Consider the following 57,671-nt stretch of genomic DNA (forward strand, 5'->3'; position numbering starts at 1 on the left):
GAACATCAGCAGCACGATCAGCAGCACGAAGCCGGTGAAGTCCTTCCAGTCTCCACCGAACAGGCCGGCGGCGTAGTTCTCCGCCACCCCGAGCAGCAGGCCGCCGAGCAGCGCACCGCGCAGGTTGCCGATGCCGCCGAGCACCGCCGCCGCGAACGCCTTCAGCCCGAGCAGGAAGCCCACGTTGAACTTCGTGTATTCGAAGCGGATGTTCCAGAGCAGTGCCGCGACGCCGGCCATCAGGCCGCCGAGCACGAACACCAGCAGGATCACCCGGTTCTTGTTGACGCCCATCAGGGCGGCGGTGTCCGCGTCCTGGGCCACCGCCCGGATGCCGCGACCCAGTCGGCTGCGGTTCACGAACTGGTCCAGACCGATCATCATCACCAGCGTCACGCCGATGATCAGCAGCTGGATGTTGGTGACGCTGGCGCCGAAGACGGTGAACATCGTCTCGGAGGGCAGCAGCGTCGGCATGCCGAACGGCGCCCGGCGGGTGCCGATGCCGAAGGACTCGGCGAGCACGAACGACGCGCCGATCGCGGTGATGAGGAAGGCCAGCGGGGGCGCGTTGCGCCGCCGCAGCGGCCGGTAGGCGACCATCTCCACCGTCACCGCGGTCGCCGCGGCGGCGACCCCCGCCACGATGAGGCCGGCCACCAGCGCGAGGATCAACGGGCCGAGGGCCGGCGCGGGCGAGTTCTGGTCGTAGCCGAGGGCCTCCCAGGTCCACAGGGCGGCGAAGGTGCCGACCATGAAGACCTCGGAGTGAGCAAAGTTGATCAGGCGAAGAACGCCGTAGACGAGGGTGTAGCCGAGGGCGACGAGGGCGTAGATCGCGCCCTGTTCCAGCCCGGTGATGGTCAGTGCCGGGAAGTTCCCGAACAACTCATCGAAGTTCAAGTGGGGGCTCCAACTGTGCGGCCAAACGAGGCGGCCGGGAGGGTGACTCCCGGCCGCATCGTCTGGATATCCCTTGGCGGGACCGGAGAACCGGTCAGGCCTTCGGGATCTCGACGTCCGGGACGACCTGACCCGCGTTGACCTTGAACGCCCAGACCAGCACCTGGGCCGGGTCCAGCTCGCCGTTGGGCTCGAACTTGTAGGTCACACCGGTGGCGGAACCGGCCTTGTTGTAGGACTTCACGAAGGCGAGCAGGTCGGCGCGGGTGGCCTTGCCGGCCTTGATGCCCTCGAGGTAGATCTTCGTGACGTCGTACGACACGTCGGCGTAGGTGCCCGGCTCGGCGTTCTCGAAGCCCGCCTTGTAGTCGGTCACGAAGGTGCCCTTGGCCGCGGTGGCCGGGGCGCAGGGGCAGGTCAGGATGGTGCCCTCGGCGACCGCCTGACCGGCGACCTTGATGAAGTTGGCATCGTTCACGCCGTCACCGGCGATCATGGTGCCCTTCCAGCCGGCACCCTTGAGCTGCTTGAGCAGCAGGCCCGCCTCGGTGTAGTACCCACCGAAGAAGAGGGCCGTCGCGCCACTGCCGACGATCTTGGTGACGACCGCGGAGAAGTTAACCTGCTTGACCTGGACCTTGTCCTCGCCGGCAACCGTGCCGAGGACCTTCTTGACCTCGTCCACCAGGCCCGTGCCGTACGCCGACTGGTCGTCGACGACGTAGACCTTCTCGGCCTTCAGCACGTTCTTGATGTAGCGGCCGGCCGCCGGGCCCTGCGAGGTGTCGTTGCCGACGCCCCGGTGGAAGACCTTCCAGCCCTTGGTGCTCAGGCTCGGGCGGGTCGCCGACGGGGTGATGGTCGACAGGCCGGCCTCCTCGAAGATCGGGTCAGCCACCTCGGACTCACCCGAGAACGCCGGGCCGACGAGCCCGACGACCTTGGTGTCGCCCGCCGCCTTCTGCGCCAGGGGAGAGGCCTTCGCCGGGTCACCCTGCGAGTCGTACTCCTCGAGGTTGACCTTGCAGTCAGCGTTGTCCTTGTTGTACTGGTCGATCGCCAGCTTCGTGCCATTGCGCATGTGGATACCGAGACCCGCGGCGTCGCCGGTCAGCGGGCCAAAGAAGCCGATCTTGAGGTCGCAGGCGGCGGAACTGCCGCCGCCACCCTCGGTGTCACTGTCGGCCTTACACGCGGCCGCGCTACTGAAAACGAGCGCGCTGATGGCCACGCCACCCAGCACCCGTGCGAGCTTCTGCCTCACGGCTCGTACCCTCCTCCGTCCGAGGCTCGACTCACCCGCCGCAATGTGGAGATTGGCTCTTGCAGGAGGGGGGATCGAACCGACCGCGAACCCGGTCTGGGGCGGGACGTTATCCCACCAGCGGGCCGGCGGGGTAGACCTAGCAAGCCGGGTTGACCTAACCGTTACGTTGAGTGGCGAGATTCACCTCAGTGGTGTAACACACAACCGGTCAGCGGGACGAAATCGGACATCGGACACTGACCGGAAACAGACCGATGACCCGCTCAAGCGGGCCACTGTTCCGTCGACCCCGACCACCCGCCGACGCCTTTTGCGTCGTCCGTCAGCAGCAACAGCCGGTCACCGGACCCGGCCACCGCGACCGCCCGGTCCGCCCCCGTCGGCAGCGGTCCCGGCAGCTCCACCGGCACCCACGCCCCACCGTCCGCCGTGAACCAGGCCGCCCCGCCATCGTCGGCCCAGACCACGGCCAACGCCCCGCGGCCCGTCGCCGCCAGACCCGCCACCTGCCCCGGCGCCCCCTTCGCCGCCGGCCCCAACGTGCCGCCCGGCCGCCAACCAACGATGCCCCTCGGCCCCTCGATCCAGGCACCGACGCGGTCGCCGCGACGGCCCACCGCGATGAGCCGCTCCCCCACCTCGACCACCCGCTGGAGCTCCCCCGGCGCGGACGCGGCCGGGTCCGCGCTCGCCACCGTCAGCGCCGCTCGCCGCCAGTCCAAGCCGTCCACCGAGGTCCACACCGCCGGCTCACCGCCCGGACGCCCCGACCCCCGCGCCGACCCCACCAGCACCCACCCCGACGCCGCGTCGATCACGTCCGCCGCCCAGGTGCGGCCCGCCGCGTCCGAGGCCAGCGGCGGTACGCCCGGGACCAGCCGGAACTCCCCCGCGTCGGGCGAGGACCAGGCCGCCGCGCCGGTGCTCCGGTTGCCCGCGATCACCCAGCCGTCCGGCCCACCCGCGATCCGCCCCACGTTCACCGCGTCCGGGCCGCCGAACACCTCGAACTCCGCCGGCACCTCCACCACCGAGCCGTCGGCGAGCTGCCGCCAGGTACTGACCCGAGGATTGCCGTGCACCCCGCCGCTCTTAGCGCCCACCGCCGCCATCCGGCCGTCGCGACAGCCCACCGCCGTCAGCACGTTCGCCGCGCCGTACGCGCTGCGCGCCGCCAGCCGCAACGGCGTCCACGCCGCCGCGTCGGGGCTGGACCAGGCGGCCGGCCGTGTCCCACCCGCAGCCTGCGCAACCGCGCCCACCACGAACCAACGGCCCGCGCAGGCCACCGCGTCACGCACCATGAGCCGCCCGGGGGCACCCGGCGGCACCGGCAGGGTCACCGGCTGCCAGTCGGGACGCAACGGGGGTAGCGGCGGCGGGATCGGGGCCGACCAGCATCCCGCCAGCACCAGCACAAGCCCGACCGCCGCGCCGAGCACCGCCGGCACCCTACGAGGAAACATGGACGAGACCGTATCGATCCGCCGCAACACCGGGCCCCGGCGCGAGGAGCCCTCGCGGTCGATGCCGTCAGGAGGCCGGCTGGGCCATCTCGCCGCCGGCGGTCTCGGCGAGGATCCGCTCGGCGACCTCCTTCATGGTCATCCGGTGGTCCATCGCCGTGCGCTGGATCCACTTGAACGCCTGCGGCTCCGTCATCCCGTACGTCGTCATCAGCGCACCCTTCGCGCGCTCCACCGCCTTGCGGATCTCCAGCCGGTCGGTCAGGCCGGCCACCTCCGCCTCCAGCGCGGCGACCTCCGAGTACCGCGACAGCGCGATCTCCACCGCCGGCACGAGGTCGCTCTTCTGGAAGGGCTTCACGAGGTAGGCCATGGCACCGGCCGCCCGGGCCCGCTCCACCAGATCCCGCTGGCTGAACGCGGTCAGGATGATCACCGGCGCGATCCGGTTGCCGGCGATCCGCTCGGCGGCGGCCAGCCCGTCCATGATCGGCATCTTGATGTCGAGGATGACCAGGTCGGGCTTCAGCTCCTCGGCGAGTCGGACGGCCGTCTCGCCGTCGCCGGCCTCGCCGACCACGTCGTAGCCCTCCTCGACCAACATCTCGGCCAGGTCCAGTCGGATGAGCGCCTCGTCCTCGGCGATCAACACCCGCCTGCGCTCGGCATCCGTCTGCGTCTCGGCCACGAGCCCACTCCCACCAGTCTGTGCCCGACACCGCCGTGCCGGGTGTCGCCGTCCCTAGCCTAGTGGGTAGTCTGTCTGGGCCGAACCATGGAAGCCCCTGTACTCCAACCGGAAGAGAGACGGAGCTCAAACCTCCGACAGTGTGGGTTCGAGTCCCACCGGGGGCACCAAAGGTGTCATACAGTCGTTCGAAAATGGGCGGGTGCATCCACCTGAGATACGCGCACAGGCCCGCCGCCTCTATCTTTCCGGGGCAACCGTCGCCGAGACCGCCCGAAGCGTCGGGTTGTCCTACGCAACGGTCCGCCAGTGGTGCAAGGATCCACCGGAGGGCAAACAGCAGCCCAGCGCGCTCCGGTGCTTCCGCTGTCGTTCACACATCGACAATCCAGCACATCCTGGCGTCTACGCCTACCTGTTGGGGCTGTATCTCGGGGACGGCCATCTGGTCACCTCCGCCCGGGTCCCGGTCCTGAGGATCTCGTGCAGCAACACCTGGCCAGACCTGATCGACGCCTGCGATACCGCCATGCAAACGGTTCTGGCGGCGAGGGTGCAACGGGTCCAGCAGCAGGGTTGTGTCAGCGTGCAGAGCTACGGGGTGCACTGGCCCTGCCTGCTGCCGCAGCACGGGCCGGGCAAGAAGCACGAGCGCCCGATCGTCCTGGCGGGCTGGCAACGGAAGATCGTCACCGCCCACCCCGGGGACTTCGTCCGCGGCCTGTTCCACTCCGACGGCTGCCGGGTTGCCAACCGGGTGACCACGCGCGGCAAGGGCTACATCTACCCCCGCTACATGTTCAGCAATGAGTCCGCCGACATCATGGGGCTCTGCCAGTGGGCGTTGGACCTGCTGGGCATCGCTTGGCGGATGAACCGCCGCAACTCCCTGTCGGTGGCCCGCCGGGAGGCGGTCGCCGCGCTGGACCGGCACGTCGGCCCGAAGTCCTGACCGCCCCGCAGCACGGCCCCCGGTCAGCCGAGCGCCGCGAGCGCCTGTTCCAGGTCCGCGCGCAGGTCCTCCGGGTCCTCCAGGCCGACGGAGATCCGTAGCAGCCCGTCGGCGGGCCGGGCGTCGCCGGCGACCGGGCGGTGGGTCAGCGAGGCCGGGTGCTGGATCAGGGTGTCCACGCCGCCGAGGGAGACGGCGTGGGTGATCAGCCGGCAGGCGCCGGCGACGGCGGCGGCGGCGGGCGCGCCGCCGCGTACCTCGAAGGCGAGCAGGCTGCCGGTGCCGGCCATCTGCCGGCCGACGAGCCCGGCGGGGTCGTCGACGCTGGGGTGGTGCACCCGGGCGACGGCGGGGTGGCCGGCGAGCCAGCCGGCGATCTTCTCCGCGCCGGACTGTTGGGCGCGGACCCGCACGGGCAGGGTCTGGAGGCCGCGGTGCAGCAGGTACGCGCCGAGGGGGTGCAGGATCGCGCCGGTGAGGGCGCGGACCTGGCGCAGCCGGGCGGCCCAGTCCTCGTCGCAGGCGACGACGCCGGCGAGGACGTCGCCGTGGCCGCCGATGCTCTTGGTGGCGCTGTGCAGGACGAGGGCGGCGCCGTGCCGGGCGGGCTGCTGGAGGACGGGGGTGGCGACGGTGTTGTCGACGAGCAGGGGCACGTCGCCGGCGGCGGTGGCGAGGGCGGCGATGTCGACGAGGTCGAGGGTGGGGTTGGCGGGGGTCTCGACGATGACCAGGGCGGTGTCGGGGCGGACGGCGGCGGCGACGCCGTCGGGGTGGGCCCAGGTGACGTCGGTGCCGAGCAGCCCGGTGGCGAGGACGTGGTCGGTGCCGCCGTAGAGGGGGCGGACGGCGACGATGTGGCGCTTTCCGTCGCGGGTGGCGGCGAGGATGGTGGCGGTGAGGGCGGCCATGCCGCTGGCGAAGGCGACGGCGGCGGCGGTGTCCTCCAGTTCGGCGAGGGCGGTCTCGAAGCGGGCGACGGTGGGGTTCCAGAGTCGTTGGTAGACGGCGTTGCCGCCGGCGGGGAGGGTGCCGCCGGTGGCGAGGAGTTCGTAGGCGTCGCCGCCCTCGTCGACCGACGGCAGGGGGTTGGTGGTGGAGAGGTCGATGGGTGGGACGTGGACGCCGAGGGCGGCGAGGTCGGCGCGGCCGGCGTGCACTGCTCTGGTGTCCACGGTCGTCATGGCGGGAAGCGTCGAACATCATGGCGACAGAGGGCAATAGTGCGGCAGAACATTCTGCGAAACGGGCTTTGACAACGTGTTGATTCGGTGCAGGATGGGCGGATGCCCCTCGCACCGAATGATCTTCGGCCGTTCTCGGCCCTGGACGACGTCGACCGCGCGATCCTGACCGAGTTGACCGTTGACGGCCGGCTACCGAACAACGCCCTGGCGGAACGGGTGGGGGTGGCGCCGTCGACGTGCCTGACCCGAACCCGGGCGCTGCGGGAGTCCGGGGCGATCCGGGGCTTCCATGCGGAGGTGGACCCGGCGGCGGTGGGGCTGCCGTTGCAGGCGCTGGTGTCGGTGCGGTTGACGGCGCACGAGCGGGCCGCGGTGGACGCGTTCCGGGCCAGGTCGGTGCGGCTGCCGGGGGTGGTGTCGGTGTTCCACGTGGCGGGCGCGGAGGACTACGTGTTGCACGTGCGGGCGGCGTCGGGGGACGCGCTGCGGGACTTCGTGCTGGACCATCTGGCGGTGGATCCGGTGGTGCAGCACACCCAGACGAGTCTGATCTTCGAGCAGGCGCGCGGGATGGGGTGAGCCACACGTATCCGGCGAGGGGAACAATTCCGGCGCGCAACGGCTTGGGGTGAGGCGTGATCGACGTACCCATGTCTGTTCTTGATCTTGCCCCGGTCGCGGCCGGCGCCACTGTCGGCGCGGCCCTGCGGCACACCACCGAGCTCGCCCGGCGCACGGAGGAGCTGGGCTACCGCCGGTTCTGGGTGGCCGAGCACCACAACATGCCGGCCATTGCCAGTTCGGCGCCGGCGGTGCTGCTCGCGCACCTGGCGGCGAAGACCTCGACGATCCGGCTGGGCTCGGGCGGGGTGATGCTGCCCAACCACGCCCCGCTGGTGGTGGCCGAGCAGTTCGGCACCCTGGAGGCGCTGCACCCGGGCCGGATCGACCTGGGGATCGGCCGGGCGCCGGGGACCGACCAGGTCACCGCGCTGGCGTTGCGCCGGACGACGGAAGGCCTGTCGGCCGAGGGGTTCCCCCGGGAGCTGGCGGACCTGATGAACTACTTCTCCGGCGAGCGGCCGGGGCCGATCACGGCCACCCCGGGGCGGGGCGAGCAGCCGGCGGTCTGGCTGCTGGGGTCCAGCGGGTTCAGCGCGCAGCTCGCCGGGCTGTTGGGGCTGCCGTTCTCGTTCGCGCACCACTTCAGCGCGCAGAACACGGTGCCGGCGCTCGCGCTGTACCGGCAACACTTCCGGCCGTCGCAGTTCCTGGCGGAGCCGTACGCGATGGTCGCGGTCAACGCGGTCTGCGCGGACACCGACGAGCGGGCGGAGTGGCTGTCGGGGCCGAGCGCGCTGTCGTTTTTGAAGCTGCGTTCGGGGCGGCCGGAGCCCCTGGCGACGCCGGAGCAGGCGGCGGCGTACCCGTACACGGCGGCGGAGCGGGAGTTCGCCCTCGCCCGGCGGGAGGGGCAGGCGCTGGGGTCGCCCGAGACGGTGCGCCGGCAACTGACCGAGCTGCTGGCACGCACGGGCGCGGACGAGTTGATGCTGACCACGCTGGTGTACGACGTAGCGGATCGGGTGCGCTCGTACGAGCTGATCGCGGAGAAGGTGGCCGGCGGGCTGCGCCGGGACGGGTGAACCTGCGGGAAACACGCGAAACACGATCTTCATACCGGCGTCACCCCCGCGTCGCGGTCGCCCGGTAACTTCGGTTCCGGTGGTGGTACGGCACACCCCGTCGGGACGGGTCGGGGGGTGCCGCGGTGTGGTGCACCGGGCCGCAGCTGTGCGGATTCCGCGGCTGCGGCCTGGTGCCTGCCACCGGCTGAGCGGCGCTCAGCGCAGGTAGATGTTCGGCACGGGCGGGGCGCTCATGCCGTCTCCGATGAAGAATCCCGGGTGTGGCGGCTGGTTGTAGGCCGTGTTCTGCCAGGCGATGGCGACCCGGTACTGCGGGTCGTGCATCAGCGTGTGGATCCGGGTGCTGGTCGGGGTCGGGGTGCTGTAGATGCGCAGCGCGGTGCTGTCGCTGGTGCGCCAGACGACCTCCTCGCGCCAGTCGCCGAGGAGGTCGCCGGAGAGCGCCGGGGTCGACTTGGTGCCGTTGTTGGACGCGACGCCGGTGCCGGTGAGCAGTCGGGTCTCGCCGCCGGTGCCGTACTTGTCGATCTTCGTGCCGTCGAGGAGTTCGCGCACCGGGTCGCCGTCCCACCAGGCGAGGAAGTTCGCCGAGGACGGCTTGCGGCCGACGTTCTGACCTCGGGTGTTGGCGAGGCCGTCGACGGCGGAGGACCAGGACTCGGCGCCGGGGCTGCCGGCCCAGATGTCGGCGCAGACGCCCCGGCCGTTGTCGCCGGAGGCGGGGGTGGACCAGATGATCTGGCCGGTGCGGGCGTCGGCGAAGTACGAGCTGGGCTTGCTGCCGTCCTCGTCGACCTTGAAGACCTCCAGGCCGGAGCGGCTCGGGTCGAGGTCGCCGACGTGCATGGCGTCGCCGTGGCCGTTGCCGGTGGAGTGCAGTAGCCGGCCGTTGTCGTCGATGGTGGCGGCGCCGTAGACGATCTCCTGCCGGCCGTCGGCGTCGACGTCGGCGATGGAGAGCTGGTGGTTGCCCTGGCCGGCGGCGGCGGAGTTGCCGGAGGTGTTGGAGTCGAACGTCCACCGCTTGGTCAGGGTGCCGTTGCGGAAGTCCCAGGCGGCGATGACGGCTCGGGTGTAGTAGCCCCGGGCCATGATCAGTGAGGGACGTTGGCCGTCGAGGTAGGCGGTGCCGGCGAGGAACCGGTCGACCCGGTTGCCGTAGTTGTCGCCCCAGGAGGAGACGGTGCCGCGCGGCGGGTCGTAGTCGACGGTGGAGGCGATGGCGCCGGTCCGGCCGTCGAACATGGTCAGGTACTCGGGTCCGGACAGGACGTACCCGCTGGAGTTGCGGTGGTCGGCCGAGGACGAGCCGATGAGCTGGCCGGTGCCCGACCGGGTGCCGTCGGCGGTCTTCATGGCGACCTCGGCGCGGCCGTCACCGTCGTAGTCGTACACCTGGAACTGGGTGTAGTGGGCGCCGGCGCGGATGTTACGCCCGAGGTCGATGCGCCACAGCCGGCTGCCGGTGAGGGTGTACGCGTCGACGTAGACGTCGCCGGTGTAGCCGGACTGGGAGTTGTCCTTGGCGTTGGACGGGTCCCACTTGAGCACGATCTCGTAGCGGCCGTCGCCGTCGAGGTCGCCGACGCTGGCATCGTTGGCGACGTAGGTGTACGCCTCCCCGCTGCTGGTGGTGCCGCCGGCCGGGGGCTGGATCGGCACGTCGAGGTAGCCGCCCGCGAACTGGAGCGCGGGGGCGGACGCCGCCTGCTCGGCGCCGTTCACCACGGCCCGCACGGTGTACGCCGACCCGGCCGCCGCCCCGCTGTCGAGGTGGTTGGTAGCACCGGTGATGGGGGTGCTGTTGACCTTCGTGGCACCCCGGTAGAGGTTGAACGACACCCCGGAGGTCTCGGTGCCCAGCAGCCGCCAGGAGACGAGGTTCCCGCTGCCGGATCGGACGCTGATCAGGCCCCGGTCGAGGTCCTCCAGTTGCTTGGCCCCGGCGGGCGGAGTGGTCGGCGGCGGAGTGGTGGGCGGGGGCGCGGTGGTGGGCGGCGGAGTGGTGGGCGGCGGGGCGGTGGTGGGGGCGGTGCCGCCGGTGCAGGTCGTGCCGTTGAGCGCGAAGCTGGCCGGGACGGGGTTGCTGGTGTCGTTCCACGAGGCGTTGAAGCCGAAGTTCGCGGTGCCGCCGGTGCCGATGGCCGCGTTGTAGCCGGCGTCGCGGGCGCTCACCTGCGTGCCGGACTGGGTGACGGTGGCGTTCCACGCCTGGGAGACCTGCTGGCCGGCGGTGTAGGACCAGGTGAGGGTCCAGCCGTTGACCGGGTCGCCGAGGTTGGTGACGGTGACGTCGGCGCCGAAGCCGCCGCCCCACTGGTTGGTGATCCGGTAGTCGACCCGGCAGCCGGCAGCGGCGGCCGAGGCGGTCACGGCGGTCAGGGTGCCGGCGGTGAGGGTGGTGGCCGCCGCCGCGGCGAGCAGCATGGTGCGGCGGCGGAATCTGGTGGGGTGCACGGGGGTGCCTCCGGAGAGGTCGGGCGCGCGGCGATCGGTGCCCGTCGGCCTGCCCTTGGCCGTCGGGAGGTGCGCCGCGCTGCGGCGGTGAGCGGACGGCATCGACGTCCGCGGTTCGGCTCCGCGCAGTACGGATGCTAGGACACCGCTTTCCCGCAGGCAACCAGTTGCGCTGCTGGCCGATGGGCGGACCGCCGGCGCCGAGCCGATGCGTCTTCCACTTGCCAGGAAACGGCTACTAAAATGTGAGACATGACCTCCGCCGTCTACACCCACGGACACCACGAGTCGGTCCTGCGATCGCACCGCTGGCGCACCGCCGCCAACTCGGCCGGGCATCTCCTGCCGGTCCTGCGGCCCGGGCTGACCGTGCTGGACGTCGGCTGCGGGCCGGGCACCATCACCGCCGACCTGGCGGCCCTGGTGGCCACCCCGGACGGGACCGGGCGGGTCACCGCCGTCGAGATCACCACCGAGGCGCTGGAGCTGGCCCGGGCCGAGATCGGGGCCCGGCGGCAGGAAAACGTCGACTTCGCGGTCGCCGACGTGCACACGCTCCCCTTCCCGGACGACTCCTTCGACATCGTGCACGCCCACCAGGTGCTCCAGCACGTCGGTGATCCGGTCCGGGCGCTCCGCGAGCTGCGCCGGGTCTGCCGGCCGGGCGGGCACATCGCGGTACGCGACAGCGACTACGGGGCGTTCACCTGGCATCCGCGGCGACCCGAACTCGACGAGTGGCTGGTGCTCTACCAACGGCTGGCCCGCGCCAACGGTGGCGAGCCGGACGCCGGACGCCGGCTGCTTGCCTGGGCGCACGCCGCCGGGCTGACCGACGTCACGGCGACGTCGAGCACCTGGTGTTTCGCGACCGCACAGGACCGGGCCTGGTGGGGTGGCATGTGGGCGGAGCGGGTGGTCGACTCGGCGCTGGGGCGTCAGGCCCTCGCCGCGGGAGTCGACCCGGGAGCGCTGGCGCGGATCGCGGCCGGCTGGCGGTCCTGGGCCGCCGAGCCGGACGGCTGGTACTCGGTCCTGCACGGCGAGCTGCTGGCCCGGCCCTGAGCGCCGACCGGGCCCGCCCGCACGGCATCAGGCCCGGCACCCGGCCGACGCATGCTCCGACGACGAGCGCGGAACGCGCTGCAGCGACCTCCTCGGCCGCCGTCGGAGTGGCCGCGTGGCGGGTTCAGCCCCTCCCGGTGGGGAGTTCAGCCCTTGACAGCGGCCTACGGAAGGGGCTGCGCGGGGGCGTTCCTCCCGTCGACCGACGCGGCACCGACCATGCCGGCGTCGACCGTGGCGACGTCAACCAGGCCGGCCTCGACCGTGGCGACGTCAACCGTGGCGGCGTCGACCGTGGCGCGGGCTCGGCGCACCCGGCGCAGCGCGCGGACGGCCAGGACGATCGCGACGAGCCAGCCGACGGCGAGCAGCGCGTAGACCAGCCACTGTGCGCCGCCGGGCAGGCCGCCGGCGCGGACCAGGGTGCGGGCGTTGGTCAGTACGATCACGCCGCCGATGGTGGCGCCGAGGAGCTGGGCCGGGACGATCCGGACCAGCCAGGCGGCGATCGGGGCGGCGATCAGGCCGCCGACGAGCAGCGCGGCGACGGTCGGCAGCAGGAAGCCCTCCGTGCCGAGGCCGATCAGGAAGCCGAGGCTGGCCGCGCCCGCCACCACGAACTCGGCGGTGTCGACCGAGCCGATGACCCGGCGGGGCTCCATCCGGCCGGAGACCAGCAGCGCCGGGGTCGCGACCGGGCCCCATCCCCCGCCGCCGGTGGCGTCGACGAAGCCGGCGACCAGGCCCAGCGGGGCGAGGAACCGGCTGCGCAGCGCACCGGCTGCCCCGTTGGAGCGCAGCGGCCGGGAGAAACGCACCAGCAGGTACGCCCCGAGGGTGAACAGGATCGCGGCCATCCAGGGCGCGGCGGCCTCGGTGGAGATCGCGCTGAGGAAGGTGGCGCCGGCGAACGCGCCCACGGCGCCGGGGAGGGCAATGCGACTCACCACCCGCCAGTCGACGTTGCCGAACCGCCAGTGGGCCACCCCGGCGGCGAGCGTCGTGCCGATCTCGGCCAGGTGCACCGAGGCCGACGCGGCGGCCGGGGCGACCCCGACGGCCAGCAGCAGGGTGGACGAGGTCAGCCCGTAGGCCATGCCGAGCGAGCCGTCGACCAGTTGTGCGACGAGCCCGACGAGGGCGAGGACCAGCAGCTTGCGCACGAGCGCCCCCTGACTTTTCGGCATCTCCTATCAACTTGGTCGACAATGCGGCACGGGCGAGCCCGGGTCAAGTCCCCTATCGGTTGGTGGGACGCGCCGGACGGCCGGGACCACACGGGACTCGTGCCGCGGTGGCGGACGACGCCGGTCAGCTCCAGGCGCGCGGATCGGCGGTCGGCCGGGCCGGTGCCCACACCCCGGGCACCCGGTCAGCTCCAGGCGCGCGGGTCGGCGGCCAGCTCGTTGACCCGCTCGGGCAGGGTGGCGTTGGCCACGTCGGCGATGGTGACCAGTTCGAGGATCTCCCGCTCGCTGGCCCGCAGGGCGATCCACACATCCTGCAACGCCCGGGCGGCACCGAGGTAGCCGAGCTGCTCCGGGCGTTGCCCACGGACGTGCGCCAGCGGCCCGTCGACCACCCGGATCACCTCGGCGAGGGAGATCTCCGCCGCCGGACGGGCCAGCCAGTATCCCCCCTCGGGGCCGCGCTGGGCGTGCACGATGCCGCCGCGGCGCAGTTGCAGCAGGATGCTCTCCAGGAACTTCGGCGGGATCTCCTGGGTCCGGGCGATCTGCTCGGCGGTCACCGGACGGGTTCGCCCGGCGTCGGCACCACCGGCGTCGGCACCACCGGCGACGGCCGCGAGTTCGACGGCCGCGCGGAGGGCATAGTCGACCCGGGCGGAGAGGCGCATGTCGGCCAGGTTAGTCGGCGGGCCGGCCGGCCGGGCTGCCGGCCCTCGGCCGAACGGACGAACCGGCATCGTCCCCACCGCCGGGGCACCACGGCTCTCGTCACTGGCGGAGTCGTGACACCATATCGGTGTCGCCGGCGCGACCGGACGGGGCCGACAAGGCGGGACGGAACGGCGCACCAGCGCGCGAATTTCGGAAGACAGCCAGGCCGATAGGGGCAGCGACAGCGATGCCGGAGATGACGCCGCTGGGTCCGCGGGACCCGGCCCGCACGGGCCCCTACGAACTGCTCAGCCGGCTCGGCGCGGGCGGCCAGGGCGTGGTCTACCTGGGCCGCGACCCGCAGGGCATGTTGGTCGCCGTCAAGATGATCAACCTCAACCTGCACCTCAACCCGCGTGCCAAGACGCAGTTCGCCAAGGAGATCGCCGCCGCCCGGCGGGTGGCGCCGTTCTGCACCGCGCAGATCCTCTTCGCCGACGTGGACAGCGACCCGCCGTACGTGGTGAGCGAGTACATCGAGGGCCCGACCCTGCAACGGCACGTTCGCGAACACGGCCCGATCACCGGCAACGCCCTGCACCGGCTGGCCGTGGGCACCGCCACCGCGCTCGCCGCGATCCACCAGTCCGATGTGGTGCACTGCGACCTCAAGCCCGACAACGTCGTCCTCGGCGCGGATGGGCCCCGGGTCATCGACTTCGGCATCGCCCGGGCGCTCGACGTCACCGAGACGATGACCAACAGGATCATGGGCACCGCGCCGTACATGGCCCCGGAGCGGTTCCGCGACGAGGAGGTCGGCCCGGCGAGCGACGTCTTCGCCTGGGCGGCGACCATCGCGTTCGCCGCGGCGGGTCGGCCACCGTTCGGCACCGGGACCATCGTCGCGGTGATGAACCGGGTGCTGCACGACCCGCCGGACCTGACCGGCTTCTCCGGCCCGCTGGCCGAGTTGGTCGGGCAGTGCCTGGACAAGGACCACCGGGCCCGGCCACCGGCCGAGCAGGTCCTGCTGCGGCTGCTGGGGCACGGGCGCACCGGGGCCCCGGTGCCCATCCAGACGGCGCTTCAGGCGGGCACCGACGCTGCGGCCACCCAACTGGTCCCCCGCCAGCCGGCTCCGCACGAGCCGACGGCGCACCATCCGGTGGCGCACCCACCGACAAGGCACCAGCCAGCGTCGTACCCACCGACGACGCACCAGCCGGTGGCGCACCCACCGACAAGGCACCAGCCGACGGCATACCCACCGACGACGCACAACCCGGTGGCGTACCCACCGACGACCTACCCGCCGACGGCGTACGAGCCGGTGGCGCAGCGGCCGGTCAGCCGGGAGCAGGTGGCGCAATCGCCGGCCGCCCCGCCCGGGTCGGCGTACGACCGGCACGGGCCCGGGCGGGACACCTGGTCGCGGCGCCTACGCCAGCAATACGCCGACGCGTGGGGAATCTCGGCGGCCATCTTCTTGGGCGCGGTCGGCGCGGCGGCCGGTTACGTCGCGTCCACCGCCGTCGGCACCGCCGCCGGCGTCGGGGCGGTGACGTTTGCCGTGGTCTATGGTGTCCGCCTACTGGTCGCCACCGCGCTGCCGGGAGCCGGCGCACCGTACGGCCCCGCACCGCACGGCCCCGCACCGTACGGCCCCGGGGCCGGTCCCGCACCTGAGCAGGGCGGACCGACAGTCCGTCCCGGCGCCTGAAAACCACCCCGAACCGAAGGAGGATCCGATGGCCACCGGTCAGCCTTCCACCCGACCGTGGTTGCCGTACTCGGTGGCTGTCGTCGCCGGCCTGGCGGTCATCGCCGCGGCGTACGTGATCGTGCGGCCGGCCCCCGGCGCGGACCGCGCCTCGTGCGTGGCGCTGGAGGTGAACTCCTCGACGGAGAAGGACCAGCTCCTCGGCCAGCTCGCCGGGCGGTACAACACCAGCGACCGGCGCTTCGGCGGGCGCTGCGCCCAGGTGACCGTGCACGGGCTCAACTCGGGCAAGGCGATGGAGGCGCTGGCGGCGGGGAACTGGGCCGGCCGGCAGCCGACGATTCCGGCCCCGCAGGTGTGGCTGCCGACGTCGTCGCTCTGGACGAGCCGGCTACGCGTGCTGGACGAGCAGGCCGGCCGGCCGGCGCAGACCGCCGAGCCCCGGTACCCGTCGATCGCGAACAGCCCGCTGGTCATCGCCATGCCCCGGGAGAAGGGTGAGCTGGTGCGGCAGAAGGGCCCGCTCGGCTGGGCGGACCTGCTCGGGCTCTCCGGGGACCAGGGCTGGGCGGCGTTCGGCAAGCCCGCCTGGGGTCGGTTCACCTTCGGCAAGGACAACCCCAACCTGTCCACGTCGGGGCTGGCGGCCACCATCGCCACCTACTACGCCGCCGTGGGCCGGTCCAGCGACCTGACCGAGGCCGACCTGGCGAAGCCCGGGGTGACCCAGTTCGTCCGCCGGATCGAGGCGAACGTCTCGCACTACAGCGACGACTCGGTGGACCTGCTGCGCGACCTGGCCGAGGCTGACCTGGGCGCGGGCGGGGACGCCCGGGCGCGGGACATGAGCGCGGTGGTGGTGCAGGAGGAGCTGGTCTACCAGTACAACGAGGGGCAGCTCAGTCCCAAGCTGGGCGAGAAGCCACGGGTGCCGCTGGTGGCGGTGCACCCGAAGGAGGGCACCTTCAACCTCGATCACCCGTACGTGGTGCTGCCCTCGGCCGACGAGGCACAGCAGGCGGCCGCGCAGGACTTCCTGACCTTCCTCCAGGACCTCCCCCAGCAGCGCAGCTTCGCCGAGCTGGGCTTCCGCGACCACGAGCGTCGGCCCTCCGACGCCCTGGTCGCCGCGGTCCGGGGCGGGTCCGGCACGGAGCTCGTCTACTTCGACCCGCCCGAGCCGGAGGTGGTCGACGCGATCCTGCGCGGGTGGGGCACGCTGCGCAAGAAGGCGAACATCCTGCTCGCCGTGGACACCTCCGGGTCGATGAACGCCCGCGTCGGCGGTAGCACCCGGTTCAAGGTGGCCACCGCCGCCGCCACCAAGGGCGTCAGCCTGCTCAACTCCGCCGACCAGGTGGCACTCTGGTCGTTCTCCTCGGAGACGCCGCAGCGGCCGAAGAAGCCCTACAGCGAGGCGGTCCGGCTCGGGCCGTTCAACCAGGCCGGGTTCACCCGCAGCCTCACCGGGCTGCGGGTGGAGGGCAACACCGCGTTGTACGCGACGGTTCGCGCCGCGCACCGCCACCTGCTCGACAACTACGACCCGGATCGGATCAACGCGGTGGTGGTCCTCACCGACGGCAAGAACGAGTACCCGAAGGACAGCGACCTCGCCCGGCTGCTGAAGGACATCGCGCTGGATCCGGAGCGGCCCGTCAAGGTCTTCTGCGTCGCCTTCGACCGGGAGTCCGACCTGAACGCTCTGGACCGGATCGCCAAGGCCAGCGCCGGCAAGGCGTTCGACGCCACCGACCCGGCGACGATCGACGAGGCCTTCGTGAAGCTGGTCAGCAGCTTCTGATCAGGAGCCGACCCGGCGCAGCAGGCCCTCCTGGACGGCGCTGGCGATGTGCCGGCCGTCGGCGGTGAACATGCGGCCGGTGGCCAGCCCCCGGGCGCCGGAGGCCGACGGGCTGTCGCAGTCGTACAGGAACCACTCGTCGGCGCGGAACGGCCGGTGGAACCACAGGGCGTGGTCGAGGCTGGCGCCGACCACCCCGCCGGGGCCCCACACCTCGCCGTGCACCGACAGCACCGAGTCGAGCAGGGTCAGGTCGGAGGCGTACGTGAGGGCGCAGGCGTGCAGCAGCGGGTCGTCGGGGAGCTTGCCGTCGATGCGCATCCACACCCGCTGGTGCAGGTCGGCGGGGCGGTCGCCGGGGCGTACCCAGCCGGGCTCGCCGACGTAGCGCACGTCCATCGGGCGGGGGATCTTCCCCCAGATGCCCAGCCGCTCGGGGTAGCGGGCCAGTCGGTCGGTCATGGTGGGCACGTCGTCGGGCAGGGGCACGTCCGGCGGGGTGGGGGTCTGGTGGTCCAGGCCCTCCTCGAACCGCTGGAAGGACGCCGACATGAAGAAGATCGGCTTGCCGTGCTGGAGCGCCACCGCGCGGCGCACGGAGAACGACCGGCCGTCGCGGACGTTCTCCACCTGGTATTCGATCGGCTCGGCGACGTCGCCGGCACGGACGAAGTAGCCGTGCAGCGAGTGCACGAACCGCTCCGGGGCGACGGTGCGGCCGGCGGCGACCAGGGCCTGGCCGGCGACCTGGCCTCCGTAGACCCGTTGCAGACCGATCGGGGGGCTCATCCCCTGGAAGGTCATCTCGCCGGTGTGCTCCAGGTCGAGGACCTGGAGCAACTGGTCCACGGCCGCCTGGCCGACAGCCGCCGCCTCGGTCACTGCAAGGCCCTCGCCGATGCCGCGTCGACCAGCGAGCCGAGCTGGTGCACCCGCAGGGTGTTGGTGGAGCCGGGGGTGCCGGGCGGGCTACCGGCGACGATCACCACGTAGTCGCCGGGGTTGGCCCGGTCGAGGCCGAGCAACGCCTGGTCGACCTGGCGGAACATGTCGTCGGTGTGCTCGACGAACGGCATCAGGAAGGTCTCCACGCCCCAGCAGAGGGCGAGCTGGCTGCGCACCTCGGGCACCGGGGTGAAGGCCAGCAGCGGCAGGTCGCAGTGCAGCCGGCTGAGCCGCTTGACGGTGTCGCCGGTCTGCGAGAAGGCCACCAGGGCCTTCGCGCCGATGGCCCGGGCGATCGACGACGCGGCGACGGTGAGCGCCCCACCGTGGGTGCGCGGGTCGTGCTGGAGCCGGGGCACCCCGATGGAGCCGGCCTCGGTGGTCGTGATGATCTTGGCCATGGTGCTGACGGTGAGCACCGGGTACTTGCCGACGCTGGTCTCACCGGAGAGCATCAGCGCGTCGGCGCCGTCGAGCACCGCGTTGGCCACGTCGGAGGCCTCGGCGCGGGTGGGCCGCGAACTCTCGATCATGGAGTCGAGCATCTGGGTGGCCACGATGACCGGCTTGGCGTTCTCCCGGCACAGCTGCACGGCGCGCTTCTGCACCAGCGGCACCTGGTCCAGCGGCATCTCGACGCCGAGGTCACCGCGGGCGACCATCACGCCGTCGAAGGCCAGCACGATCGCCTCGAGGTGGTCGACCGCCTCCGGCTTCTCCACCTTGGCCAGCACCGGGCGGCGTACGCCCTGCTCGTCCATGATGTCGTGCACGAGCTTGATGTCCTCCGCCGAGCGGACGAAGGAGAGCGCGATCATGTCGACGTTCAGCCCGAGGGCGAAGCGCAGGTCGTCGGCGTCCTTCTCGGACAGAGCCGGGACGCTGACCGCCACGTTGGGCAGCGAGACGCCCTTGTTGTTGGAGACCGGGCCACCCTCGGTGACCAGGCAGCGGATGTCGTTGCCGACCACATCGCTGACCTCGACGGCCACCCGGCCGTCGTCGATCAGCAGCCGGTCGCCGGCCTTCACCTCCTGCGGGAGCTTGCGGTAGGTGCAGGAGACCCGCTCCCTGGAGCCGAGGATCTCGTCGCCGGTGATCACCACCGAGTCGCCGGTGCGCCACTCGTGCGGGCCGTCGGCGAACCGGCCGAGGCGGATCTTGGGACCCTGGAGGTCGGCGAGCACGGCCACCGGCCGGCCCACCGTGTCGGCGGCCTCGCGGACGAGTCGGTAGACCGCCTCGTGGTCGGCGTGGCTGCCGTGGCTGAAGTTGAGCCTCGCCACGTTCATGCCCGCCTCGACGAGCCCCCGGATGCGCTCCGGGGACGCGGTGGCAGGGCCAAGAGTGCAGACAATCTTCGCGCGGCGTGTCACGCCCATCAGGCTAGTCTCTCCTCCGGGTCGGTCTACGGGCCGACCCCTTTCGGACTGCGGAACAGTGTGTGCGATGACGCCTCAACGCCCAGCACCCGGCGGGCGGAACCGCACCGGAGCCGTCGTCCGGAATCATCGTCTCGGCGGGCATCGGCGACCGCGCGCCGGGAATCGTACCGCCCGGCGTCAGCCGCCCCATGGCCGCGTTCCCCGCCATCGGGCGACGGTAGCAGCGGGCGCCTGGGACCGCCGTCACGATGCCGACACCCGACCGGACTGCCTCGGGGCGTCAGCTCTCCGTCTTGACGAGGGGGAACTCCACCGAACCGGCCGGGCAGAGGAATGTCAGCACGTCCACCCGGTAGAGCCCCGCCTGCACCGCCGGGTCGGCCTCCATGACGCTGCGCACGTCGTCCACGGAGCCGGTGTGGGCCAGGCCGAAGCCGATCGGCGGGTCGGGCTCGCGGGCGGGTCCGTCGATCGAGCCGGCGACCAGCACGATCCCCCGCCCTTGCAGCGCCCGCATGTGCTCGGTGTGCTCGGCCTGCAACTGCTGGATCGTCTCGGCGGGCAGAGCCCGGCCGGAGGGCCCCGGGTACAGCACGATGCACTCGTAGGTGTCGAGCGCTGCGTCAACCTGCGGCATCCCCGTCATGGCGTTCCTTCCCCGATCCCGACGGAAACCGGCCGGGCGGCCCGGCGGCCGTCATCCCCGGCTCAGCGTCGCACGGGGCTGGCCGACGGCGGGACCGCTCGGCGCAACTGCCCGGCCTTTCCGTTCGGTGATCGAACCACTACCTTCTGAGGGATTCTCACAACCGTCGATTGGGAGGCTGCGTGGAAGAGTTCGACTACGTCGTGGTGGGCGCGGGCGCCGCCGGGTGCGTGCTGGCCAACCGGCTGAGCGAGGACCCGGGAACCCGGGTGCTGCTGATCGAGGCGGGCGGCTGGGACCGCAGTCCCTTCGTCCGCGTACCCAAGGGGTTCAGTCGGTTGATGGACGACCGGCGCACCGCCTGGCACTACCCGGCGGAGGCGGCGCCGGCGCAGCGCGAGGTGTGGCAGCGCGGCCGGCTCGTCGGCGGGTCCAGCTCCATCAACGGCATGGTGTACGGCCGCGGCGACCGGCTCGACTACGACGGGCTGGAGCGGCTCGGCAACCCGGGCTGGGGCTGGGACACCATGCTGCCGATCTTCAAGCGGCTGGAGGACCATCCGCTGGGGGCCTCCGAGGTGCGGGGCGCGGGCGGGCCGCTACGGCTCTCCTCGGCGACCGGCACGGACGAGCTGTGCGAGGCGACGATCGCCGCCGGGGAGGCCCTGGGCTGGCGCCGGGTCGACGACCTGAACGCCGAGGACGACGAGCGGATCGGTTACCTCACGGCCACCATCCACGACGGCAGCCGGGTCAGCGCCGCCACCGCCTTCCTGCACCCGGTCCGGGACCGGCCCAACCTGACCGTCGCGGTGGAGACGGTCGTGGTGCGGGTCCTCGTCGACGGCGGCCGGGCGGTCGGGGTGCGCACCCGCAGCCGGGGGCGGACGGTCGACTACGCCGCCTCCGCCGAGGTGCTCCTCGCCGCCGGGGCGATCGCCACCCCGCAGTTGTTGCAGGTCTCCGGGATCGGGCCGGCGGACACGCTGCGCCGGGCCGGGGTGGACGTGCTGCTGGACCGGCCCCGGGTGGGGCTCGGGCTGCGCGAGCACCGGTCGACGCCGGTGCAGTTCCGGTTGGTCGGCGACGGCGGCTACAACCGGATGCTCGGCAGCCTGCTCGGGCAGGGGCTGGCCGCGCTGCGGTACGCGCTGACCCGGCGGGGCCCGCTCAGCCTGCCCGTGCACGACGTCGGGGCGCACATCCGGTCCGCCCCGGATGTCGACCGTCCCGACGCGCAACTGCTGATCGCGCCCTTCTCGGCCGCCCCCCGTCGGCCGGGTCACGCACTGGAGTTGGAGACCGAGCCGGGAATGATGGGGCTCTGCACGGTCACCCGGCCGGAGAGCGAGGGCAGTCTCGCCATCACCTCGGCCGACCCGTCGACGCCGCCCCGGATCGTCGCCAACTACCTCACCACCGACCACGACCGGCGGGTCGCCGTGAACGCGTTCCGGCGGATGCGGGAGCTGTTCGCCACCGACCCGGTCGCCGGACGGATCGCGGTCGAGACCATGCCCGGTCCTGACGTACGCGACGACCGGGAGATCCTCGAGGCGGCGCTGACCCTGGGCTACTGCGGCTATCACGCGGTGGGCACCTGCGCGATGGGCCCCGACGACGCGCACGTCGTCGACCCCGAGCTGCGGGTACGCGGGGTCGACGGGCTGCGGGTGGTGGACGCCTCGGTGCTGCCGGTGCTGGTGTCGGGCTACCTCAACGCCCCGGTGATGGCGCTGGCCTGGCGGGCGGCCGACCTGATCCTGAGCGGGGCGGCCCAGCCGACGGGTCTCCGACCGACGTCGTAGTTGTTCCCGGCCAACTGGCACTGCGTCGATCGCCCGGCCGACCTGTTGCGGGGCACGCGTCCGGGTCGGAGCCGTTACCCTCCGGTGCAAGGCCGTCGCCGGCCCGGCGCTCGTGCGGTGGTGGGGCGGCGGGCACCGCGCGAGGCGAGGAGACAACACATGACGGCAGGCGAGCAGGGCGAGACGGTCGAGGAGAGCCCGGTCGGCTGGGTGGCTGAGCACGTGCGGCAGTACGTGGCGACCGACGGTGCCGACGGCTCCACGTTCCAGGGCTACGAATCGCTGCTGGTCACCACCCGGGGCCGCCGGTCGGGCAAGCTGCGGCGGACCGCGTTGTTCTACGGCCGGGACGGCGACCGGGTGGTGCTGGTGGCGTCCAGCGGGGGTTCCGCGACGCACCCGAGCTGGTATCTGAACCTCGTCGACGATCCCGAGGTGGAGGTGCAGATCGGCGCCGAACGCTTCCGGGGCCGGGCCCGGACGGCGTCGGCGCAGGAGCGGCCCGAGCTGTGGGAGATGATGGCGAAGATCTTCCCCCAGTACGCCATCTACCAGCGGGAAACCGACCGGGAGATCCCGGTCGTGGTGGTCGAGCGGGCCTGACCGGGCGGCCGCCTCCGACGCGCCTGCGGGATTGGGGCTTACGCGCCTACGGGATGGGGATTTACGAGGCCAACCGCTGACGTGCGTGGTGACCGGAGCTGGTCGGTTCGACGCCACGTTCGGGCTGGTTGATCTCGGCCCACACCGCATCGAGGGAGAGGCCGAGGACGTCGGCGATCGCAGCGATGGTCGGGAAGGCAGGGGTCGCTACCCGGCCCGACTCGATCTTCCGGAGGGTCTCCGGTGAGACGCGTGCGTCGAGCGCGGTCACGAGCATCGAGCGTTCTCCCCTGGCGCGACGCAACAGGGCACCGAGGCGCTGTCCGCGCTCGACCTCTGCGGGTGTGAGCGGCAACCTGACCATGGCTCCGATTCTAGTACCGGGATAGTATGGCCGGGATAGTTGTTGGTTGCGTGCGGAAGGCGCTGCATGATCGAGATCCTGGATCCCACCGAACTGCCCCGAGCGAGGGAGGCAGGTGCCCTGGTCGCTGACATCCTGCAGACGCTGAAGAGTCGCAGCGCAGTAGGCACCAACCTCCAGGACATCAACCGGTGGGCCGAGACCATGATCGTCGCGGCTGGAGCGCTGTCCTGTTACGTCGACTACGAGCCATCTTTCGGACGCGGGCCGTTCGGCCACTACATCTGCACGTCCGTCAACGACGCCGTGCTCCACGGCCTGCCGTACGACTACCCGCTCGCCGACGGCGATCTGCTGTCACTCGACCTCGCCGTCTCCCACGGCGGAGTCGTCGCAGACTCTGCCATCAGCTTCATCGTGGGCGACTCAAAGCCCCCGGAGAGCGTCGCGCTGATCAGCGCGACCGAACGCGCGCTGCACGCGGGGATAGCCGCAGCCGGCCCGGGGGCTCGCGTCGGCGACATCTCCCACGCCATCGGCTCAACCCTCCGCGAAGCGGGATATTCGGTCAACACCCAGTTCGGCGGTCATGGCGTCGGCTCAACGATGCACCAGGACCCGCACATTTCGAACACCGGGCGGCCCGGCCGTGGATACCGACTGCGCCCCGGGCTGCTGCTGGCACTGGAGCCGTGGGTCATGGCGGACACCGCTGAACTCATCACCGACGCCGACGGGTGGACGCTCCGAAGTGCGACAGGCTGCCGGACCGCACACAGTGAGCACACGGTCGCCATCACCAGCAACGGGGCCGAAATCCTCACCTTGCCGAAGCAGGCGCACTCCTGAGGTCGGAGCCACGCCTACCCCTGTGCTCCTGACGCCTCATCGCGAATCAGCGGTGAAAAGGGAGGTTTCCGGGGCCCCGTCAGGAGCCAGCACCACGAGCCCGGCCTCCTGGACGAAGATGGACCGTCGCGCCACCGCGTCGCCCTTGGCGTCGAGCTGGTAGCCGTCCAGCCAGATCCAGCCGTAGTAGGTGATCCAGTCCGCGTGCACCCGGATCAGCCGGAAGAAGATCGGCCGCACGAACTGCGGGCTCGCCGCACTCGTCAGGTGCAGGAGCATCCCGGCCCGAAGGTCGGTCACGCCAGCCAGCCAACGAAGCGACGGTGCAGCGTCCCGGCCGGAGCCCAGCTCATGTCCTGACTGGCGGCCACGAGGTACGACCCCATGTAGAGCACCAGGGCGACCGGCGAGGCCGCGTACTCGGTCAGCAGTTCACGGCGGCGGGTGGCGCAGGGCCAGGGGGCGGAGCAGCCGGCGCAGAGCCAGAGGGGCAGAACGGGGCCGTGGTCGGTCACTGCTCCTCCCCCGGCCAGTTGCCCCGGCTGATCGGGATCCGATGTTTGTGCCGGCAGGGCAGTTCGTTGCCGCACTTGCAGACGTAGCGCCACCCGATCCACGACCAGACCGGCTTGTGCCGGCGGGCCAGGGTCATCGCCGTGGCGAGCAGATACTCCTTGAAGGACACGTGTCGCGGCATACGGTTACGGTCCCCGTAGGACAACGAGTCAATTGGCAATAGCCGATCGGACAGTAGGCATCCAATTACTTTCGGCTGCCATGGAACGTGACCGGGGGTCCCTGATGGGGCCCTACGAGATCGCAGAACGCCTGGGCGTCTCGCGGCAGCGGTTCCAGCAGCTCGCCCGGTACCCCACCTTCCCGAAGCCCTACCAGGAGCTACGCGGCATGAAGGTGTGGCTGACCGAGGACGTCGAAGAGTGGATCAAGAAGTACCGCCAGCCGCGCCCGACCGAGGACGACACCCCGGCCTGACCAGGTAGCCCAGGCGGGGCTGACGCGCTGCCAGGACGTGGCGGCCCATGGTCTTCTCCATCGAAGATGTGGATCACGTTCCGGCTGGCTGCCTGGAACGTGATCCACATGGCTACGCTCGATCAGTCACGGGGTGACCGGAACGGTGTAGACCTCCGGGCCCGCCACCTGTCCGCGGACGCGGGATCGCGTCATCAGCGTTGCAGCGTCAGCACACCCGGACGGTAAGGCAGGAGGCCGTAGTCGCCACCGGAGTTGGGGGCACGCCCCTGGTAGAGCAACTGCAGATTGCAGGGATCAACGGTCATGGTCTGGTCAGCGTTGCTGCGAACCAGATCGCCGTGGCTGATGTCGTTGGTCCAGGTGGCGCCACTGTTGGCCTTGCCGGCGAAGGGATTGCTCTCGCTTGCCGCCTGCGGCGTCCACGAACCGCCCAGGCTGGTGGCCGTGAACGAGCGGAAGTAGCGACCCTGCGAACCGATCGCCTCGACGAGCATGAGGTATTGGTTCTGGCCCTGGACCTTGTAGACCTGAACCCCTTCGAACAGATTGTTCGTCGTGTCACTCATGATCACCGTAGAGGTCGAGCCGAAACTGCCCGGGAAATTCCCGATCGGCATGCTGGCCCGATAGACCTTGCCGTTGTCTCCGGTGAAGAACAGATACATGTTCGTGCTGTCACCGATGAGTGTCTGGTCGATGGGACCCGTACCGGAGCCGGAGATGCTTCCGGTGAAGAGCACCTGCTGCGATGACCATCCGTTCGGATTGGTGGGGTCGCTCGACGTCCGGTAGGAGAAGGCGGTCCCACCCCACTGATAGGCAAGCACCCAGATGTTCTTCGGGGCAAAGTAGAAGAGCGTAGGCGCAACGGCGGAAAAAGGCATCGTGTTCTGGCTGGTCGAGGCCATGTCGGACCAGTTCGTGAAGGGGCCGAAGTTCATCGAGCCCCAACTCGTACCCGTGTCATGCGTCGTCGCATAGACGAGGTGCTTGCCGTTGTAGACGACGTTGGTGAAGTCCTTGAGCGAGACCCACCCCGACTTCGGGTTTGCCAGCGAGCCCGTCGAGGTCCAGCGGTACGTCGACGGAAGAGTGCAGGTGCCGTTCGGCGGCGGCGTCGTGGGCGGGGGCGTCGTGGGCCCGGTGGGCGGGGGCGTCGTCGGCCCCGCGCTACCGGTACATGTCACGCCGTTCACGGCGAAACTCGTCGGTGCCGGGTTACTGCCCGTCCATGACCCGTTGAAACCGAATGACACCGTGCCGTTGGTCGGAACCGATCCGTTGTAACTCACGTTCCTCGCGGTCACTGCCGATCCGCTCTGCGTCAACGTCGCGTTCCACGCCTGCGTCACTGTCTGCCCAGCGCCGAATGACCAGGTCAATGTCCAACTAGCCAACGGGTCACCAAGGTTCCTGATCAACAGGTTGGCACCGAATCCACCCTGCCACTGCGACGACACGACATAGTCGACCGAACAGCCGGCAGTCGCGGCATCAGCCGGCGACGCCACGACGACCGCCGCCGACGCCAGTAACGCGACGCCGGCCGACACCAGGCCGACATTGGTCGCTCTGGATCTAGTCATAAAGCACTCTCCTGACGGGATGGCGGCCGACACATTCGCCGGGACCGCTGCGATGTGAGCGTTAACAGCCGTGTCAGGTAGGTTACGGGAGCGCTCCCATCACCACAACCTCAAGCTTGCCGTCAGAAGGCGATGGCCAACGCCCACGTTCGCACACCGCAGGCCTATCGGGTTTCCGACAGCGGTGCGGGGATCAGGAGTCAGTCGTCGAGGAGAGCGGGGACGCGGGGTTAGCCGAGTAGGGCGAGGAGGTGGTGGACGGCCGGGTTGGTGGTGTCGCGTCGCCAGGCCAGCCGCACGTCCACCGTGGGCACCGGGGCGGTGAACCGGCGCAGCCGTACCCCCGGCACCTTCACCGCGCGGGCCCGCCCGGCCGGCACCGCCGCGATCACGTCTCCGCCGGCCACCGCGCGGAGCAGTTGCTCGTCGTCCGGCTCCTGCCGGACGAGGCGGAAGCCGCCGTGCGGCCACACCTGGGCGATGGTCCGGTCGAACATGCCGGGGCCGTTCTCGCGCGGCCACATCACGGCGGGCAGGTCGACCACCTCGGCCCGGCTGATCCGGCGTCGGCCGGTGGCCAGCGGGTGCCCCGCCGGCAGGGCCAGCAGCAACTCCTCGGTGTCGACGAACCGGCAGGCCAGCGCGGGTTCCTCGACGGGCGTGCGGACGAACGCCGCGTCGAGCCGGCCGGCGAGCAGTCCGGCGACGTTCGGGGCGGTCCAGGCGGTCTCGGCGGCCACCTCCACCTCGGGGTGGGCGGCCCGGAACCGGGCCACCAGGGCGTCCACCCGGCCGCCCCGGGCCGAGCGGGTGTACGCCAGTCGGAGCCGGCCGCCCCGGACCAGGTCGTGGATGCGGGTGGTGCCGGCCTCCACCTCGGCGAGCAGCCGGCCGGCCTCGGCGGCGACCCGCTCCCCCACCTCGGTCAGCGTGCAGCCCCGGCTGGTGCGGTGCACGAGCGGCACACCGAGCTGGCGTTCCAGGGCCCGGATCTGCTGGCTGAGCGCCGGCTGGGCGATGTGCAGGCGGGTGGCGGCCCGGGTGAAGTGCAGCTCCTCGGCGAGGATCGCGAAGTATCGCAGCCGGCGCAGGTCCCACCAGGTGTCCCGGGTCGCGGGATCGGGCATGGGCCAATCATAAGCGACGCTTATCGCCGACTGCTGGTTCCGTCTTGGACGGCGAACCCCCCGCCCGGCGACGATCCGTAACCAGGCAACGACAACCAGAGCACGACCGAGGGGAGCCGACGATGACGCAGACGACTGACGTGGTGGTGATCGGTGGCGGGGTGATCGGGCTGACCGCCGCCATCGCGCTCCAGGAGCGGGGCGCGCGGGTAGCGGTCTGGGCGGCGGACGATCCGGCGGACATCGTCTCGACGGTGGCCGCCGCGGTCTGGTACCCGAGCCACACCGACGAGGATCCCCGGGTGCTGCACTGGGCCCGGGACACCCACGCGGAGCTGGGCCGCCAGGCGGGCGGGGGCGTGCCGGGGGTGGTGGCCCGGCCGACCCGGATGCTGCTGCGCCACCGCCCCGCCGGCCTGCCATGGTGGGCGGACGCGACCGGGGACCTGGTGGCCGAGCCGGCCGCCGCGCCATACACCACGCTGCTGCGGTTCACCGCGCCGACCGTGGAGATGACCCCGTACCTGGCGTGGCTGCGGGAGCGGGTCGAGGCGGGCGGGGGGCGGGTGCTGCGCCGCCGGGTGCAACGGCTCGCCGAGGGCTTCGACGTCGCCCCGACGGTGGTCAACGCGACCGGGCTGGCCGCCGGCCGGCTCGCCGCCGACCCGGCGGTGCACCCGGCGCGCGGGCACGTGCTGCTGGTGGCGAACCCGGGCCTGACCACCTCGGTCCGCGACGAGGACGACCCGGCCGGCATCACCTACGTGCACCCGCGCCAGCACGACGTGGTGCTCGGCGGCACGTACGACCTGAACGCGTGGGACACCCGGCCCGACCCGGAGACGGCGGCGGCGATCCGACGGCGGTGCATAGCGCTGGTGCCGGAGCTGGCCGCCGCACCGGTGCTCGGCGAGCGGATCGGGCTGCGCCCGGCCCGGCACGGCGGGCCCCGGGTGGAGATCGAGGCGGCCGGGCCGGGCGGTGGCCGGTTGGTGCACGCGTACGGGCACGGCGGCGCCGGAGTCACCCTCTCCTGGGGCTGCGCCGCCGAGGTCGCCCGCCTCGCCCTGGGCGACTGAGCGACCCCACGCCGCCGGCGGGACGGCACACCACCGCGGCGGCGTGGGGTCAGGGCGTGAGGCGGACGAGCACCAGGTAGCCGCACTGGGCCAGCGGCACGAGCAGCACACAGGTCACGAAGCCGAGCGGAACGAACCGGGGCTGCGGGGCGTCCCCGCCGAGCACCGGCCGCCCCCACCGGCCGAGGACCAGGTACCCGGCGACGAAGGAGAGCACCGGCAACCCGGCGCAGGTGGCGGTGTAGAGGACGCCGGCACCGAGGCCCAGGCCGGCGGCCTTCAGCATGACCAGCGCCAGCAGGATCCCGGCCGCCGCGCAGCCCGCGTACACGGCCAGCGCCCGCGACAGCGGCGACCAGGTCGGCAGCAGCGGAGGGTGCCGGGCGACGGCCTCGGTGACCTGGAAGAGCCGGTCGGCCTCGTCGGCGAGCCGCCGGGCCTCGGTCAGCTCCGCGACCGGGTCGACACCCCCGGCGCGGGGCGCGGGCACCCCGGCCGCCGTCGGCAGCGCGACCAACGCGCCGCCCGCTGTCCCAGGGGGATACGCCCCGACCCCCGACCGCCCCGGCGCGGCGGCTGCGCCGCCGTCGACCACCGCCCCCGCCCCGGGGGCCCCGCCGGACCGGCCGCCGGACGGCCCCGGCCCGGAAACGATGCTGGCGGGGACGGCCGGCCCAGGGTGATCTCCCGAGGGCCCGGGTGGCGGGTCGTCGGGCAGGCCGAGGGCCCGGCCAAGGTGGCCGAGGCGCTGGGACTGCCCGGCGAGGCGCTGGGCGAGCTGGTCGGCCGACGCGTGCAGGGCGTGGCGGCGACCGGCCTCGGCGGCGGCGTCCTGGTCGGTCTCGCGGCGCTGGTCGGCCAACTGCCGGGCCAGGGCGGCGTATTCGGAGAAGGTGGACACCGCTCAGTCCTCCGCGTCCTGGTCGTGCCCGGCCCGCGTGAACGGCACGATCAGTCGGGTGCGCTGGTCGTGTCGGTCCACCAGCAGCGCGCGGTCGGCGCGCGGGGTGTGGGTGAGGTCGTGCTCGCCCAGGTACAGCCCCAGCTCCGTCCCGGGGACGTTCAGCGCGACGAGGCAGGCGACGTCGTCGCGGTGGTGCGACCCGCCGAGGTCGTCGGCCAGCCGGCGCAGCCCGCGCCACCAACCGAGCAGGTGCACCCCGTGGCCGGGGCCCTCACGCAGCAGGGCGCGCAGGTCGTCGAGGCCGGAGCGGAACGTGGTCGGGTCGGTGCCGGCGAGAGTGGCCGACGCGGCGTCCGCGCCGAACAGCACCAGGTAGGTCCGCCCGGCGGCGGGCGGTGCGGCGTCGGCGACGGCGGCGGCGAGCACGGCGATCCGGTCCCGCAGGGCGGCCTGGTCGAGGCGTTCGACCGGGTGGCCGGCGGCGACGAGCGCGGCGACGGTGTCGTCGTACGCCGGGCCCGCGGCGGCGACCAGCGGGGCGAGCAGGAAGCGGGCCTCGCCGGGGGTGTGCTGGCGGGCGAGGCTGAGGACGGCGGCGCGCAGCACGTCCGCGCCGGTGGTAGCGGTACCGACGACGGCGAGGTGCCGGCCCGGGGTGGCGTCCAGGGTGAAGCGGGCGGTGCTGCCGGCCACGTCGACCGTCCGGCCCACCAGGGCGGCCGGGGGCCCGTCACCGGCACCCAGGGCGGCGAAGGTGACGTCGTCCTCCAGCCGCGCGGGCTCGTACCCCCGGAAGACCGTCGGGGGGCGGTCGCCGGCCGGCCGGTCCCGCCACAGCTCGTGGCGCAGCCGGGCGAGGTCGTCGCGGACGGCGTACGCGTCGGGGAAGCGGATCACGGTGTCAGCGCCGGCCGCCCCGGCGGCGGTGTTCAGCACGGCCGCGCCGATCGGCAACGCGTTGGCGGCGTCGTTGAGCGGGTCGAGGGCACCCGCGCCGCCAGGCAGCGCCACCCGCAGCGGGAACTGCCCGAAGATCGCCTCGGCCCGGCCGTAGAGCGACTCGATGCCGGTGGTGGCCTGGCTGGCCAGCACCAGGTGTACGCCGTACGAGCGGCCCTTGCGGGCCAGCTCCTCCAGCAGGTCGACGGCCTCCCGGGCCAGGGCGTCGGTGCCGGCGAGCAGCACCTGGAACTCGTCGACGACCGCCACGATCCGTGGCACGGCGGCCTCCGGCGGCAGGTCGGCGAGTTTGGTGACGCCCTGCCGCTTGAGCACGGTCGCCCGCCGGTTCAGTTCCCGGCGCAGCTCACGCAGTACGGCGAGGCCGTACTCCCGGTCCGACTCGATGCCGACCGCGCGGGCGTGCGGCAGCCAGGACGGGTCGCGCTCGGTGGGGACGAACTCGGTGAAGCTGACGCCCTCCTTGAAGTCGAGCAGCCAGAGCTGGAGCTGTGCCGGGGAGTACCGGGCGGCCAGCCCGTAGAGGACGTCGAGGAGAAACACGGTCTTGCCGGCACCGGTGCGCCCGGCGACCAGCCAGTGCGGGGTGGCGTCGTCGAAGGCGACGGTGACCGGCTGCCGCCCGGCGCGGCCGACCACGGTGCAGAGCCCGGTGGCGCTGGACTCCGTCCACCGCAGGGCCGGCAGCAACTCGGCGAAGCTGGGCGGGGCGTCGCGGCGCACGGCCGGGCCGAGGTGCCCGGCGAGGGCGGCCACGGTGGCCGGTGGCAGGTCGCCGTCGAGCACGACGGGGGCGGCCAGCCCTGAGCCGTCGGCGCTGAACGGGTACCCGGGCGGGTCGCCGACGTGGGCGTACCGCTGGTGCAGCCGCAGCGCGGTGGCCGCGCCCAGCCGCGGCTCGTCGGGCGGGGTGGCCCGGGTAACCGGTGGGTGGCCGGCGAGCAGGACGCAGACCGCGGCGGACGGGCCGGCGTGGGTGAGCGCGGCGATCCGGGCGAGTTCCCGGGGCGCGGGCGCCGCGGCGGCGACCAGCACCAACAGCTCCCGCCCGGCTCCGGCGGCGTGCTGGGTCACCCGGACATGCCGCTCGACGGCGTCGAGCAGCGCGGTGACCTCGGCGGCGGTGGTGGCGATCGGGGCGAGCACCCCGGCGTCGAGCAGGGGGCGCAGCGGCAGGAAGGTCGCCCCGAAGGCCACCGTGTCGATGCCGGCGACCCGGACCGTGCCGGCCGGGGCGGTGGCGAGCAGTCGCAGCACCAACGCGCGCAGCAACTCGCCGACGCGCGGGTCGCGGGCGTCGGCGTCGACGGTGAGGTGGCATCCGCCGCCGAGCGGAACGAGCACGGGGAAGCCACCGTCCAGGGTGGTCGCCTCGCCGACCCGGACCCCGACGGGCGTGTCGGTCAGCGGGGTCGCCCCGGGGCTGGGGGCGGCGAGCCGCCCGCCGAGGCGGGCCAGCCGGGCAACGACCTCGGCGGGGCCGGTCACGGCCGGGGGCGGTGCGCCGAGGGCCAACCGGGCCCGGTTGAGCCGGTCACGGGCCTGCCGGTGCACGGCGACCGCCTGGCCGTACGCCGCCGCGAGCCTGCCCACCCTGTGCTCCCCACGCGATGGCCGTCTGGTCCAGCGAACCCTAACGGACGCGCGCCCGCGGCGGACAGTCCGCAGCCCGTGGCAGGCTCTTCTGCCACGGGTGGTGGCCGGTGGTCCAGGGGTGGACCGCCGGTCGTCGGCGTGCGGGGGGTGGATCATCGGGACCGGTGCGGAAAGCACCCACGGGAGAGACTAATTCACAATTATCGATTAGCTTGGCGTGCGTACACCCGATGGAGGGAGTCCACCTCGTGCGACGCGTTCTCGCGGCGGCCCTCGCCGCCCTGACCGTCACCACCGCTGGCGCGGCCGTGGCCGGCGCCCCCGGCCAGGCCGCCACCCGATCGGGCTGGGGCCGGCCGGTCGCCGCCCCCGCCGCGCCGACACCCGGCAGCCCCGGCCTGGGCGACAGCTACTTCCCCGACTACGGCAACGGTGGGTACGACGTCGACCACTACGACGTCCGGCTGCGCTACGAGCCGGCCACCGACCAGCTCAGCGGCACCACCACGATCCTGGCCCGGGCCACCCAGGACCTGTCCCGGTTCAACCTGGACTTCGTGCTCGACGTCGAGTCGGTGCGGGTCAACGGCTGGACGGCCACCCACGCCCGGGAGGGTGCCCACGAGCTGGTGATCACCGCACCCCGCCCGATCGTCAAGGGCGATTCCCTCACCGTCGTCGTGAAGTACGCCGGCGTGCCGTCGACGACAAAGGTCAACGGCTACACCGGCTGGAAGCGGACGGCCGACGGCGGCCTCGCCGTCAACGAGCCCGAGTCGGCCTGGTGGTGGTACCCGAGCAACGACCACCCCCTCGACAAGGCCAACTGGGACGTCTCGGTCTCCGTGCCGGCCGGCGTCGAGGTGATCAGCAACGGCGTTCAGCCACGCCCGCCGCTGGCCGAGGCCGGCAACCGGATGCGGTGGAGTTGGCGCAGCACCAGCCCCGGCACGGGGTACGAGTCGTTCCTGGCCGTCGGCCAGTACGACATCGTCACCGACGTCGCCCCGAACGGGCAGCCGGTCGTCAACGCGTACAGCACCACGCTGGGCGTGCTCGGGCCTGCGGCGCGGGCCAGCATCGAACGGACCGCCGAGATCAACGAGTGGGCGAGTGGCCTCTTCGGGTCGTACCCGTTCGAGGCGCAGGGCGGGGTGGCCGGTCCGGTCGACGGCATCGGCTTCGCCCTGGAAACGCAGACCCGCCCGGTGTACGGGCCGGGCTTCTGGCGGCGCGGCTCGAACACCTCCGTCATCGTCCACGAGAACGCCCACCAGTGGTTCGGCGCCTCGGTATCCGTGGCGGACTGGCGACACATCTGGCTCAACGAGGGCTTCGCCTCGTACGCCGAGTGGCTTTGGTCGGAGGAACAGGGCGAGGGCACCGCCCAGGAGTTGTTCGACTTCACCTACGCCACCTACCCGGCCGACGACGGCTTCTGGCAGGTCCTGCCCGGTGCTCCCGGCGCGGACAACATCTTCGACGACGCGGTCTACGACCGGGGCGCGATGACCCTGCACCAGCTCCGGCTGGCCGTCGGCGACGAGGCGTTCTTCCGAATCCTGCCGGCGTGGACCGCCGCCCACCGGCACGGCACGGGCACGGTGGAGCAGTTCCAGGCCCTCGCGGAGCGGATCTCCGGCCAGGACCTCGACGCCCTCTTCACCACCTGGCTGTTCACCAAGGGCCGCCCGGAGCTTTCCGGCTCAGCCGCCGCCACCCGCACCGGCACCGCGCCGGCCGAGCCGAAGTCCTGGGCGAAGATCCGCGACACCCACCGGCTCCACGCCCACTGACCCATCCCCCGGACGGCATGGACAACGGGCCGGGACAGCAGGGTCCCGGCCCGTTGGGCGTCGTGGCGTGCGGTGGGTCAGCGGGCGGCGAGCGGCTGGTGTGCCGGGTCGACCGGGGCGGGCAGTTCGCCGACGCCACCGAGGTACGTGTGGATCGCGGCGGCCGCCGCGCGTCCCTCGGCGATCGCCCAGACGATCAGCGAGGCTCCCCGGTGCATGTCGCCGGCGACGAAGACGCCGTCGGCGGCGGTCTGCCAGTCCGGGCGGGCGTCCACCGCGCCCCGGGCGTTGCGGGTGACCCCGAACTGCTCCAGCAGCGGCTGCCGTTCGGTGCCCTCGAAGCCGATCGCCAGCAGCACCAGGTCCGCAGGGAGGTCCCGCTCGGAGCCGGGCAGCGGGGTGACGATCCGCCGGCCGTCGCGCTTCTCGACGGTCACCTCGGCGATCCGGACGGACTTCACCTGGCCGGTGCCGTCGTCGACGAACTCCTGCACGGCGACGGCGAAGACCCGATCGCCGCCCTCCTCGTGCGCCGGGTAGTTGCGCAGAACCCACGGCCAGGTCGGCCACGGGTCCCGTTCGGCGTCGCGGGAGTGCGGCGGCTCCGGGTACAGGTCGAGCTGGTGCACCCCGGCGGCGCCCTGGCGGTGGGCCACGCCGAGGCAGTCCGCGGCGGTGTCGCCGCCGCCGATGATGACCACGTGCTTGCCGGCCGCGTCGATCGGGGTGCCGTTGGGCAGCACGGCGAGCGCCGGCTTGTCCTCACTGGCCGCGGCGACCACCCGGTTCGCCGCGACGAGGTGCCTCATCGCCTGGTGTACGCCGCGCAGCCCCCGTCCCGGGGTCTCCGGGGTGTCCCGGCCCTGGAGTGCTCCGCAGGCGAGCAACACGGCGTCGTGCGCCTCGCGCAACTGCTCGGCGGTCACGTCGACACCCACGTTCACCCCGGTACGGAACCGCACGCCCTCGGCCTCCAGTTGGGCCAGCCGCCGGTCGACGTGCTGCTTCTCCAGCTTGAAGTCGGGGATGCCGTACCGGAGCAGGCCGCCGATCGCATCGTCGCGCTCGTACACCGTCACGGTGTGGCCGGCGCGGGCGAGCTGTTGGGCGGCGGCCAGGCCTGCGGGCCCGGAGCCGACCACGGCGACCGTCCGGCCGGTCGGCGCCGCCGCCGGGCGAGGAATGAGCCCGCCCCGGGTCACCGCCGCGTTGGCGATCTCCACCTCAATCTGCTTGATGGTGACCGGGTCGCCGCCCCCGATGCCGAGGACGCACGCGGCCTCGCACGGTGCCGGGCAGAGCCGGCCGGTGAACTCGGGGAAGTTGTTGGTGGCGTGCAGCGACTCCACCGCCGCATCCCAGTTGCCGGTCCGGACCAGATCGTTCCAGTCCGGGATGCGGTTGCCCAGCGGGCAGCCGGCAGTGTCGCTGTGGCAGAACGGGATGCCGCAGTCCATGCAGCGGGTGGCCTGCTCGCGGATCAGCTCCTCGCCGGCCGGCGGGTACACCTCCCGCCAGTCGCTGATCCGCACCGGCACCGGGCGGCGCGCGGGCAGCCGCCGGTCGTAGCGCAGGAAACCGTTCGGGTCAGGCACGAGCCACCTCCTGGGCGACCGACCGCAGGGCGGGCGGTACCGACACGGACGAGTCCGAAGACGCCGACGACGATGACACGGACGAGACGGAAGACGCCGGCTGCGATGACACCGACGAGTCGGAAGACGCCGACGGCGATGACACGGACGAGACGGAAGACGCCGACGACGATGACACGGACGAGACGGGAGACGCCGACGACGATGACACGGACGAGACGGGAGACGCCGGCTGCGATGCGGAAGCGGCTGACGCCGCCAATGCGCTCATCACCGCGTCGTCGACGTCACGGCCGGCAGCTTCGGCGGCTCGCATGATCTCCAGCACCCGGCGGTAGTCCCGGGGCACCACGGCGGTGAACTCCTCCACCGCCTCCGGCCAGCGCTTCAGCAGCGACTCGGCGACCGTCGAGGCGGTCTCGTCGACGTGCCGGTGGATCAGCTCGTGCAGCCGGTCCCGCTCCTCGTCGCACAGCGGCAACAGGTCGACCATCTCGGTGTTGACCCGCCGCCGGTCGAGATTCCAGACGAACGCCGTCCCGCCGGACATGCCGGCGGCGAAGTTGCGCCCGGTCTCGCCGAGCACCACCACCGTGCCGCCGGTCATGTACTCGCAGCCGTGGTCGCCGACGCCCTCGACGACCGCCACCGCGCCGGAGTTACGCACCGCGAAGCGCTCGCCGACCCGGCCGCGCAGGAAGACCTCGCCCGCCGTGGCCCCGTACAGGATGGTGTTGCCGGCGACGATCTGGTCCTCGGCGCGCTCCCCCGGTGGGGCCCCGCCGTTGACGAACGGCGCGGCGGCGTCCGGGCGGACGACGATCCGGCCGCCGGAGAGGCCCTTGGCAACGTAGTCGTTGGCGTCGCCGTGCAGCCGCAGGGTGACTCCGTTCGGCAGGAACGCGCCGAACGACTGCCCGGCGGTGCCGCGCAGCAGGAACTCGATGGTGTCGGTAGGCAGGCCGGTCCCGCCGAAGCGGCGGGTGACCTCGCCGCCGAGCATCGCGCCGACGCTGCGGTGCTCGTTGCGCACCGCCACCTCGACCCGCACCGGCGTGCCGTCGGTGAGCGCCGGCCCGGCAAGGGCGATCAGCTCGTTGTCCAGCGCCAACTCCAGGCCGTGGTCCTGGGCCCGCACGCCACGCCGGGCGGCGCCGGCCGGCAGCTCCGGCTGGTGCAGTACGCGGCTCAGGTCCAGACCGTGGGCCTTCCAGTGGTCGATGGCCTCGACGACGTCGAGCAGCTCGGTCTGGCCGATCGCCTCGGAGATCGACCGGAGGCCCAGCTCGGCGAGGTACCCCCGGACCTCCTCGGCGAGGAAGAGGAAGAAGTTCTCCACGAACTCGGGGGTGCCGTTGAACCGTTCGCGCAGCACTGGGTTCTGAGTCGCGATGCCGACCGGGCAGGTGTCCAGGTGACAGACCCGCATCATCACGCAGCCGGAGACGATCAACGGGGCGGTGGCGAAGCCGAACTCCTCGGCGCCGAGCAGCGCCGCGATCAGCACGTCCCGGCCGGTCTTGAGCTGCCCGTCGACCTGCACGGTGACCCGGTCGCGGAGCCTGTTGAGCAGTAGCGTCTGCTGCGCCTCGGCCAGGCCCAGCTCCCAGGGGGTGCCGGCGTGCTTGAGGGAGTTCAGCGGAGAGGCGCCGGTGCCGCCGTCGTGGCCGGAGATCAGGATGACGTCGGCCTTGAGCTTCGCCACGCCGGCCGCGACCGTGCCGACGCCGACCTCGCTGACCAGCTTGACGTGCACCCGGGCGGCCGGGTTGACGCACTTGAGGTCGTGGACGAGTTGGGCCAGGTCCTCGATCGAGTAGATGTCGTGGTGCGGCGGCGGGGAGATCAGGCCGACGCCCGGGGTGGCATGCCGGGTACGGGCGATCCACGGCCAGACCTTGTTGCCGGGCAGTTGGCCGCCCTCGCCGGGCTTGGCGCCCTGGGCCATCTTGATCTGGAGGTCGTCGGCGTTGACGAGGTATTCGCTGGTCACGCCGAACCGGCCGCTGGCGATCTGCTTCACCGCGGAGCGCCGCTGCGGGTCGTGTAGCCGCTCGACGTCCTCGCCGCCCTCGCCGGTGTTGGACTTGCCGCCGAGGCGGTTCATCGCGATGGCGAGGGTCTCGTGCGCCTCGGCGGAGATCGACCCGTACGACATGGCGCCGGTGGCGAACCGCTTGACGATCTCGCTCACCGGCTCGACCTCGTCCAGCGGCACCGGCGGGCGGAGGCCGGTGCGCAGGGTGAACAGGCCGCGCAGCGAGCCGGCCCGCGCGGCCAGCTCGTCGACCTTGGCCGTGTACTGGCGGAATACGTCGTACTGGCGGGTTCGGGTGGCGTGCTGGAGCAGGAAGACCGTCTCCGGGTTGAACAGGTGCAGCTCACCCTCGCGGCGCCACTGGTACTCGCCGCCGACCTCCAACTGGTCGGACGCCACCACGCCCGGCGCCGGCCAGGCCCGCGAGTGTCGGGCGGCGACCTCGGCGTGGATGCCGTGCAGGTCGACCCCGCCGATCGTGCTCGGGGTGCCCCGGAAGTATCGCTCGACAAGACGGGTGTCCAGGCCGAGGGCCTCGAACACCTGCGCCCCGCAGTAGGACGAGACGGTCGAGATGCCCATCTTGGACATGATCTTCAGGACGCCCTTGCCGAGCCCCTTGACGTAGTTGCGCACCGCCTTCGCCGCCATCTCCGATGGCGGCTCGTCGGGCTTTGTCGGGGCCACTCCGGTCAGTACTCCGGTGGCGATCATGTCCTCCACCGACTCGAACGCAAGGTAGGGGTTGACGGCCGCGGCGCCGTACCCGATCAGCACGGCCGCGTGGTGCACCTCGCGGCAGTCCCCGGACTCGACGATCAGCGCCACCTGGGTACGGGTCTGCTCGCGCACCAGGTGCTGGTGCACGGCGGCGGTGAGCAGCAGCGACGGGATCGGGGCGAGGTCGGCGTTGGAATCCCGGTCGGAGAGCACCAGGATGCGTACGCCGTCCTCGATCGCCTCGGACACGTGCCGGCAGATCTCGGTGAGCCGGGCCTTGATCCCGGGACCGCCGTCGCGGACCCGGTAGAGCCCGGAGACCCGCACGGCCTTGAAGCCGGGCAGGTCGCCGTCCTCGTCGATGCAGAGGATCTTGGCCAGCTCGTCGTTGTCGATCACCGGGTACGGCAGCACGACCTGCCGACAGCTCGCCGCGCCCGGGTCGAGCAGGTTGCCCTCCGCGCCGATGGTGTGCCGGAGGCTGGTCACCAACTCCTCCCGGATGGCGTCCAACGGCGGGTTCGTGACCTGGGCGAAGAGCTGGTGGAAGTAGTCGTAGAGCAACCGGGGCCGGGTCGACAGCGGGGAGATCGGCGTGTCGGTGCCCATCGAGCCGAGCGGCTCGGCGCCGGTGCGGGCCATCGGCTCGAGGAGGATCTTCAGCTCCTCCTGCGAGTACCCGAACGTCTGCTGACGGCGGCGCACCGAGTCGTGCGTGTAGACGGTGTGCTCGCGCGGGGGCAGGTCGGTCAGGTCGATCAGCCCGGCGTGCAGCCACTCGCCGTACGGCTGCGCGGCGGCCAGCTCGGCCTTGATCTCGTCGTCGGAGACGATCCGGCCGGCGACGGTGTCGACCAGGAACATTCTTCCCGGCTGGAGCCGCCCCTTGGCGACCACGGTGGCCGGGTCGAGGTCCAGCACGCCCGCCTCGCTGCCGAGCACCACCAGGCCGTCGGAGGTGCGCCACCAACGGCCCGGGCGCAGGCCGTTGCGGTCGAGCACCGCGCCGACGATGTCGCCGTCGGTGAACGCGACGGACGCCGGCCCGTCCCACGGCTCCATCAGGCTGGAGTGGAACCGGTAGAAGGCGCGCTCGTCGGCGCGCATGTCCGAGTCGTTCTCCCACGCCTCGGGGATCATCATCAGCACCGCGTGCGGCAGGCTCCGCCCGGACAGGTGCAGCAGCTCCAGGACCTCGTCGAAGTTCGCCGAGTCGGACGCGGCCGGGGTGCAGACCGGGAAGACCCGGCGGATGTTGCCGGGCAGGTTCGGGCTGCGCAGCATCGATTCTCGTGCCTGCATCCAGTTCCGGTTGCCGCGGATCGTGTTGATCTCGCCGTTGTGCGCGATGAGCCGGTACGGGTGGGCCAGCGGCCAGGAGGGGAACGTGTTGGTGGAGAACCGCGAGTGCACCAGCGCGATCGCGCTGACCACCCGCTCGTCGGTCAGGTCCGGGAAGAACTCCGGGAGCTGGTCGGGGGTGAGCATCCCCTTGAAGACCATGGTCCGGGCGGAGAGCGACGGGAAGTATGCCGGCACGCCCCGCTCGGTGCTCTCCCGCTCGGCCTGCTTGCGCACGCAGAACGCCACCCGGTCCAGGTCGAGGCCGGTCAGCGGGGAGCCGGCCGGACCGGCCGGGGAGTCGGTGAGCCGGTGCGCGGCCAGGAAGACCTGCCGCACCCGGGGCATCGCCGCGAGGGCGGTCTCGCCCAGGCCACCCGGGTCGGTGGGCACGTCCCGCCAGCCGAGGATGTCGGCGCCCTCGACCAGGGCGTACTTCTCCAGAACCCGGCGGGCACGGGCCTCGCCGGCGTCGTCGGTCGGCAGGAAGACCAGGCCGGTGGCGTATTCCCCGGCAGGCGGCAGCGGGAAGTCCACCACCGCGCGTAGGAACGCGTCCGGCACCTGAATCATGATCCCGGCGCCATCGCCGGTGTTGTGCTCCGCGCCGCGGGCACCTCGGTGGTCCAGCCGGAGCAGTGCGCCGAGGCCGTTCGCCACGACCGCGTGGGAACGCCGACCGTACAGGTCCGCCACGAAGGCCACACCGCAAGCGTCATGCTCGTGCACGGGGTCGTAGAGGCCGGTCGCGCGCGGGGCCGACTGCTGGTTGGGAGGGTACGGAAAGGCCACCGGGCCTCCTGTCGTCACTCAGGTTTGGAACACGGTCGGGACGACGTCGGCCCTTATGGGTCTATTGAGTCTACGTTAGGGGTTACCACGCAAGGCCAGTTCAGATTGATCACACTTCCAGATGGTGGGAAAGGTAGTCTCGCGCGGTGGATAACGTGCGCACTGAGCCGACTGCGACGTTCGACCGGCTGGAACACCTCTACGACGCGGTGCCCCGTGATGTGGCCCGCGCGGAGGAACACGGCCCCCTCGTGCTCTTCGTCCGGGACGGCCCGGGTTGGCCGTTCTATGCCCGGCCCCGGCTCGACGCCACCGCGCCGGCCTCGGTCGCCGACGTCACCGCCGTGCGGCAGCGGCAGCGGGAACTGGGTCAGCCGGAGGCCTTCGAGTGGGTGCACGAGCGCCACCCGGACCTGCTCGCGGTCACCCGCGCGGCGGGGCTGACCGTGCTGGAGGCCCCGCTGATGGTGCTCGACCCGGCGGCGACGCCGGCCGTGCCCGAGGACTTCACCGACGTACCGGTGCGGCTGCTGGACCCCGCCGCGCCCGGCTTCGCCGCGGACGTGGCCGCCCGCCGCGCGGTCGCCGCGGTCGCCTTCGCCGCCGCCGGCACCGCTCGGGGCGACGCCGGACCAGCGCAGCGCGACGCGGCGATCACCGAGCTGGACCCGGCCTCGCTGGACGAGGAGCGGGCCCGCGTCGCCGACGGCCGCCGCCTCTCGGTGCTCGCCGAGACGCCCACCGAGGGCGCGCTGGCCAGCGCAATGGCGATGCCGCTCGGGGACACCGCCGAGATCGCCGGGGTGGCCACCCTGCCGTCGGCCCGCCGCCGGGGCCTCGGCGCGGCGGTCACCGCCGCCCTCGCTGGCGAGCTGCGCCAAGCCGGCACCGACCTGATCTTCCTCTCCGCCGGCAGCGAGGAGATCGCCCGCGTCTACCTGCGGGTCGGCTTCCGCCGGCTCGGCACCGCCTGCATCGCCGAGCCCACCGCGCTCATCTGACCCAGCGCACTCACCTGCCTGAGCCTCGGCACTCACCTGGCTGAGCCAGGGCACTCACCTGGCTGAGCCAGCGGCCCCACCTGACCCAACCGGCGGGGTCGTCCTCACCTGGCGCGGCACCGGGCCGCGCGCCAGGTCAGGACGGGGGGCGCCAACGGGCGGCGGAGGAGGCGGCGCTGGAAAGCAGGCGGGGGCTGATCGTGCCCAGGGCCGCGTCGCGGGCCCGCAGGGCGAGCCGGCCCCGGGCCTGGAGCACCGCCGACATCCGGCGGGTCTGCCGGACCACCGCGGCCGCGCGAGGCCGGCGCAACCGGTCGTACGAGGCGACGGCGTCCGGCAGGCGGGCCTCGCGCAGCAGCGAGGCGAGGGTGGCGGCGTCCTCGAAGGCGAGACAGGCACCCTGGCCGAGGTGCGGGGGCATGGCGTGAGCGGCATCGCCGAGCAGCACCACCCCGCCCGGCCCGGCCGGGAAACCGTACGCGCGGGGCAGCGGGCGCAGCTCGCGGATCTCCTGTTGCACCAGGTCCGCAGGGTCGGTGGCGTCGAGCAGCTCCCCGATCGGGGCGGGCCAGCCGGCGTACCAGCGGCGAAGCAGAGCGAGCTGGGTCTCCGGGGACTCCGGCCGGGGCGCACCGGCGGCGGTGGCCACCCAGTAGACGCCACCCCGGCTGGACCCGCCCGACGAGCCACGCTCGCCCAACGAGGCGGCCACGAACCGGTACCCGGCGCCCAGGGTCTCCCCGCCGACCGGCTGGTCCGCCGGCAACTGTGGGGCCCGGTACCAGGGGATGACCGCCCGCCAGGCGGCGCAGCCGGAGCTGACCACCCGCGACTCGGGAGCCAACTGCCGGCGGATCTCGCTGTCGATGCCGTCGGCGGCGACCACCAGGTCTGCCTCGAAGCGCTGCCGACCGTCGCCGACGGAGGGCCGTTCACCCGCCTCGGCCCGGACCGTGCGCATCACCACACCGGTGCGCAGCTCCACCCGCTCGCCGAGACCCGCGATCAGCGTGTCGTGCAGGTCCTCCTGGTGCACCACCACCGGCATCCGGTCGGCGGGGGTGGGGCGGGGCTGCACCAGCCAGTGCCCGTCGGGGCGGCGTACCCCGCCGTCGGGCAGCGGGGTGGCGATCGCGTCCAGGCCCGCGCCGAGGCCGAGGGCGCGCAGCGCGCGTACCCCGTTGGGCCAGAGCACGACGGCCGTCGGCTCCGGACGGACCCGGTCGGCACGCTCCAGCAGGGTGACCCGCCACCCGGACCGGGCCAGCGCGCCGGCGACCGCGAGGCCGCCGATCCCGGCCCCGACCACCACTGCGGTACGCATGCCGTCTCTTCCCCCCGCTCAGCTCTCCCGGTCGGTGGCGCGGGGGCCGGCGGTGCCGGACCGCTCGCCGCCCGGCGGCACGTCACCGCCCGCCCGGTCGCCCTCATCTCGCGCGTCGCCCGTCAGGTCGCCCTCGCCGTGCGCACCGGCCGCCCGATCGCCCTCGTCACGCGGGTCGCCCGTCGGGTCGTCGCCGGGCGCGTCGGCACCCGCCGCAGGACCCTCGGCAGCCCCGGGGCCCGAGGCCGCGTCGGGCTCGTCGGGGACCGCACCGGTCTCCTGGTACGCGCGAAACTGCTCCTCGCTCACCACCCGGTAGCCCTCGGGGGCGGTCGCCTGCGCACCGGAGCCTCGCTGGGACAGGTCCACCTGGGAGACGTCGCCGCCGGTGGCGGTCGGGACGCCGGTGGGGCCGCCGATCGGGATCAGATATTCCCGGGGGCCACGGGCCCGCAGGAAGTAGATCAGCGCGCCGACGAAGACCAGGGCGGCCGTGAAGACGTTGAGCCGGACGCCGAGGATGCGGTTGGCCTCGTCGGTGCGAATCAGCTCGATCCAGAACCGGCCGACGGTGTAACCCATCACGTAGAGCGCGAACGCCCGCCCCCTGCCGAGGCGCAGCTTGCGGTCGAGAACGATGACCAGGGCGGCCACGCCGACGTTCCACAGTGCCTCGTAGAGGAACGTCGGGTGGTAGAGACCCGGCAGCAGCACCGGCTGGCCGTCGACGACCTGGGCGTGGCCGGGGTTGCGCGAGTCCATGTCGTGGACCTGAAGCCCCCACGGCAGAGTCGTCCGGCCGCCGTAGAGCTCGTTGTTGAACCAGTTGCCGAACCGGCCGATGGCCTGGGCCAGCGGCAGCCCTGGGGCGAGCGCGTCGGCCACCACGGCGAACGGAATGCCGAGCTGGCGGGCCGCGATCCAGGCGCCGAGCGCTCCGCCGGCCACCGCGCCCCAGATGCCCAGCCCGCCCTCCCAGATGAAGAACGCCTTGAGCGGCTCGCCGCCGGCGCCGAAGTATTTCTCCGGGGAGGTGATGACGTGGTAGATCCGGGCACCGACGATGCCGGTCGGCACCGCCCAGACGGCGATGTCGAGCACCGCGCCGGGGGCGACGCCCCGCTGGCGCAGCCGACGCTCGGTCAACACGCAGGCCACCACAATGCCGGCGATGATGCAGAGCGCATACGCCCGCAGCGGCAGCGGGCCGAGCTGCCAGACGGCCGTGCTCGGGCTCGGCAGGGCAGCCAGGGGGATCGTCGAGGCGAGGGTCACGGGCCACACGCTACCGCTGCGCACCGCCCCGGCGGCACCCCGGTCGGGTGAGCCGCGCGATCTCCGGCCCACGAAGACGCCTTGTGTCGCATCTCGCGGTGCCCGGGTGGGGCGCGGCGGTCAGCGGCGCGGGCCGCGCACGCCCTCGGCGAGTTCGGCGCTGAGCGCGCGCAGGGCGGCCAGGCCGTCGGCCGGGTCCGGCGCGTCGAGCAGGCAGCGGATCAGCGCGCTGCCGACGATGACCCCGTCGGCGTACCCGGCGACCGTGCCGGCCTGTGCGCCGGTGCCGACGCCGAGCCCGACCGCGACCGGCAGGTCGGTGACCTCCCGCAGCCGGGAGACCAGCAGCGGCGCGGCGTCGGAGGTCTGCGAACGGGCACCGGTGACGCCCATGATCGCGGTGGCGTAGACGAAGCCCCGGCAGTGTTCCACGGTCATCCTCAGCCGCGCGTCGGTCGACGACGGGGAGACCAGGAAGGTGCGGTCCAGCTCGTGCGCGTCCGAGGCGGCCAGCCACTCGTCGGCCTCGTCGGGGATCAGGTCCGGGGTGACCAGGCCGGTGCCGCCGGCCGCGGCCAGGTCCCGGGCGAACGCGTCGACGCCGTACTGCTCGATCGGGTTCCAGTAGGTCATCGTGACCACCGGGGCGCCGGTGGCCGCGACCGCCTCGATGATGCGCAGCGTGTCGGCGGTGCGTACGCCGCCGGCCAGGGCGATGTCGCTGGCCCGCTGGATCACCGGGCCGTCCATCACCGGGTCGGAGTACGGGATCTCCAGCTCGATGACGTCCACCCCGGCCTCCACCATCGCGATCATCGCGGCGATGCTGCCCTCGACGGTGGGGAACCCGGCCGGCATGCAGCCGACCAGCACGGCCCGCCCGTCGGCGCGAGCCTTGTCAAAGGCCACCCCGATCCGGCTCATGCCGTCACCTGCGCGCGATCGGTGCCGGCGGGCGCCGGCGCCACGCAAAGCCGGATGACTCGCTCGCTCACGACGCTGACTCCTTGTCGAGGATGCCGAAGTACTCGCCGGCGGTGTGCACGTCCTTGTCACCCCGGCCGGAGAGGTTGACCACGATGACCGGCTCCCGGCCCAGCTCGGCGGCGAGCGCCGGGGCGATCTGCTGCGCGCCGGCGAGCGCGTGCGCGCTCTCGATCGCCGGGATGATCCCCTCGGTGCGGCAGAGCAGCTCGAACCCGGCCATCGCCTCGGCGTCGGTGACCGGCGCGTACGTCGCCCGGCCGCTGTCGTGCAACCAGGCGTGCTCGGGGCCGACGCCCGGGTAGTCCAGGCCGGCCGAGATCGAGTGTGACTCGATCGTCTGGCCGTCTTCGTTCTGCAGCACGTACGTGCGGGCGCCGTGCAGCACCCCGGAGGAGCCGCCGGTGATGCTGGCCGCGTGCCGGCCGGTCGCCATGCCCTCGCCGCCGGCCTCGAAGCCGTACAGCCGCACGCCGGGGTCGCCGACGAAGGCGTGGAAGATGCCCAACGCGTTGGAGCCGCCGCCGACGCAGGCCACGACCGCGTCCGGCAGCGCGCCGGTCGCCTCGAGGCACTGCGCGCGGGCCTCCTCACCGATGCCCCGGACAAAGTCGCGGACCATCTCGGGGAACGGGTGCGGGCCGGCGGCGGTGCCGATCAGGTAGTGGGTGTCATCGACGTTGGCGACCCAGTCCCGCATCGCCTCGTTCATCGCGTCCTTGAGGGTGCGCGAACCGGTGGTGACCGGGACGACGGTGGCGCCGAGCATCCGCATCCGGGCCACGTTGAGCGCCTGCCGTTGCGTGTCGACCTCGCCCATGTAGACCACGCACTCGAGGTCGAACAGGGCGGCAGCGGTGGCGGTGGCCACGCCGTGCTGGCCGGCGCCGGTCTCGGCGATCACCCGCCGCTTGCCCATCCGCCTGGTCAGCAGCGCCTGGCCGAGCACGTTACGCACCTTGTGCGCCCCGGTGTGGTTGAGGTCCTCCCGTTTGAGCAGCACCCGAGCGCCGATCTTCGCGGAGAAGCGCTGCGCCGGGTAGAGCAGCGAGGGGGTGCCGGCGTAGTTGCGCAGCAGGCCGTCGAACTCGGCGAGGAACGCCGGGTCACCCATCGCCGTGCGGTACGCGGCGTCCAGCTCGTCGAGGGCCGCGACCAGCGCCTCCGGGACGAACCGGCCGCCGAACCGGCCGAAGTGACCGGCGGCGTCGGGGAGCTGGCCGGCCGGGGCCGGGGCGTTGGCGCTCATCGCTGATGTCCTCTCGCTGCTGTGCTTGTCGCCCGGGCCCGCCTCAGCGCCCCGGTCGGGGCGTGGCCGGGTGGTTCCCGGCATTGACCAGTCCGGCCACCGCCTCGCGCGGGCTTTTCTGGGTGACCAGACCCTCGCCGACCAGCACGGCGTCGGCACCGGCCGAGGCGTACCGGATCAGGTCGTGCGGGCCGCGCACCCCGGACTCGGCGATCTTGACGACGCTGCTGGGCAGGCCGGGGGCGATCCGCTCGAACACCGAGCGGTCGACCTCCAGGGTACGCAGGTCACGGGCGTTGACCCCGATGACCTGGGCACCGGCCTCCAGGGCCCGGTCGGCCTCCTCCTCGGTGTGCACCTCGACCAGCGCGGTCATACCGAGGGACTCGATCCGCTCCAGCAGCCCGACCAGGGCGTTCTGCTCCAACGCGGCGACGATCAGCAGGACCAGGTCGGCGCCGTGCGCACGGGCCTCGTGCACCTGGTAGCTGGAGACGACGAAGTCCTTCCGCAGCACCGGGATCTTCACCGCGGCCCGAACCGCGGCCAGGTCGTCGAGCGACCCGCCGAACCAGCGGCCCTCGGTGAGCACGCTGATCGCCCGGGCACCCCCGGCCGCGTACTCGCCGGCCAGTTCCGCCGGGTCGGCGATCTCGGCCAGCTGTCCCCTGGACGGCGAGAAGCGCTTCACCTCGGCGATCACCGCCACGCCGGGTCGGCGCAGGGCCGCGTACGCGTCCAGCGGTGGTGGCGCGGCGGCGGCCAGCTCGCGGATCCGCTCCAGCGGAATCTGCTCCTGCCGCCGGGCCACGTCCTCGCGGACGCCGGCCAGGATCTCGTCGAGCACGGTTCCGGACGCCGCCGGACCGGCTTCGCCCCCTGCCGCGTGCGCATGGTCAGCAGTCACCAACGGACTCCCCTCTCCGGGTGTCATGGGCCGATGCTAGGGGGCACCACCTGGGGCCAGGTGCCGGGGGTATGGCGCTCCTCACGAGATGGGCTCCGGCATAATGCCAGACTTCCGGTGAACGCCAGATCACCCAGCGCGACCACGCCCATCGAGCGCGGTGAACCCGCAGCCGGCCAGCACGCCGTTGCGCCCATCGACGAGCACCCATCCACATGCCGTCCATTGTCGGCCCACCACCGTGCCCACCGCATCCCGGTCGACGCTGTGACGAAGGTCGTCAACGCTGTGACGAAGGTCAAGGTAGAACGACCCTGTCCAGCTCACCCGTCCCGGCACACCGTTTGACGTGCCGGTCATCACGGCGAAACGTGAGCCGGGCATCGTCGGTGTCGGGCAGACTCGATGACGCGCCTGCCCGAACCGTGGGGCGGCGCGGCCACGCGTCGGCCTGAACCGTCGGAACGATTCGTGTGGGGTGAACAAGATGAGCACTTCCGGGCCCAACCCGACCATCGGACTGGCCACCATCTCCCGTACCGTCGCGTCACTCGCCGTCGGGGTGGTGCACACCCTGGAGCGGGCCGTGGTGGGCGACGACCAGGTCCGCACCGCGCGCGGCAACGCCTGGGAGGCCGTCTGCGCCGACCGGGCGCGCGCCGACCAGCGCGCCGAGCTGGACCGCCTGGTGGCCGAGCTGGCCGCCGCCCGGGCCGCCGCCCGCGAACGCCAGTCGGTCGGCTGACCGCCGGTCAGCCGGCCGTCGGGTCCTCGCCGCGATCCAGCGCGTTCCACGCCTCGGTGGTCTGCTGCCCGGTCATCGGGCCGGCAGCGGCGTCCCCCGGTGCGGCGTCGGCGACCCGCCGGGCCGGCCGCTCGTAGCGGGCCCCCATCGCCGGCCAGTCCGCGCCACGCAGCGCGGTGAGGACCCCGCCGAGCGCGGCGAGAACCCCGCCGACCAGGCAGAGCGCCGGCCACTGCCGGTTCACCTCGCCGTCGAGGGCGGCGACCAGTCCGTATCCGCCGCCAGCCGCCACGGCCACACCGAGCGCCAGCAGCAGGGCACCGAGCAGCCGACGCACCGCCGCTCGGGTCGCCAGCACCGCGCCACCGCCGGCCAGGCCGACCACCGCCAGCGCCGGCAACCAGGGCAGCAGCCCGGCGCCGGTGCGGGCGTCGTGTACCGGCGGCAACGGCGCGGGCCGGACGGTCAACTCGACCGACCAGGTCCGGGTCGATGCCCACAGCGCCAGGCCCGCCCCGACCAGGCAGAACAGCACGGCGTACGTCAGCTCGCGTCGCCTCCGCGCGGCCGGCGCACCGGCCTCGACGGCCCCCCGGTCGGTCGCCGCAGCGGTTGTCGGATCGCTCATCGGGCGGGCCGCAGGGTCTCGGCGGCGGCGATGGCGGCCAGCACGGCGGCGGCCTTGTTGCGGGTCTCCTGTTCCTCGGCGGCCGGGTCGGAGTCGGCCACCACCCCCGCGCCGGCCTGCACGTACGCCCGGCCGTCGCGGAGCAGCGCGGTGCGGATGGCGATCGCCATGTCCAGGTCCCCGCCGAAGCCGAAGTACCCGACGGTGCCGCCGTAGAGGCCGCGCCGGACCGGCTCCAGCTCCTCGATGATTTCCATGGCCCGGACCTTCGGCGCCCCGGACAGGGTCCCGGCCGGGAACGTCGCCGCGAACGCGTCGAAGGCCGTCCGGTCGGACCGCAGGGTGCCGACCACGGTCGAGACGATGTGCATCACGTGGCTGTACCTCTCGATGGTGGCGAACTGGGACACCTCGACGGTGCCCGGCCGGCAGACCCGCCCCAGGTCGTTGCGGCCCAGGTCGACCAGCATCACGTGCTCGGCGCGCTCCTTCGGGTCGGCGAGCAGCTCGGCGGCGAGCCGGGCGTCGGCCTCCGGGGTGTCGCCGCGCGGGCGGGTGCCGGCGATCGGGTGCAGCAGCGCGCGACGCTGACCGTCGGGGCCGACGCTCACCTTGACGTGCGCCTCCGGCGACGAGCCGACGATGTCGAAGCCGTCGAAGCGGAGCAGGTACATGTACGGGCTGGGGTTGGTGGTGCGCAGCACCCGGTAGACGTCCAGCGGGTCGGCGTCGGTGCGCCGTTCGAAGCGCTGGGCCAGCACGATCTGGAAGCACTCGCCGGCCCGGATCGCCTCCTTCGCCGCCTCGACGGCCTTCGGGTAGCCGCCGTCGGCGGTGCGGCTGACCACCTCGCCGGCCGTCGGCCGGTCGACCGTGGAGATCATCGGCGGGATGGGCCGGGAGAGCGCTGTGGTCATCGCGTCCAGCCGCCCCACCGCGTGGTGGTACGCGGCGGCCACCGAGGTGTCGCGGTCCGGCTCGCCCGGCGGCGGGAGCACCGCGTTGGCGATCAGGATCGCCGAGCCGTCGTAGTGGTCGAGGACCACCAGGTCGGTGGCGAGCATCATGCCCAGCTCGGGCACGCCGAGATCGTCCTCGGTCAGCTCGGGCAGCCGCTCCAGGCGGCGGATCAGGTCGTACCCGAGGTAGCCGACCAGGCCCCCGGTGAGCGGCGGCATGCCGCTGTCCGGGTCCCAGGCCGGGCCGGCGAGGGCCTCGACCGTCTCGCGGAGCACCCGGACCGGGTCACCGCCGGTGGGCAGCCCAGCCGGCGGCTGCCCGGTCCAGTACGCGGTCCCGTCCCGCTCGGTGAGCGTGGCGCCGCTGCGCACGCCGATGAACGAGTACCGCGACCAGGCGGACCCGGCCGGGCCGGCGCCCTGCTCGGCGGACTCCAGCAGGAAGGTGCCCGGGCCGCCGGCCAGCTTCCGGTAGACCCCGACCGGGGTCTCCGCGTCGGCGAGCAGCCGGCGGGTGACCGGCACGACCCGCCAGCGGGCCGCCAGGTCGGTGAAGGTGCCCTGGTCCGGGCTGACTGCGCCGTCGGTCATGCCGGGTCTCCGGCGGCGCTGACCGGCAGCTCGGTGAAGAAGCAGGTTCGCTCGCCGGTGTGGCAGGCGGCGCCGACCTGGTCGACGCTGACCAGCAGCGCGTCGCCGTCGCAGTCCACCGCCACGGAGCGAACGTGCTGGTGGTGGCCGGAGGTGGCGCCCTTGACCCAGTACTCCTGGCGGCTGCGCGACCAGTAGGTGGCCCGGCCGGTGGTGAGGGTGCGGTGCAGCGCCTCGTCGTCCATCCAGGCGACCATCAACACCTCCCCCGTGTCGTGCTGACGGACCACGGCGGCCACCAGGCCGTCGGAGCCGCGGCGCAGCCGGGCGGCGATGGCCGGATCGAGCCGGGACGGGCGGGCGGGTCTGTCGGCCGGTGAGGGGTTCGACGGGGCGTTGGCGCCGGTCACCGGCGCGTCAGGTACGAGCACAGTGACCAATTCTCCCGCACGCGGCGCGGGCACCGGCGACGGCACCCGCCGGGGCCGTGGCGCGACCGCCGAGGCGCCGGTGAGCTGGGCGAGGTAGCGCTCCAGCCGCCCGTCGCCGAGGGCCCGGGCCAGGTCCGCGCCGGCGACCGCGGCGATCTCCTCGGCGTACGGGCGGACCAGCGGGACGGTGCCGGTGACCAGCCGCCCGGCGGCGGCCCAGAGCTGATCGGTGGAGCCGGGGCGCACGCCGAGGCAGAGCAGCATGTCGGCGCGGTACCCGGGCGGGGCGACCGGCAGGTCGAGGGCGGCGGCGAACGCGGCCCGCCGGGACACCACCCGTACCGACGGGTTGGCCAGCCGGAGCACGGACGGGCAGAGCCGGGCCAGATCGGCCGCGGCGAGGCGGACGCCGAGGTCATCGTCCCGGGACCGGGCCCCGGCGACCTTACCGACAGTTTCGATCAGTTCCTCCAGCCTCGGCTCGTCGGCGGGCTGGCAGAGCACCGGCAGGTCGATCCGTTCGCGCCAGCGCTCGTCGGCCCAGAGCAGCCGGGCGGGCGCGGTGACCGGCAGCCCGAACGCCCACTCGGCCGGCTGCGCCAGGCGGGCCACCCAGGAGCGGACCTCCCGGACCGCCACCGAGACGTGGGTCAGTCGACCCTCGGATTCGGCCAGGTAGGCGCGGCGGGCCGCGTAGGGGGCGTTGATCGACCGGCCGTTCACGTGGGCCGGCGTCTCGTCGGTGACGAGCACGTCGAGGTCGACGTCGCTGTGCGCGGTGGCGGCCCGCCGGGCGTGGCTGCCGCGCAACAGGATGCCGACGACGGGCCGCTCGGCCGCCTGCCGCAGCCGGACGGCCCAGTCGTCGAGGAATCCACTTTCGGGTGACGCAGCGTGACCCACCGCGCCATCGTGCCGTACGTCCCTTCGGGGCGCAATGCCCGATGCCGGACCGGCTGTCCGGGTCCGATGGCTAGTGCCCGGTCCGAAGGCTAGTGCCCGACCGTTCCCATTCCTGCCTCGGCGCGCTTTTCGCCGGGCAGCGGCGCCCGAAGATCGCCCCCCACGGTCGGGCGCTACCTGCGCGCGGCCGGGCCGGTCAGTCCGGCGGTCAGGCCGGGCCGGTCAGCCGGCTGGACTCGGGATGCCGGCAGAGCACCGGGCGCAGCAGCCGGGCCAACTCACCGTAATCGGCCAGCGGGCTCGGGAAGGCCAGCCGGGCCCGCCGCCGGCTGCTGGCTCGGCCGAAGGAGACCACCAGCCCGTACCGGTCGACGCGCACCACCCGGGGCGGGTCCTCCCGGGTGCACTCGGCGAGGCCGAGCTGCTGCCGGACGTAGGCCGTCATCTCCCGGCCATGGTGCGCGGTGAACTCGGTCAGCAGCTCCGCCTCCACCGGGTGCAGCGGGTCCGGCTCGGCCTCGGCGTAGGGCACCGGGTCGATCCGGAGCATCCCGTCGGGGCGTTCCAGGCGGGCCTCGGCCACCTCGAAGCGGTGCAACCGGAACCGGGTGCCGACGTCGAGCAGGTCGCCCGTCGGGTCCACCTCGGCGAAGTCGAGCGCGGCACGGCGGGACGCGTCGCCGTGCAACGCGATCGCCCAGCCGGAGACCCAGGCCCGGCCCAGCGACGGGGCCCCGGCGGCCGGCGGCAGGTCCAACACGTCGAGCGCCACGGCCACGTCGGTGCCCGCCCGGCGGGGCAGCACCGCCGCGAGGTCGCTGTGCACCGGCACGAGCAGCAGCACCCGGCCCTCGGCGTCGGTGACGTGCCGGACGTGGAACGGGCCGCTCCGATGGGCGAGATACGCCAGGCCCGGCAGCCGGCCGGCGACAAGGGTCCGGACGATCTCGGCAGGGCTGGGACGCAGGGCGGAGCAGGGGCGCATGAGTCACTCCGAAGGTTAGGCTTACCTAAGAAGCACGGTAGACCACGGCGTCCTCCACGTCCACCGACACGCCACTTTCCCGCCCCCGGCCGGGCCCGGGCCCCCGATCAGCGGGTCTGTTCCAGCCAGGAGGCGTAGAGCAGGCCGTAGATCGAGTCGGGGTCGCGGACCAACTCGTCGTGCGGGCCGCGCTGCACGACCCGGCCCCGGTCCACCACGATCACCTCGTCCGCTGCCTGGGCGGTGGAGAGCCGGTGGGCGATCGCCAGCGTGGTCCGCCCCCGGGTCACCGCGTCCAGGGCGCGCTGGAGGCGCACCTCGGTGGCCGGGTCGACCGCGCTGGTCGCCTCGTCCAGCACCAGCAGGTCCGGATCGGCCACGTAGGCCCGCGCCAGCGCGACGAGCTGCCGCTCCCCCACGCTCAGCGCCTCGCCGCGCTCACCGACCGGCGTCCGAAGCCCGGCCGGCAGCCCGTCGAGCCAGTCTGTCAGCCCCAGCTCGGTGAAGGCGGCCGTCAACTCGGCGTCGGTCAGCTCCGGCCGGGCGAAGCGGACGTTCTCCCCGACGGTGGCGTCGAAGAGGAAGCCGTCCTGCGGGACCATCACCACCCGCGAGCGCAACGAGGCGAACCGGACCTGTTGCAGCGGCACCCCGGAGAGCAGCACCTCCCCGTCCGTCGGATCCATCAGCCGGGTGAGCAGCTTGGCGAAGGTGGTCTTGCCGCTGCCCGTCTCCCCCACCACGGCCACCCGGCTCTTCTCCGGAATCTCCAGGCTGACCTCGTGCAGCACCGGCGGGCCGCCCGGGTAGGCGAAGCCGACCCCGGCGAAGCGGATGTCCAGCGGGCCCGACGGCAGCTCCCGGCCCTGCTCGCCCGGGTCGGCCACATCCGGGGCGACGTCGAGCACGTCGAGCACCCGGCGCCAACCGGCGATGGCGTTCTGCGCCTCGTTGAGCACCTCGGTGGCGATCTGCACGGGCTGGATGAAGAGCGTCACCAGGAACAAGAACGCCGTGAGCTGGCCGACCGACAGGGTGCCGTCCACCCCCAGGGTGATCCCGAGGACGACGACGCCGGCCAACGCCAGCCCGGCCGCCAACTCCCCCACCGAGCTGCCCACGACGCTGATCCGGATCGCCCGCTGCTGGGCCTGTCGCTGCCCCTCGATCGCCGCGTCCAGCCGGCGGGCGGTCCGCCCCGAGATCCCGTACGCCCGGATCACCGACGCCCCGACGACGCTCTCGGCGACCGCGCCGAGCAGGGCCCCCATCCGCTGCCGGACCACCCCGTACGCGCCGGCCAGGCGCCGCTGGAGCAGCCGGATCGCCAGCACCGCCGGGGCGAACGCGGCGAGCACCACCAGGGTCAACTGCCAGGAGTACGCCAGCATCACGGCCGTGGTCACCACGAGCTGACCGAGGTTGACGATCAGGATCACCCCGCCCCACTGGAGGAACTGGGTGATCTGGTCGACGTCGCTGGTCACCCGGGAGACCAGGGAGCCGCGCCGCTCGGACTGCTGGTGCAGCATCGACAGGTCGTGCACGTGCCGGAACGCCCGGGTACGCACGTTGGCCAGGGCGGTCTCGCTGACCGTGAACAGCCGGCGCATCATCAGGTACCCGCAGGTGGTGGTCACCACCAGCACCACGGCCGTGACGGCGACCACGGTCCACACCACGTCCAGGTTGAGCCCGCCGACGATGCCCTTGTCGATGCCCTGCTGCACGGCTACCGGCACGGCCACCCGGCCGACCATGTAGACCAGTGCCAGGGCGATCGTGCCGAGCAGGCCGGTACGCAGCTCCGGGGAGAGGGCCAGGCCCCGCCGCAGGGTCTGCCAGGTGCTCTCGGTCGGCTCCGCCGCCCGCCGCTCAGCCTCCACCGTCGCGCTCACCGGTCCCGCCCTTCGTTCACGACTGCGGGGCTCGCAAGCTCACTCCTCGCGTTCACCGGTCCCGCCCTTCGTTCACGACTGCGGGGCTCGCAAGCTCACTCCTCGCGTTCACCGGTCCACCTCGATCTCCAGGCCCGAGGCCAACGGGGTGACCTCGTCGGGCGTGCGCTGCTGCTTCGGCTCGTTCTCGGCCTGCTCGTAGGCGGTGACCAGGTCGGCGTAGCCGCCGACGGTGGCGAGCAGGTCGGTGTGGGTGCCCCGGGCGACGACCCTGCCCTGCTCCAGGTAGATCACCTCGTCGGCCAGCGCGATGGTCGCCCGCCGGTATGCCACCACCAGGATCGAGGCGGCCGGCCCGTGGGCGGCCGGCGCGCGCAACCCGGCCAGGATGGCCGCCTCCACCCGGGGGTCCACCGCGCTGGTGGCGTCGTCGAGGATCAGCAGCCGGGGTCGCCCGGCCAGCGCCCGGGCCAGGGTGAGCCGCTGCCGCTGCCCGCCGGAGAGCGAGGTGCCCCGCTCACCGACCATCGTGTCCAGGCCCTCCGGCAGCGCGGCGACGAAGCCGTCGGCCTCGGCCAGCCGCAGCGCCGCCCAGACGTCCTCGTCGCCGATGCCGGGCCGGTCCAGGGTGACGTTCGCCCGGACCGTGTCGTCGAAAACGAACGGCACCTGGGCCACCAGCGCGGCGGTGCCGGCCAACGACCCGGCGGTGAGCCGCCGGACATCCGTCCCGTCGAGGTGGACCGTGCCGGCGCGCGGGTCGACCAGCCGCACCGCCAGCGAGGCGACCGTCGACTTCCCGGAGCCGGTCGGCCCGACCAGGGCGACGGTCTTCCCGGCCGGCACGGTGAAGGAGACCTCGCTGAGGACCTCCGCGCCGGGCAGGTGCGCCTCGGCCGGCTCGTACGCGAAGCCGACACCGGCGAAGGCGAGGGTGGCCGGGGTGGGATCGGCCGGGTCGAGCGTGACATCCCCGTACGGCATCTCGCCGGTGGCGTCGAGGACCCGACTCACCCGGTCCCAGCCGGCGACGCTGCGCGGCAGCTCGGCCAGGACCCAGCCGATGGCCCGCACCGGGAACGCCAGGACGGTGAAGAGGAAGGCCACACTGACCAGCTCGGTGACCGTGATCGCACCGTCGCGCAACCGGAACGCGCCGACCACCAGCACGGCGAGGGTGCCGAGGCTGGGCAGGGTCTCCAGCATCGGGTCGAACACGCCGCGCAGCCGGCCGACGGAGATCAGTGCGTCGCGCAGCTCGCCGGCCCGGGCGGAGAACCGCGCCGTCTCCTGGGCCTCGCGGCCCATGGTCTTGACCACCAAGGCACCGTCGAAGCTCTCGTGGGCGATCCCGCTGACCTCGGCGCGCAGCCGCTGGGCGCGAGCCTGGCGGGGGGCCATCCGGCGGGAGTAGACCACGTTGAGGAAGAACAGCGCCGGGAAGACGGTCAGCCCGACCAGGGCGAGCGCCCAGTCGGTGAGGAAGAGCGAGCCGATCGCGCCGACCAGCATCACCAGCGTGCCGACCGCGAATGGCAGCGGGGCGATCGGGTACCAGGCCGCCTCGACGTCGGAGTTGGCGTTGGACAGCAGGGTGCCGGTGTTGTTGCGCTGGTGCCAGGCCAGCGGCAGCTCCAGATAGCGGCGGGTGACCCGGCGACGGTAGGCGGCCTGGAGCCGGAACTGCATGTAGCCGGCGCCGAGTCGGCGGCCGAAGATGCCGACCACCCGCAGCACGCTGATGCCGAAGAGGACGCCGGCGGCCAGCGCGAGTGCGGCCACCCCCACCGACCCGCGCTCGATCGCCGGCACCACCACATCGCCGATCACGCCGCCCACCACGTACGCGCTGGCGATCACCAATAGGCCGAACAACACGCTGCCTGTCACCGCTACCGCGAAGATGCGCGGCTGCTCCCGGACCGCCCGGCCGAGCACAGACAGCCCTCTGCGGAGAACATCCCGACTTGTCCTGCTGGTCACGCTCTCCCCCGCCGTAAGCCCCGATTATCCCCTCATCCTTACCCGGTCGAGTCCAGCCCCGCCGCCGCGGAGCCGATATGTCGGTGGTCACGTTCTGCGCGTCCCGCGGGCCGCGCCGGGGGCGGCCCGGCGGCCTACCATCGGACCATGCCGCGGTACGCCCGGTCGGAGCGCCAGTCGCTCGCCGACCTCATGCTGAGCCTGGGCCCGGACGCCCCCACCATCAACGAGGGCTGGTCGGTCCGGGACCTCGCCGCCCACCTCGTCGTGCGGGAGCGGCGGCCGGACGCGGCCGGCGGGATCATGCTGCCGCCGCTGCGCCGGTACGCCGAGCGGGTGCGCCTTCGCGTCGCGGCGCAGCCGTTCGCGGAGCTGGTCGGGCAGGTCCGCCACCCGCCGGTGTGGAGCCCGGTGAGCAACCCGCTCACCGACGAGCTGGCCAACGCCATGGAGTTCTACATCCACCACGAGGACGTGCGCCGGGCGCAGGACGGGTGGCAGCCGCGGGACCTGCCGGCCGGGCTGAATACCCTGCTCTGGCGGCGGACGGCGGTGCTGGGCCGGCTGGCGTTGCGCCGCTTCCCGGCCGACCTGCTGGTGCAGGCGCCCGGCTACGGGGAGCTGTCGGCGGGGCGGGGCGGGGAACGGGCCCGGCTGGTCGCCGCGCCGGGCGAGCTGGTGCTCTTCCTGACCGGCCGGCAGCGGGTGGCCCGGGTGCAGGTGGACGGCCCGGCCGCGCTGGCGCAGCGGCTGCGCTCCACCAGCCTGGGCATCTGACCGAGGGTCCCCAATCGGTAACACGAGAGTGTTACCTGGCCGTGGCCCAATTATGAATGTCGATCGCAGCTGCCGTACTCTCGGCCGTCGTCGGCGCCCCAGATCGGGGCGGCCGCACCCGGGAGGGGCGACATGCGAGGCTTCGCGGTCACGGCGCTGGAAGCACCACCTTTCCCGCAAAGCCGGCACGTCGACACCGACATAACCGCCGAGCAGAGCCTGAGCTGGGCGCGGGAACAGGGCCTGATCACCAACGAACATCGGTTGCGGCGGCTACGTCAGGCCGCCGCGGCCGAGCTGGCCGGGCGCGCCTGCCCGGACGTGGCCGCCGACCGGCTGCGGCTGCTCACCGACCTCGTCACCTGGCTCTTCGTGGTGGACGACGCCTGCGACGAGGACGGTCTCGGCGACGCGCCCACCCGGTTGGCCCCGGCCGTCGCCGACCTGCTCGACGTGCTGGACCGGCACGGCGTCCCGGGCGGGGCGAGCGAGAACCCGCTGGGCGCCGCCCTGGACGACCTCTGCCGCCGGACCCGGGCCCAGGCCTCGCCGGGGCTGCTGCTGCGCTTCGTCGGCCAGGTGCGCGACTACCTGCTGGCTCTGCTCTGGGAGGCGGCGAACCGGGAACACCGGCGCGTCCCAGGGGTGGCGGAGTACGTCCAACTGCGCCGGCACACCGGGGCCGTGCACCCCGCCTTCACCCTGACCGACCTGGCGTACGACGCCCCGCCGAGCACCTCGCGCCGGGTCGAGCCGGCGTTGGTCGACGTCGAGACCCTCGCCGCGGACCTGGTCTGCTGGTGCAACGACCTCTTCTCGTACGACAAGGAGAAGGGGCCGGACGCGCACAATCTGGTCAGCGCCATCGCGGCCGAGAGCGGCCGGGGCGAGCCGGCGGC

47 protein-coding genes, 1 tRNA gene and 3 pseudogenes (2 of these 51 cut by a window edge) are annotated in these 57,671 nt (G+C 72.9%); 18 read left to right on the forward strand and 33 right to left on the reverse strand.

Features of this window, described 5'->3' with window-relative positions:
• The 4 genes from SNR22_RS14040 to SNR22_RS14055 all read right to left on the reverse strand — a co-directional run.
• A protein-coding gene (locus tag SNR22_RS14040) for a branched-chain amino acid ABC transporter permease (RefSeq protein WP_320066994.1) crosses the window boundary here: on the reverse strand, positions 1 to 903 show its 5' portion. It extends 48 nt beyond the left edge of the window; 903 of the gene's 951 nt are visible here — the first part of the coding sequence; its start codon is at positions 901 to 903; the stop codon falls past the left edge of the window.
• A gap of 94 nt (positions 904 to 997) precedes the next feature.
• The gene (locus SNR22_RS14045) at positions 998 to 2,167 is read right to left on the reverse strand and encodes a branched-chain amino acid ABC transporter substrate-binding protein (RefSeq protein WP_320066995.1); all 1,170 of its coding nucleotides are present in this window, start codon (positions 2,165 to 2,167) and stop codon (positions 998 to 1,000) included.
• 266 nt (positions 2,168 to 2,433) lie between these two features.
• Positions 2,434 to 3,636 (reverse strand): hypothetical protein, encoded by a 1,203-nt coding sequence (locus SNR22_RS14050; RefSeq protein WP_320066996.1) that lies wholly within the window; start codon positions 3,634 to 3,636, stop codon positions 2,434 to 2,436.
• 67 nt (positions 3,637 to 3,703) lie between these two features.
• Entirely contained in the window at positions 3,704 to 4,324 is a 621-nt protein-coding gene (locus SNR22_RS14055) for an ANTAR domain-containing response regulator (protein WP_320066997.1), read from the reverse strand.
• Between the two features lie 93 nt (positions 4,325 to 4,417).
• On the opposite strand from SNR22_RS14055, the gene SNR22_RS14060 reads away from it, so the two are divergent.
• From SNR22_RS14060 to SNR22_RS14070, 3 genes and pseudogenes are all read left to right on the forward strand, one after another.
• A tRNA-Leu gene (locus SNR22_RS14060) sits at positions 4,418 to 4,494 on the forward strand.
• A gap of 32 nt (positions 4,495 to 4,526) precedes the next feature.
• Positions 4,527 to 4,634 (forward strand): annotated as a pseudogene (locus SNR22_RS14065) (terminase gpP N-terminus-related DNA-binding protein); the annotation flags it as partial.
• Positions 4,635 to 4,853: 219 nt separating this feature from the next.
• Positions 4,854 to 5,276 (forward strand): hypothetical protein, encoded by a 423-nt coding sequence (locus SNR22_RS14070; protein WP_320067164.1) that lies wholly within the window; start codon positions 4,854 to 4,856, stop codon positions 5,274 to 5,276.
• 23 nt (positions 5,277 to 5,299) lie between these two features.
• Here SNR22_RS14070 and SNR22_RS14075 read toward each other — a convergent pair whose 3' ends face one another.
• A complete protein-coding gene (locus SNR22_RS14075) occupies positions 5,300 to 6,460 on the reverse strand; it encodes a trans-sulfuration enzyme family protein (RefSeq protein WP_320066998.1) in 1,161 nt (386 codons plus the stop codon).
• A gap of 102 nt (positions 6,461 to 6,562) precedes the next feature.
• On the opposite strand from SNR22_RS14075, the gene SNR22_RS14080 reads away from it, so the two are divergent.
• Both SNR22_RS14080 and SNR22_RS14085 read left to right on the forward strand, forming a co-directional pair.
• Positions 6,563 to 7,042 (forward strand): Lrp/AsnC family transcriptional regulator, encoded by a 480-nt coding sequence (locus SNR22_RS14080; RefSeq protein WP_320066999.1) that lies wholly within the window; start codon positions 6,563 to 6,565, stop codon positions 7,040 to 7,042.
• Between the two features lie 56 nt (positions 7,043 to 7,098).
• Positions 7,099 to 8,109, forward strand: a complete 1,011-nt coding sequence (locus SNR22_RS14085) for an LLM class flavin-dependent oxidoreductase (protein ID WP_320067000.1) — start codon at positions 7,099 to 7,101, stop codon at positions 8,107 to 8,109.
• Positions 8,110 to 8,307: 198 nt separating this feature from the next.
• Here SNR22_RS14085 and SNR22_RS14090 read toward each other — a convergent pair whose 3' ends face one another.
• The gene (locus SNR22_RS14090) at positions 8,308 to 10,569 is read right to left on the reverse strand and encodes a cellulose binding domain-containing protein (RefSeq protein ID WP_320067001.1); all 2,262 of its coding nucleotides are present in this window, start codon (positions 10,567 to 10,569) and stop codon (positions 8,308 to 8,310) included.
• A 252-nt stretch (positions 10,570 to 10,821) separates the two neighbouring features.
• On the opposite strand from SNR22_RS14090, the gene SNR22_RS14095 reads away from it, so the two are divergent.
• A complete protein-coding gene (locus SNR22_RS14095) occupies positions 10,822 to 11,634 on the forward strand; it encodes a class I SAM-dependent methyltransferase (protein WP_320067002.1) in 813 nt (270 codons plus the stop codon).
• A 164-nt stretch (positions 11,635 to 11,798) separates the two neighbouring features.
• Here SNR22_RS14095 and SNR22_RS14100 read toward each other — a convergent pair whose 3' ends face one another.
• Entirely contained in the window at positions 11,799 to 12,797 is a 999-nt protein-coding gene (locus tag SNR22_RS14100) for a sulfite exporter TauE/SafE family protein (RefSeq protein ID WP_320067165.1), read from the reverse strand.
• 209 nt (positions 12,798 to 13,006) lie between these two features.
• Entirely contained in the window at positions 13,007 to 13,492 is a 486-nt protein-coding gene (locus SNR22_RS14105; protein ID WP_320067003.1) for an Rrf2 family transcriptional regulator, read from the reverse strand.
• A 239-nt stretch (positions 13,493 to 13,731) separates the two neighbouring features.
• On the opposite strand from SNR22_RS14105, the gene SNR22_RS14110 reads away from it, so the two are divergent.
• Entirely contained in the window at positions 13,732 to 15,198 is a 1,467-nt protein-coding gene (locus SNR22_RS14110) for a serine/threonine protein kinase (protein ID WP_320067004.1), read from the forward strand.
• Positions 15,199 to 15,226: 28 nt separating this feature from the next.
• Complete coding sequence (locus SNR22_RS14115; protein ID WP_320067005.1) at positions 15,227 to 17,002, forward strand: vWA domain-containing protein; 1,776 nt, start codon at positions 15,227 to 15,229, stop codon at positions 17,000 to 17,002.
• Here SNR22_RS14115 and SNR22_RS14120 read toward each other — a convergent pair whose 3' ends face one another.
• From SNR22_RS14120 to SNR22_RS14130, 3 genes are all read right to left on the reverse strand, one after another.
• On the reverse strand, positions 17,003 to 17,884 hold the full coding sequence (locus SNR22_RS14120; RefSeq protein ID WP_320067006.1) for an acyl-CoA thioesterase II: 882 nt from the start codon (positions 17,882 to 17,884) through the stop codon (positions 17,003 to 17,005).
• Positions 17,881 to 19,329 (reverse strand): pyruvate kinase, encoded by a 1,449-nt coding sequence (gene pyk / locus SNR22_RS14125; RefSeq protein ID WP_320067007.1) that lies wholly within the window; start codon positions 19,327 to 19,329, stop codon positions 17,881 to 17,883. The genes SNR22_RS14120 and pyk overlap by 4 nt, the downstream gene beginning before the upstream one ends.
• A 283-nt stretch (positions 19,330 to 19,612) precedes the next feature.
• The gene (locus tag SNR22_RS14130) at positions 19,613 to 19,978 is read right to left on the reverse strand and encodes a YciI family protein (RefSeq protein ID WP_320067008.1); all 366 of its coding nucleotides are present in this window, start codon (positions 19,976 to 19,978) and stop codon (positions 19,613 to 19,615) included.
• 182 nt (positions 19,979 to 20,160) lie between these two features.
• On the opposite strand from SNR22_RS14130, the gene SNR22_RS14135 reads away from it, so the two are divergent.
• The gene (locus tag SNR22_RS14135) at positions 20,161 to 21,786 is read left to right on the forward strand and encodes a GMC family oxidoreductase (RefSeq protein WP_320067009.1); all 1,626 of its coding nucleotides are present in this window, start codon (positions 20,161 to 20,163) and stop codon (positions 21,784 to 21,786) included.
• A gap of 159 nt (positions 21,787 to 21,945) precedes the next feature.
• Entirely contained in the window at positions 21,946 to 22,389 is a 444-nt protein-coding gene (locus SNR22_RS14140; protein ID WP_320067010.1) for a nitroreductase family deazaflavin-dependent oxidoreductase, read from the forward strand.
• Between the two features lie 61 nt (positions 22,390 to 22,450).
• Here the strand turns inward: SNR22_RS14140 and SNR22_RS14145 are convergent, their stop codons facing one another.
• Entirely contained in the window at positions 22,451 to 22,753 is a 303-nt protein-coding gene (locus SNR22_RS14145; protein WP_320067011.1) for a helix-turn-helix transcriptional regulator, read from the reverse strand.
• Between the two features lie 66 nt (positions 22,754 to 22,819).
• Between SNR22_RS14145 and map the strand changes: the two genes are divergently transcribed.
• The gene (gene map, locus SNR22_RS14150) at positions 22,820 to 23,602 is read left to right on the forward strand and encodes a type I methionyl aminopeptidase (RefSeq protein ID WP_320067012.1); all 783 of its coding nucleotides are present in this window, start codon (positions 22,820 to 22,822) and stop codon (positions 23,600 to 23,602) included.
• Positions 23,603 to 23,638: 36 nt separating this feature from the next.
• On the opposite strand, the gene SNR22_RS14155 is transcribed toward map, so the two are convergent.
• From SNR22_RS14155 to SNR22_RS14165, 3 genes are read right to left on the reverse strand one after another with little or no spacing between them, the layout of a single operon-like run.
• Positions 23,639 to 23,881 carry a hypothetical protein gene (locus tag SNR22_RS14155; RefSeq protein WP_320067166.1) on the reverse strand — a complete coding sequence of 81 codons (243 nt, stop codon included), beginning with the start codon at positions 23,879 to 23,881 and terminating at the stop codon, positions 23,639 to 23,641.
• Positions 23,882 to 23,898: 17 nt separating this feature from the next.
• Positions 23,899 to 24,117, reverse strand: coding sequence for a hypothetical protein (locus tag SNR22_RS14160; RefSeq protein ID WP_320067013.1), 219 nt, complete (start codon positions 24,115 to 24,117; stop codon positions 23,899 to 23,901).
• Entirely contained in the window at positions 24,114 to 24,299 is a 186-nt protein-coding gene (locus tag SNR22_RS14165; protein WP_320067014.1) for a hypothetical protein, read from the reverse strand. The genes SNR22_RS14160 and SNR22_RS14165 overlap by 4 nt, the downstream gene beginning before the upstream one ends.
• Before the next feature lie 80 nt (positions 24,300 to 24,379).
• Between SNR22_RS14165 and SNR22_RS14170 the strand changes: the two genes are divergently transcribed.
• Complete coding sequence (locus SNR22_RS14170) at positions 24,380 to 24,595, forward strand: hypothetical protein (protein WP_320067015.1); 216 nt, start codon at positions 24,380 to 24,382, stop codon at positions 24,593 to 24,595.
• Positions 24,596 to 24,789: 194 nt separating this feature from the next.
• Here the strand turns inward: SNR22_RS14170 and SNR22_RS14175 are convergent, their stop codons facing one another.
• Complete coding sequence (locus tag SNR22_RS14175; RefSeq protein WP_320067016.1) at positions 24,790 to 26,184, reverse strand: non-reducing end alpha-L-arabinofuranosidase family hydrolase; 1,395 nt, start codon at positions 26,182 to 26,184, stop codon at positions 24,790 to 24,792.
• Positions 26,185 to 26,414: 230 nt separating this feature from the next.
• Complete coding sequence (locus tag SNR22_RS14180; protein ID WP_320067017.1) at positions 26,415 to 27,311, reverse strand: LysR family transcriptional regulator; 897 nt, start codon at positions 27,309 to 27,311, stop codon at positions 26,415 to 26,417.
• A 122-nt stretch (positions 27,312 to 27,433) separates the two neighbouring features.
• Between SNR22_RS14180 and SNR22_RS14185 the strand changes: the two genes are divergently transcribed.
• The gene (locus SNR22_RS14185) at positions 27,434 to 28,390 is read left to right on the forward strand and encodes an FAD-dependent oxidoreductase (protein WP_320067018.1); all 957 of its coding nucleotides are present in this window, start codon (positions 27,434 to 27,436) and stop codon (positions 28,388 to 28,390) included.
• Positions 28,391 to 28,439: 49 nt separating this feature from the next.
• Here SNR22_RS14185 and SNR22_RS14190 read toward each other — a convergent pair whose 3' ends face one another.
• Positions 28,440 to 29,291 (reverse strand): hypothetical protein, encoded by an 852-nt coding sequence (locus tag SNR22_RS14190; protein WP_320067019.1) that lies wholly within the window; start codon positions 29,289 to 29,291, stop codon positions 28,440 to 28,442.
• A 3-nt stretch (positions 29,292 to 29,294) separates the two neighbouring features.
• Entirely contained in the window at positions 29,295 to 31,847 is a 2,553-nt protein-coding gene (locus tag SNR22_RS14195; RefSeq protein ID WP_413775632.1) for an FtsK/SpoIIIE domain-containing protein, read from the reverse strand.
• 251 nt (positions 31,848 to 32,098) lie between these two features.
• Between SNR22_RS14195 and SNR22_RS14200 the strand changes: the two genes are divergently transcribed.
• Positions 32,099 to 33,646, forward strand: a complete 1,548-nt coding sequence (locus SNR22_RS14200; protein WP_320067020.1) for a M1 family metallopeptidase — start codon at positions 32,099 to 32,101, stop codon at positions 33,644 to 33,646.
• A gap of 77 nt (positions 33,647 to 33,723) precedes the next feature.
• Here the strand turns inward: SNR22_RS14200 and SNR22_RS14205 are convergent, their stop codons facing one another.
• Both SNR22_RS14205 and gltB read right to left on the reverse strand, forming a co-directional pair.
• A complete protein-coding gene (locus SNR22_RS14205; protein WP_320067021.1) occupies positions 33,724 to 35,241 on the reverse strand; it encodes a glutamate synthase subunit beta in 1,518 nt (505 codons plus the stop codon).
• 181 nt (positions 35,242 to 35,422) lie between these two features.
• A pseudogene (gltB, locus tag SNR22_RS14210) lies at positions 35,423 to 40,132 on the reverse strand (glutamate synthase large subunit); the annotation flags it as partial.
• A 146-nt stretch (positions 40,133 to 40,278) separates the two neighbouring features.
• Between gltB and SNR22_RS14215 the strand changes: the two are divergent.
• Positions 40,279 to 41,133, forward strand: coding sequence for a GNAT family N-acetyltransferase (locus tag SNR22_RS14215; RefSeq protein ID WP_320067023.1), 855 nt, complete (start codon positions 40,279 to 40,281; stop codon positions 41,131 to 41,133).
• Positions 41,134 to 41,269: 136 nt separating this feature from the next.
• On the opposite strand, the gene SNR22_RS14220 is transcribed toward SNR22_RS14215, so the two are convergent.
• From SNR22_RS14220 to trpC, 5 genes are all read right to left on the reverse strand, one after another.
• Complete coding sequence (locus SNR22_RS14220) at positions 41,270 to 42,457, reverse strand: NAD(P)/FAD-dependent oxidoreductase (protein ID WP_320067024.1); 1,188 nt, start codon at positions 42,455 to 42,457, stop codon at positions 41,270 to 41,272.
• 18 nt (positions 42,458 to 42,475) lie between these two features.
• Positions 42,476 to 43,732, reverse strand: a complete 1,257-nt coding sequence (gene lgt, locus SNR22_RS14225; RefSeq protein ID WP_320067025.1) for a prolipoprotein diacylglyceryl transferase — start codon at positions 43,730 to 43,732, stop codon at positions 42,476 to 42,478.
• A 120-nt stretch (positions 43,733 to 43,852) separates the two neighbouring features.
• The gene (trpA, locus tag SNR22_RS14230; protein ID WP_320067026.1) at positions 43,853 to 44,656 is read right to left on the reverse strand and encodes a tryptophan synthase subunit alpha; all 804 of its coding nucleotides are present in this window, start codon (positions 44,654 to 44,656) and stop codon (positions 43,853 to 43,855) included.
• A gap of 67 nt (positions 44,657 to 44,723) precedes the next feature.
• Positions 44,724 to 45,965 carry a tryptophan synthase subunit beta gene (gene trpB / locus SNR22_RS14235; RefSeq protein ID WP_320067027.1) on the reverse strand — a complete coding sequence of 414 codons (1,242 nt, stop codon included), beginning with the start codon at positions 45,963 to 45,965 and terminating at the stop codon, positions 44,724 to 44,726.
• 43 nt (positions 45,966 to 46,008) lie between these two features.
• Positions 46,009 to 46,812, reverse strand: coding sequence for an indole-3-glycerol phosphate synthase TrpC (gene trpC / locus SNR22_RS14240; protein ID WP_320067168.1), 804 nt, complete (start codon positions 46,810 to 46,812; stop codon positions 46,009 to 46,011).
• Positions 46,813 to 47,359: 547 nt separating this feature from the next.
• Between trpC and SNR22_RS14245 the strand changes: the two genes are divergently transcribed.
• Entirely contained in the window at positions 47,360 to 47,617 is a 258-nt protein-coding gene (locus SNR22_RS14245; protein WP_320067028.1) for a hypothetical protein, read from the forward strand.
• 7 nt (positions 47,618 to 47,624) lie between these two features.
• Here SNR22_RS14245 and SNR22_RS14250 read toward each other — a convergent pair whose 3' ends face one another.
• From SNR22_RS14250 to SNR22_RS14280, 7 genes and pseudogenes are all read right to left on the reverse strand, one after another.
• Positions 47,625 to 48,245 carry a Trp biosynthesis-associated membrane protein gene (locus SNR22_RS14250; RefSeq protein ID WP_320067029.1) on the reverse strand — a complete coding sequence of 207 codons (621 nt, stop codon included), beginning with the start codon at positions 48,243 to 48,245 and terminating at the stop codon, positions 47,625 to 47,627.
• A complete protein-coding gene (locus SNR22_RS14255; RefSeq protein WP_320067030.1) occupies positions 48,242 to 49,795 on the reverse strand; it encodes an anthranilate synthase component I in 1,554 nt (517 codons plus the stop codon). The genes SNR22_RS14250 and SNR22_RS14255 overlap by 4 nt, the downstream gene beginning before the upstream one ends.
• Positions 49,792 to 50,226 carry a phosphoribosyl-AMP cyclohydrolase gene (hisI, locus tag SNR22_RS14260; RefSeq protein WP_320067169.1) on the reverse strand — a complete coding sequence of 145 codons (435 nt, stop codon included), beginning with the start codon at positions 50,224 to 50,226 and terminating at the stop codon, positions 49,792 to 49,794. Before hisI ends, SNR22_RS14255 begins: the two co-directional genes overlap by 4 nt.
• Before the next feature lie 180 nt (positions 50,227 to 50,406).
• Positions 50,407 to 51,129: pseudogene (locus tag SNR22_RS14265) on the reverse strand (phosphoribosyl-AMP cyclohydrolase); the annotation flags it as partial.
• A gap of 208 nt (positions 51,130 to 51,337) precedes the next feature.
• A complete protein-coding gene (locus tag SNR22_RS14270) occupies positions 51,338 to 52,096 on the reverse strand; it encodes a DUF2470 domain-containing protein (protein ID WP_320067170.1) in 759 nt (252 codons plus the stop codon).
• Between the two features lie 125 nt (positions 52,097 to 52,221).
• The gene (locus SNR22_RS14275) at positions 52,222 to 54,000 is read right to left on the reverse strand and encodes an ABC transporter ATP-binding protein (RefSeq protein ID WP_413775640.1); all 1,779 of its coding nucleotides are present in this window, start codon (positions 53,998 to 54,000) and stop codon (positions 52,222 to 52,224) included.
• A 120-nt stretch (positions 54,001 to 54,120) separates the two neighbouring features.
• A complete protein-coding gene (locus SNR22_RS14280) occupies positions 54,121 to 55,995 on the reverse strand; it encodes an ABC transporter ATP-binding protein (RefSeq protein WP_320067032.1) in 1,875 nt (624 codons plus the stop codon).
• A 147-nt stretch (positions 55,996 to 56,142) separates the two neighbouring features.
• On the opposite strand from SNR22_RS14280, the gene SNR22_RS14285 reads away from it, so the two are divergent.
• Positions 56,143 to 56,772 carry a TIGR03085 family metal-binding protein gene (locus SNR22_RS14285; RefSeq protein WP_320067033.1) on the forward strand — a complete coding sequence of 210 codons (630 nt, stop codon included), beginning with the start codon at positions 56,143 to 56,145 and terminating at the stop codon, positions 56,770 to 56,772.
• A gap of 132 nt (positions 56,773 to 56,904) precedes the next feature.
• On the forward strand, positions 56,905 to 57,671 hold the 5' portion of the coding sequence (locus tag SNR22_RS14290) for a terpene synthase family protein (RefSeq protein WP_320067034.1). The gene runs 169 nt beyond the window's last position; only the first 767 of its 936 coding nucleotides appear in the window; the start codon lies at positions 56,905 to 56,907; its stop codon lies beyond the right edge, outside the window.

Origin of the sequence: Micromonospora sp. RTGN7 (genome assembly GCF_033804645.1) — a bacterium.
Classification (GTDB): domain Bacteria; phylum Actinomycetota; class Actinomycetes; order Mycobacteriales; family Micromonosporaceae; genus Micromonospora.

Excerpts from the sequence above, each read along its gene's own strand:
- SNR22_RS14050 (WP_320066996.1), bottom strand. The coding sequence starts at position 3,636 with ATGTTTCCTCGTAGGGTGCCGGCGGTGCTCGGCGCGGCGGTCGGGCTT.
- SNR22_RS14070 (WP_320067164.1), top strand. The coding sequence starts at position 4,854 with ATGCAAACGGTTCTGGCGGCGAGGGTGCAACGGGTCCAGCAGCAGGGT.
- SNR22_RS14075 (WP_320066998.1), bottom strand. The coding sequence starts at position 6,460 with ATGACGACCGTGGACACCAGAGCAGTGCACGCCGGCCGCGCCGACCTC.
- SNR22_RS14080 (WP_320066999.1), top strand. The coding sequence starts at position 6,563 with ATGCCCCTCGCACCGAATGATCTTCGGCCGTTCTCGGCCCTGGACGAC.
- SNR22_RS14095 (WP_320067002.1), top strand. The coding sequence starts at position 10,822 with ATGACCTCCGCCGTCTACACCCACGGACACCACGAGTCGGTCCTGCGA.
- SNR22_RS14105 (WP_320067003.1), bottom strand. The coding sequence starts at position 13,492 with ATGCGCCTCTCCGCCCGGGTCGACTATGCCCTCCGCGCGGCCGTCGAA.
- SNR22_RS14110 (WP_320067004.1), top strand. The coding sequence starts at position 13,732 with ATGACGCCGCTGGGTCCGCGGGACCCGGCCCGCACGGGCCCCTACGAA.
- SNR22_RS14115 (WP_320067005.1), top strand. The coding sequence starts at position 15,227 with ATGGCCACCGGTCAGCCTTCCACCCGACCGTGGTTGCCGTACTCGGTG.
- pyk (WP_320067007.1), bottom strand. The coding sequence starts at position 19,329 with ATGGGCGTGACACGCCGCGCGAAGATTGTCTGCACTCTTGGCCCTGCC.
- SNR22_RS14130 (WP_320067008.1), bottom strand. The coding sequence starts at position 19,978 with ATGACGGGGATGCCGCAGGTTGACGCAGCGCTCGACACCTACGAGTGC.
- SNR22_RS14140 (WP_320067010.1), top strand. The coding sequence starts at position 21,946 with ATGACGGCAGGCGAGCAGGGCGAGACGGTCGAGGAGAGCCCGGTCGGC.
- SNR22_RS14145 (WP_320067011.1), bottom strand. The coding sequence starts at position 22,753 with ATGGTCAGGTTGCCGCTCACACCCGCAGAGGTCGAGCGCGGACAGCGC.
- map (WP_320067012.1), top strand. The coding sequence starts at position 22,820 with ATGATCGAGATCCTGGATCCCACCGAACTGCCCCGAGCGAGGGAGGCA.
- SNR22_RS14155 (WP_320067166.1), bottom strand. The coding sequence starts at position 23,881 with ATGCTCCTGCACCTGACGAGTGCGGCGAGCCCGCAGTTCGTGCGGCCG.
- SNR22_RS14165 (WP_320067014.1), bottom strand. The coding sequence starts at position 24,299 with ATGCCGCGACACGTGTCCTTCAAGGAGTATCTGCTCGCCACGGCGATG.
- SNR22_RS14170 (WP_320067015.1), top strand. The coding sequence starts at position 24,380 with ATGGAACGTGACCGGGGGTCCCTGATGGGGCCCTACGAGATCGCAGAA.
- SNR22_RS14175 (WP_320067016.1), bottom strand. The coding sequence starts at position 26,184 with ATGACTAGATCCAGAGCGACCAATGTCGGCCTGGTGTCGGCCGGCGTC.
- SNR22_RS14180 (WP_320067017.1), bottom strand. The coding sequence starts at position 27,311 with ATGCCCGATCCCGCGACCCGGGACACCTGGTGGGACCTGCGCCGGCTG.
- SNR22_RS14185 (WP_320067018.1), top strand. The coding sequence starts at position 27,434 with ATGACGCAGACGACTGACGTGGTGGTGATCGGTGGCGGGGTGATCGGG.
- SNR22_RS14220 (WP_320067024.1), bottom strand. The coding sequence starts at position 42,457 with ATGCGTACCGCAGTGGTGGTCGGGGCCGGGATCGGCGGCCTCGCGGTC.
- trpA (WP_320067026.1), bottom strand. The coding sequence starts at position 44,656 with ATGAGCCGGATCGGGGTGGCCTTTGACAAGGCTCGCGCCGACGGGCGG.
- trpB (WP_320067027.1), bottom strand. The coding sequence starts at position 45,965 with ATGAGCGCCAACGCCCCGGCCCCGGCCGGCCAGCTCCCCGACGCCGCC.
- SNR22_RS14245 (WP_320067028.1), top strand. The coding sequence starts at position 47,360 with ATGAGCACTTCCGGGCCCAACCCGACCATCGGACTGGCCACCATCTCC.
- SNR22_RS14250 (WP_320067029.1), bottom strand. The coding sequence starts at position 48,245 with ATGAGCGATCCGACAACCGCTGCGGCGACCGACCGGGGGGCCGTCGAG.
- SNR22_RS14255 (WP_320067030.1), bottom strand. The coding sequence starts at position 49,795 with ATGACCGACGGCGCAGTCAGCCCGGACCAGGGCACCTTCACCGACCTG.
- SNR22_RS14285 (WP_320067033.1), top strand. The coding sequence starts at position 56,143 with ATGCCGCGGTACGCCCGGTCGGAGCGCCAGTCGCTCGCCGACCTCATG.